This window comes from Micromonospora pallida, assembly GCF_900090325.1.
In the GTDB taxonomy this organism is placed as follows: Bacteria; Actinomycetota; Actinomycetes; order Mycobacteriales; family Micromonosporaceae; genus Micromonospora; species Micromonospora pallida.
Genome location: NZ_FMHW01000002.1, coordinates 3,167,080 through 3,224,750, shown reverse-complemented (window position 1 = coordinate 3,224,750; position 57,671 = coordinate 3,167,080). Strand labels below are relative to the sequence as shown.

Genomic DNA, 57,671 nt, shown 5'->3' with positions numbered 1-57,671 from the left:
CGGCGTGTCCCACCTCGACGTAGCGGCAGCCCATCTCGGCGAGGAAGGCGCCGCTCACCTCTCCGGTGAACGCCCCGCTCGCCGCCGAGGAGAGGTTCTGCGCGCCGGTGCCGACCCCGGTGCCGGCGAGGTCGGCGAGCACCGGGGCCAGCGCGGGGAACGACGGCAGGACGAACAGCTCCACCGCTCCCGACCGCACCGCCTGGTGGTGGCGCGCGAGGTCGGCGACCCGTCGGCACCAGTCGAGCGTCTGCTGGTAACCGAAGTACATCTTCAGGCTGACCCCGACACAGACACCGGGGGCGAGGTGGGCCGTCGCGTCGCCTACCGGCACGACGCCACCTCTTCCGGGGCCTGCCCGGCGCCTTCGTAGTCGCTGAGGATGCGTACCTTCTCGGCCGACGCCGAACTCTCGTCGAACCGGTACGACAGCCACTCCCGGGTCAGCCGACGGGCCAGTTCGAGGCCGACGACCCGCTGGCCGAACGTGAGCACCTGCGCGTTGTTGCTCAGGATCGCCCGTTCCACCGAGAAACTGTCGTGTGCGGTGACCGCCCGGATGCCGGGCACCTTGTTGGCCGCGATCGCTACCCCGAGGCCGGTGCCGCAGACCAGCAGTGCCCGGTCGGCCCGGCCCTCGGCGACCAGTCGGGCGGCGGCCACGGCCACGTGCGGGTACGCCGTCGCGCTGTTCGCGTCGACCCCCACGTCCTGGACCGACTCCACCAGGTCACTCGCCTGGAGATCGGACTTCAGGATCTCCTTGTAGTCGAATCCGGCGTCATCCGAGCCGACGACGATGCGGAGCTTCGCACTCACTTGCTACTTCTCTCTCTCGTACAGATGGGGGTCACGCCTGGTCGACCAGGGCGGTGTGCACCGCCGCGACGACGAGGGCCAGGGAGACGGCACCGGCGTCGGGCGTACCGAGGCTCTTCTCGGCGTGCGGGCGGGCGCGGCCCTTCCTCGGCAGCAGGGAGGCGGTGTCGTCCGCCGCCGCCTGCGCGACAGCCGTCGCGCGTTGCCAGGCGTCGCCGAGGGGCAGACCGTCGTCGACCGCGTGCCGCAACGCCGTGCTGAACGGCAGGAGCGCGTCGACCATGGTCTTGTCGCCCAGCTCGGCCTTGCCGTACCGGACGATGGCCTGCGCAGCCTGCTGCACGGCGGTGGCGACGTCGGTTCCGCTCGGCGCGGAGGCGTCGTTGAAGGTCTCCGCCATGGCCCGCAGCGCCGCGCCCCAGAGCGCGCCCGACGTGCCACCCGCCCGGTCCGCCCAGGCGTCGGCGGCCCGGGTGAGAACGGTACGGACGCCGGCCCCCTGCTCGCCGGCCTCCTCGGCGGCCAGCGACGCGGCACCGGCTCCGCGCTGCATCCCGATGCCGTGGTCGCCGTCCCCGGCGACCGCGTCGATCCGGCCCAGTTCGTCGGCGTGCCGGTCGATCGTCGTCCGGACGGCGCGCAGTACGGCGCACACCAGCTGGCCGGCCCGCTGCGAGTCGGCGGTGGCGGCGGGGATCACCGGACCGGCCGCCGCATCCGGATCCGTGCCGGCGGGTCCGTCCGGGCCCTCGCCGATGGCGCCGTCCGGATCCACCTCGACGAGTCCGTCCGGCTCCTCGCCGGTCGCGGCGGCACCGGCGGTCGGCCCGTCGCCGGGGTGGGCGTACCCGATCGGCCCCTTCCGGTAGGCCGGGGTGTCGGCCGGGGCACGCCAGAATCGTTCGAGTTCGTCGTCCAGCCAGGTGAGGGTCAGCGAGACGCCGGCCATGTCGAAGCTGGTGACGAACTCGCCGACGTCCGGTTCGACCACGTCGACACCGGCGGCGGTGAGCAGCTGTGCCACCCGCCGGTACACCACGAACAGTTCCTCGTACTTGACCGAGCCCAGCCCGTTGAGGATCACGGCGACCCGACTGCCGGCGATCTCCCCGACGCCGTCGGGCACCTCGTCGAGGAGGGCGGTGACGAGGAGTTCCGCGAGCTGGTCCGCGGTCGGGACGTCCTGTTCGTTGATGCCGGGTTCGCCGTGGATGCCCATGCCGACCGCCATCCGGCCCTCGGGCACGGTGAACAGCGGCGTGTCCGCGCCGGGCAGCGTGCAGCCGGTGAACGCGACCCCGAACGAGCGGGTCTGGTGGTTGGCATGGCCGGCCACCCGGGCGACCTCGTCGAGGGAGTACCCGGCTTCGGCGGCCGCCGCGGCGGCCTTGAACACCACCAGGTCACCGGCGATGCCGCGCCGCTGGTCGCGTTGGTCGGCGGTGGCGCTGGAGATGTCGTCGGTGACCAGGACGGTTCGGCACGGGATGCCCTCGGCGATCAGCCGCTCCTGCGCCTGGTCGAAGTGCAGCACGTCGCCGGCGTAGTTGCCGTACGTCAGCAGCACCCCGGCCCCGGTGTTCGCCTGTTTGGCGACGCTGTATACCTGCTGGGCCGACGGCGACGCGAAGAGGTTGCCCATCGCGGCACCGTGCGCGAGGCCGGGGCCGACCAGGCCACCGAAGGCTGGGTAGTGGCCGGAGCCGCCACCGACGACCACCGCGACGGTGGCCGTGCGCGGACGTCGTCTGCGGACGACTCCGCCGGCGACCGGGCGCACCCATCGTCCGCTCGCGGCGGCGAACCCCTCGATCATCTCGTCGGCGAACGCGGACGGATCGTTGTACAGGCGGGTCATGGTCTACGCGATCTCCGCCTGGGCGTACCGGAACTCGGTACGGTGGCGGGCGGGTTCGCCCTGGCCCTGCGCGAGCCGGTAGGCGCGCGGCGAGATTCCGTACGACGACTTGAACAGCCGGCTGAAGTGGGCGGCGTCGTACAGGCCCCACTTCGCGCCGATGCTGCTGATCGAGAGATCCTCCGACGCGCGGTCGGTGAGGTCCATGCGGCAGTGTTCCAGGCGCCGCAGTCTGATCCATCCGCTGATGGTGAGTCCCTCGCTTTCGAAGAGGCGGTGCAGGGTCCGGGTGGAGACGTTCTGGGCCGTCGCGACCCGGTCCGGGGTCAGATCCACGTCGCCCAGGTTCCGCTCGATGTACTCCTTGGCCCGCTCCATGGTTCGGGCTCGAACGGAACCGAGCGCGGTGGGCCCGCCGTCGGCGCACATCAGCGCGATGAGACCGACCAGGTAGTACGCGAAGCGGCCGGGGTTGGCCGGGTGGTAGTCGTCCAGCTGGGCGGCGAGGCCGTCGAGCAGGTGCGCCACCAGGCTCGCCGTGCCGCTCTCGGTCGACCAGTGGCGTCCCTCGGCGTCGTCGAGCGCCTGCCGGTAGGGGCCGATCGCCTCCTGCGGGACCCGGATGACCAGCAGTTCCATGTCCGCACTGGCGCGGATCTCCAGCCGCCCGTGGTTACGCGCGACGCAGAGGTCGCCCTGCGCCAGATCGATGCGCCGGTCGGCCAGGTCCACGGAGGTGGACCCCGACCGGGCGTAGAGCGCCACGTACGGCCAAGCCGTCGCGTCGGCCCGCGCCGGCACCGGAAGGACCCAGTGCCCAGGGAGGACCTTCGCCACCTGGAGGCGGTCGTACACCCGGTGGACCAGGTGGCGCTCCGGGCGGCTGTCCGCCGTCGGGGAGGCGCCGGGCTGGGCCGCTGGGAACGGGTACCTGGTTGCCTGAGTCGCCGTCGAGCCGGTGGAGCCTGGCGTGGATCCGCGAACAGACTGTGAACCGGTGGTGGCGGCCGATTGAGGTTGCACTTTCTACCTCCTTCAAGACCTACCGGGGAAGTTACACGTGTAATCTCGCGAGGTCTACACGTGTAACCTGCCTGCAACCAGGAACTTTGCTCCGCGCTGCGGCTCTGCGGCGGAGACTCCCGCAGTCGAGATCAACCACTACCGTCAGCATTCGTGACCACACTTACGGCCACCGATGGGCTGGCGACTCATGGCCGGCGGCGGTGGAATGGGCGGCGGGTCGTGTGGCTGAGGCGCCAGGAACGTGGGGAGCGGGCTCTCCGGGCGGCGGTGGGGGAGGGCGCGGGTGTCGGGCTATGCGGAGTCGCGGACGATGAGCCGGAGCAGTTCCCGCTGCTTGGGCTCCGCGACACGGTCGTCCAACGTGTCGAGCACCGACTGCACGATCTGGTCGGCGAAGGCGTCCGCGTTGATCTCGACGGTGGTGATGCCGATCCGGGCGAGCGGTATGTTGTCGACTCCGATGACGGCCAGGTCCGTTCCGGCCCGCAGTCCACGGGCGGTCAGACCGGACGAGAGCATGAGGGCGATGTCGTCGTTGTGCGCACACACCCCGGTGATCGCCTCCGGCGCGGCGGCCCAGGCGTCCAGGGCGGCGAACACCGTGTCGCCGTCGTTCAGGTCCACTTCCTGGAGCACCGGCTCCGGGATGCCCAGCCGGGCACAGGCGCGCCGGGCTCCGGCCAACCGTTCGGCGGCGATGAGTTCGACGCTGGGGTTCGCCGGGAAGGCGTAGCCGATCCGGCGGTGGCCCCGCGAGTGCAGGTACTCGACCTGCATCTCGCCCGCGCGCTCGTGCGGGAACAGGCCCTGAACACCGACGAGCTTGGCCCGGGAGTCCTGGATGGAGGACATCTCCGGGACCGAGAGGCCACCCATCGACACCACCAGCGCCGGGGCGACCATCGGCCACAGCTCCGACAACGGGCGCACCTGTTCGGAGTACCGGTGTATCAACAACACGAAGCCGCGTCGCGCCAGGGCCACGTCCAGCACCTCGAGCACCCGGTCGTGGATGTAGCCGTACGTGAGGTCCCGGACCAGCGCCAGGACGATGTCGCTGCGGCCCAGCCGCAGCGACCTGGCCGGCGCGTACGGGATGTGGCCGAGCCGTTGCGCGGTGGCCAGGACGAGCTGCCGGGTGCTCTCCGAGACCGACTTGTTGGCCACATTGTTCAGTACGTAGCTGACCGTGGCCCGGGACACTCCGGAGGCCCGTGCGACGTCCGCGCTCGTCACCCGGCGCCCCGGCCGCGGTCCGGGGAGGCTCGCGTCGCCAGCCATCTCCTCGTCCTTTCGATGGTCGGGTCCCGCCACCATGTCCACTTCCACCAAGCGTCCGGCAGCACCATGGTTCTATCAGGCCGTCGCGGGTTACCGAGACTTCGACAGCCGCTGTCGCGCAGGCCACCGGATGCCGGAGGCCTGCGCGACAACGGGGGTGACTACTGGCGCTTGTACTCCGCGTCCATTGCCGCGAGCACGTCGGCGGACGAGCCCTCACCCGCGAGCATGGCCTGGATCGCCGCGTACATGGCCTGCTCGACCCGGGCGTTGGGCCAGTTCTGGTTCAGGAACGGCACCGTCTTGCCGGCCTCGAGATACTCAGTGATGACCGCACGGTTCTCGTCGCTGGCCGCCTCCCCCGTCGAGATCGACGGAACGGCCCCCATCAACGCGTCGTTGTAGATCTTCATGACCTTCGGCGACGCCAGGTAGTCGACGAACTCGAGCGCGAGCTTCTTGTTCTTGGCCTTGGCGTTCACCGCCGCGCCACCGGCGCTGGAGGCGGCCAGCAGCAGGTTGTTGGGGTCGTTGCCGCCGGTGAGGGGCGTGAAGACGAACTTGGCGTTCGGCGCGGCCTTGTGCAGGGCGCCCAACTGGTAGGCGATCGTGAACATACCGACGGACTTGCCCGACGCCACCAGCTGGATCTGCTGGTCGGTCGTGGTGCCGGTGGCGTTCTCGCCGAAGCAGCCCGCCTTCGCCATCTCCTCGTACTTCCGCATCGACTGCTGCCAGCCCTCGTTCTTCGCGAACGAGGTCTGCCCGCTCTTCAGCTTCTCGTCGAAGTCGCGGTCGGCGCCGTAGACCAGCGAGGGAACCAGCGAGTACAGCGGGTTCTGCGTGTTGTTCAGCGCCGCCGCGCCCAACGCGTACGCGGACTTGCCGGCAGCCTTCACGGCCTTGCAGAAGGGAATGACCTCGTCCCAGACCTTCGGCGCGGTCGCGCCCGTCTCCTTGAGGGCGGCCTCGTTGTAGAACGGGCCGAACGCGGTCACCGTGGGCGCCATCAGGTAGGTCTTGCCGTCGACCTCGGTGAGGGGCTTCAGCGACGCCGGGTACTTCTGCACCCAGTCGTGGTCGGAGAGGTCCTCGAGGAAGCCGCCCGGCGCGATCTGGCGGATCGCGCCCGGGTTGCCGTCACCCGGCCAGACGAAGACCACGTCCGCGGCGGTGCCGGCGCTGATCTGGGTACGCAGTGTCGCCTGGTACTGCTCCACGTCGGCGGTCGTCACGACCACCTCACGGTCAGGGAAGTCCTTCTTGTACTGCTCGACCACCGCGTCGATGCCGAGCTTCTCCGAGCCCTTCCAGGCGATGGTCAGCTTGTCGCTGGACTGACTGGAGGAGCCGGCGTCGGTGCTGCACCCGGTCAACATCAGCGCCACCGCACCGACTGCCGCGATGCCACTTGTGAGCCGTCGAGACACGTCTCTCACCTCGATGCCTTTCGTAACTGGACGCCTGCGCGGAGCCCGTTGCGGGAACGGGGCCGGTGGGCGGCGATTCGGGTCAACCCTTGACTCCGCTGGAGAACCCTTGGATAAGTGATTTCTGGAGGAAGAAGAAGGCGATCAGCACCGGCAGCGCGCCCAGGATCAGGGCGGCGAAGATGAGTTCCCACTGGGACTCGTACTCGCCGACGAAGGTGTAGATCGCCACCGGGAGGGTCTGGTTGCTGGTGCCGCTCAGGTAGAGCAGCGGCTTGAGGAAGTCGTTCCAGATGAACAACCCGTTCAGGATGACCACCGTGCCGGTCACCGGACGCAGCAGGGGGAAGACCACCCGAAAGAACGCCCGGGCCGGGGAGCACCCGTCGATCGCCGCGGCCTCCTCGTAGTCCAACGGGATCTGCCGGAGGAACTGCACGTAGAGGAAGAGCGAGAACGGGATGCGCAGCCCGACGTAGATGATGATCAGCGGCAGGATGCTGCCCAGCAGCCCGATGTCGCGCATCATCTTGTAGAGCGGAATCAGCCCCAACTGGAACGGCACCAGCAGGCCGACCATGAATCCGTAGAACGCGAGGCTGGACCATTTCGAGGTGAGCCGGGCCAGCGGGTACGCGGCGAGCGAGGAGAGCAGCACCAACAACGCCACGCTGACCACCGTGATGATCATGCTGTTGGCCATCGCGCCGCCGATGCTGGCCTGGTTCCAGGCGTCGACGAAGTTGAGGAACGTCGGACTCTTCGTCGGCGCCACCGGCGACGACAGGTCGTCGGCCGGCCGGATGGCCAGGTTGATCAGAATGTAGATGGGGAAGAGGAAGAGCAGCGCGACCATGAACATCACGCTCTCCAGGGACGCGCTCCGCCAGGTGTAGCGGTTCACTTGTCACCCCCGCGCAGCAGGAAACGGTACTGGACGACGGCGACCACGCCGATGAACAGGGTCAGCACGACCGCCAGCGCGGCGCTGTAGCCGAACTCCCCGTACTGGAAGGCGTTGCGGTACAGCAGCGTCGACAGTGAGTCGGTCGACTGGGCCGGACCGCCCTGCGTGGTCACCCAGATCTGGTCGAAGATCATGAACCCTCGAACCAGGGACAGCACCAGGTTGACCGTGATGGCAGGAGCTAGCAGTGGCCGGACGATGTGCCAGAACCTCGGCCACGCGCCCGCGCCGTCCAGCGCCGCCGCCTCCAACTGCTCGGCGGGCACCGCCTGTAGGCCGGCGAGGAAGATGACCATGGAGTACCCGGAGAACTGCCAGACGACGATGATCGCGATCGCCCAGAGGGCCAGCGACGGGTCGCCCAGCCAGTTGCTGGCCAGGTCGGCCAGCCCGACGGCACGCAACACCTCGTTGATCGGACCGTCCGGCGTGTAGATGAACTGCCAGAGGAACGCGACCACGACGGAGATCACCACGACCGGCATGAAGAAGATGAGGCGGAGCAGGTTCTTGCTCTTCAACCGGCCGTTGAGGGCGAGCGCCAGGAGGAGCCCGATCCCGTTCTCCAGCAGCGTGATGGTGACCACGAGCGCGAGGGTGTTCCGCAGGGCCCGCATCGCGTGTGGGTCGTCGAGCAACCGCGCGAAGTTGTCCAGCCCCACGAACGACCAGTCCGGATTCAGACCGTCCCAGTCGGTGAACGCGTAGCCGGTGCCCTGCAGGCTCGGTAGCACCACCACGAACAGGTAGGGCACCGCCGCCGGCAGCATGAACAGCCACAGCCACGACCGGCGCTTGCGCCGGGTCGCCGGCGGTCGGCCGTCGGCCGTGGCGGAGGCGGCCGGCTTGGCCGCGGTACTAGCCAGGTCGTTCATGTCCCCGACTTTCGTGAGACTCGGCATTGCGCTTGACACCCGTGTAACTGTGCTTCCGCGACCGGCATGCGTCTTGCACGGGAGGGACGGACTCTTGGTGCTGCCGGTCACAACGGGGCCGAGGGCAGCGCCGGCCGCACGACGGTCCCGGCCTGCACCGGAGTAGGCCGATCCGGGTCCTGATGGGCGGCGTACGGCCCCGTCGACCGGTTCGGCGGTCCCGTCACGGTCTGTCCGGGCGGTCGGGTCTGGTTCATGGCAAGAAGGCGACGTATGTCGGTAACCTGTGCGGATGGGACGCAGCCGAGGCGATGGCTCCGGAGAAGTCCGGACCGACCCCCTACCGATGACCCGACTGACCCTCGCCACCACGATCGTGGCCGACGACTGGGTGGTCGAGCTTCCGCGACCGCTGTTCCTCCGCGCTGGCGAGCAGGTATGGATCGAGGGCACAGCGGTCTGCGTCCGACAGCCAGACGGAGCTGTGGTCCGGCACGACGGAGATGCTTACTGGCTCTGCCGTCTACGCTGACGACGTCAGAGCGTGGTGCGGAACTGCCCGGAGTGTTCCTGTGCCCACTGGGCGAAGGTTCGAGCGGGATGCCCGGTGACGTCCTCGACGGTGGGCAGAACCACCCCGGCGACATCGGGAGGGTTGGTGGCCAACTGGATTCCGAACTCCACGTAGTCGTCGTCGTAGCCGTAACCTCGCAGCCGAGCACGTTCGCCGTCCTCGGTGAGTTGCACGAAGGCGATGTCCTGACCGGTGGTTTCGGCGAGAATCCGGGTTCGGTCCCGTGGGGTGAGCGCTTCTGGTCCGGTGAGCGGGTAGGTCCGTCCCCCGTGACCATCGTGGGTGAGCGCAGTCGCGGCGACGCTGGCGATGTCCGCTTCGTGCACCATCGCGCTGGGGTAGGCGGCGAGCATGGAGACGGTGCGCTTGGCGCGGATCTCCTCGGCCCATTCGAGGGCATTGCCCATGAACTCCACGGGTTGCAGGATGCTCCAGCTGATGCTGCTGGCCATGAGGGCGCTTTCGATGCTGGTGGGAGCCCAGCCACCGAGTACGGTGGCCCGACCGACGCCATGGCGCTCGGCGAGGTCGATGATCTCCGAGCCGTTGGTCAGATCTTCGGAGCCATCGCCGCCGAAGGTGATCAGGTGAACCCCCTCGACTCCTTCGAAGGCGGGTCCGAGCGTGGTGGTGTCGGTCAGGTCGCCTGCTACCGCCCGGACGCCGGGCGGTAGCTCGGCCCTTGCGGGGTTGCGGGTGAGTGCTCGGACGTCGTGCCCGGCCTCGTGAAGGTGAGCGACGAGGTGACGCCCGACCTGGCCGGTTGCTCCGGTGACGAGGATGCGCATGTCGTAGGTCCTTTCGGTTCCATGGCACTCCCCATCCTCACCACCCTTGTGGCCGAAATGTGGCCACAAGTGCCGCTAGAGTCGAGTCATGTCGAGCAGCACCCGAGTCCTCGAACTCCTCGGACTGCTTCAGAGCCGGCGTCATTGGCCCGGCGACGAACTCGCCCGTCGACTCGGTGTCAGTCAGCGCACGCTTCGCCGTGACGTCGACGGCCTGCAAGAGCTCGGGTATCCGATCACCACGACGAGAGGCACCGGCGGTGGCTACCAGCTCAGCCCAGGTGCCTCCCTCCCGCCCCTGGTGCTCAGTGAGGAGGAGGCTGCCGCCGTCGTCATGGGGCTCAAGGAGATCGCCTCCGGCGCCTACCCGACGTCCGGGGATGCCGCGCTCAGCGCCCTGGCCAAGATCGTCCAGGTGCTTCCCGTGCGTATCCGGCGCCGCATCGACAGCCTCCGAGCCGTCGCCGTCCCAGCGCAGGGCACCGAGCAGTCTGCCGCCATCACCGATGTCGCCTCGTTGACGACCGTTGCCCTGGCCTGCCGAGATGCCGAGACGCTGGAGTTCACCTACCGGACGCGAACCGGTCAGGTCGCCAACCGGACGATCGACCCGTACCGGATCGTCAGCGTCGAGAGCCGTCTCTACCTCGTCGCCTGGGACCTCGGCCGGGGCGACTGGCGCGTCTTCCGTGCCGACCGGATCGACGGCCCACGCCGTACCGGGAAGAGGTTCGCCCCACGCCAGCTCCCTGCGGACGACCCCGTGGAGTACGTGCGCGCGCAGATCAGATCGATGCCCGGCAGGTATTCCGTTCATGCCACGGTCCAGGCCCCCGCTGAGCGGGTGAGGGACGAGATCGCGCACTACGGGACCGTGGAGCCTATCGATGACATGTCGTGCCGGGTGCACATCGAAGCCGATTCCCTCGGTTGGGCCACCTTCTGCATTGGAGCACTCGAAGCCCCGGTCGTCGTGCACGGACCACCGGAAGCCATCGAGTACATGCGCAACTGGGGGCGACGTCTCACCGCCGGCACTCAGGAGCACCCGTGACCGGTCGTGACGGGACCGGGCCTGTCGGTGCTCGCTTCTATGCTCACGGCCATGTCGGATGCCTTCACCGCCTTGTGGACCCAGGACGTCTGCCGGGAACTCCGCCGGCACCGCGTCGGCCAACGGCCCACGGTGGCGTTCAGCGGGGTGCACCAGTCCCTGCCCAGTTGGACCAGCGTCGGTGTCGGCGACACGGTCTTCGCACTGCATGTCAACCGGTGTGTGGTCTACCTGGTGAGCCGCCTCCGGGTCGTCGACAAGCAGCGGCGTGACTGTTGCGGCCCGGCCCCAGCAACCTGGCGTGACCCGGCCTATCCGGGGCACGACGCCTGGGCGATGCTCGGTGCCGGCGGATGCGGGGCGAGTCCGGTGCACGTCGACGCGACGCCGGTCCGCTTCGACGTCGCGGTCCCCGGCGACCTGCTCGGCGAGCTGACCTGGCGCAACCGACGCGGAGAGACGCGCACCCTGAAGTACGTCGTGGACGGCCGTCTCGAACGCGCCGTCAGTCTCCAGGGCGTCTACCTGCTGACCGACGAGTCCGCCGACCGACTGGGCGCCCTGCTCGACAGCTCGCCGACCCCGAGCCGAACGGCATAGCCGCGGACGGCGACCCGCACGGATACGGCGACATCCTCACCGAGTCGGTCGTGACTCTCTCCTCCGGAGTCCCCATCGCCGCCGCGAGCCTCACACGTGGCCCGGCGGCACCGAGGCTTGGCGGCGAGCCTATCGCCGGCCCAAAAGCCCAAGATCGGTTTGGTACCAGGAGGATCCGATGATGACGTGGAGTTCCGGGCCGCGACAGAAGGTACGAGCCCCGCGTACCTCCAGGCCGTCGGGCAGGACGAGCCGGGTCGGCTGGCCGGCGGGTGTCACCGCTGTGGCATCGAGCTGGAACGGAGTCACCAGGTCGTACGCGGGTCCGTAACCGGAGATGAGCGCGCCGCGGGTGCCGTCGGTCAGCAGGGCGTGTGCGCTGCGGTAGGGGGCCGGGCCGTGGTCAGTTGGCCTGCCGCCGGTGACGGAGACGAGGTGGAACTGGGTGTCGGCGCAGGTCCATGCCGTCTCGTCGGCGAGATTGAGGGCGTAGCAGTCGAAGATCTCCGGCATTGCCGGTCGCTGCGGGTAGAGCCAGTCCGGTTCGAGGGCTGCGGTGAAGCGGGCGAGTCCGTGTGTCTGGGGACCACGACCGGCCATGGCCTCGTCGAAGTAGCCGGCCCAGATCGCGCCGGTGGGCGTGGTCAGCAGGTGACCGATCGCGTCGCCGAGGTCACCGTGGCGCTCACGTCGTCCGTCGGGGGTCCTTATCTCCGCGTTGGCGCCATCGCGGTTCCGGGAGCGCACGAGCAGGATGCGGTCGCCGGGTAAGGGCTGCACGAACCGAGGTTGGCTGCACCCGTCGAGCTGCACGGACTGGACCGGCTGTCGGCTTCCGTCATGCACGGTGACCAGACGCCGTTGGGGTTGCACCCTGCTGGCCCAGACGGCGAGGGCCCGATTGTCCGGGCCGACACCGACCGTCTCGGGTGTCCGCTCCCATTGCGGGTCGGTCCGGTCGGGGATCAACAAGCCGGCGTGGCGCAGCGGCGAGACCGGGAGCCGGAGGGTCTCCAGCCGCCGGCGCAGGCTTTCCTGGTCACGCTCATGTCTGGTCTTAGGCACGGGGGTGTTCTCCTTTGTGGGGGTTTGTCTGGGTGGACGGCTTCCGACTGCCGCGTTGGCACTTCAGGCGGGGATGGCGGTGATCTGGGCGCGGGCCGCCCGGGCGAGCTGTAGGAGTTGTTCGTCGGCGCGCAACTCGGGGTCGAAGTCGCCCAGGTACGCCGGACACGATCACCGGGTCACCGAGGGCAACCACCGCGACCTCAGCCACGACAGGCCAGGGATCCGACTGCGGGTACCGGTCGGAGATCGGGAAGAGAATCGACGGCGCGGGCCAGCAGATGCCGGGCTGCCGTACCAGATCAGCCGATCCATCCATCGGCGCTGGCCCGCTCATCGGACGGGGCGGCAACCGCCCTTCACGTCACGCATGAACCAGATCATGAAGCACCGCGGCAGCCGTCGCAACGTCCACCACCGGCTCCCGAGGTCGACCCTTGGGCGAAGGGCAGACGAAGAGGCTCGTTCACTAGTGGCCCGCTCGCTGCGTCCGTCGTCCACTGCATCGGGGAATACTGGGACGATGGTGGACGACCGACCCGGCTGGGTCGAGCGCCCGGCCACCCAGGGCACCGGCGTTCCGGCCCGCCTCGCCGCACGAGTGCTGTGCAGACGGCTGAGTCGCGGGAACATGTACCGTCGCGTACACCCCGTCGCCCGGCTGCTGTGCCACGCGCGACGAGCACGTGGTGTCGATGGCCGAGGTGGCGCGCCCTGGTTCGTCGCCGCCCTCGCTCGGGCGGCGGCCCGGCCGCCGTCGACGCCGGCCACCTGCCCGCCGCGCCGGAGCGGGTGCCACTGTTCCTCTACTGCACCGAGCAGTGGGAACGGCTCGACGCACTCGACCCGGACGGCATGGAACTGCGCCAGCACCGCCCCGCGTACGACGGGCACGACTGGCACCGGCGGCTTCGGAATCTGAACCCAGCCGGCCCTCTTCCGCCGATGCTTCCGTACGCATCTCGTCGGGGGAGCCAGGCGCTCGGCCTGCCGAGGGTGCCGCTACGTCGCAGCGATCGGGTAACCGATGGTGGCGACATCCTCGTGCAGCTCGGCGAGGGTGAGGTGCGGGTTCAGGGCCCGGATCACGGCGTCGGTGAGCGGCTGTTGGGCGACGACGTGCTCGACCAGCGCCCGGTCCACCTCGATCTCGTAGTAGTCGCTGGCGAATGCGACGAACCGGTCGACGATGTCGTCGAGCAGGATCTCGAGCATGCCGGACCCGTCCGGCCCGATGTCGTCGTACGGTCCGCGCAGCGGCGGGAAAGCGATGCCTTCGCCGGCGCGCCAGCGGTCGTCACCGGCCAGCCGCCACAGCACAGCAGTGGCGATGAACTGCCCCTCCTCATCGCAGAAAGCGGGCTCTGCCAACTGTGGATGCAACGCCGCCGGGATGCCGTCGATCAGGCCTGGCCATAACTCGGCGTCCGGATCGCCGTAGGGCGACATCGTCGACTCGTGGTCGAAGACCCGGATGAACGCGCCGTCTGCGGTGAACACGACGGCCCACTCGTCACCGCTGCCGTTGCTCATCAGCGCTGCATCGTCCTTGCCCCAGGTCGGGGTGTAGTCGTAGTAGGGCACCCCGTCGTCGAGGATGCGTGCCAACACGGCCAGTGCCCTGCAACGCTCCCGTAGCACGTCGATGGTGGGCAGTCTGGCGGCGATGTCGTACACGGTCACCGGGCGACCCTACGCCGGCCGGCGGCGACTCGATCGCCTGCGGTTCGGTGGAGGGTGATGCGCTGGGTGCCGTGCGGTATTCACGGGCTCGGTCCCGACGGCCGGAACGGGTCCGGCCCCGCCCGGTCGGAACCAGGCGGGGCCGGACTTCGTCAGCCGACGCTAGGCGTCAGCAGCCGGTGGCGGAGAGGTTGAAGTCCTCCACCGTCGGCGTGTTGGCGACGAGCCGGCTCTGGCGGGTCTGCGGCTTGAAGCCGTCCTTCGCGGCGATCACCGTCAGCGGGTTGTTCTTCCGGTCCATCCAGTAGGCGTACTTGCCCGCGTTGTCGGTCTTGAAGGTGTACGACGACACCGCCGAGTCCACCTGCACGGTCGCTCCCGCGAGCGGCGCCGTGGCGCCCTGGCAGCTGGTGCCGGTGACCGTACCGGTCAGCTTCGACCAGGTCTTCGGCGGCTGCGCCACCATGGTGACGCTGACCGGGGGAACGGTGTAGGGGCTGTTCTCCCCGATCACGACCGACCCGGAGTAGGTCCCCGGCTGGTCGACGTTCGCGGTCATCCCGACGTTGACCTTGACCGACTGGCCGGGGGCCAGGGTGGCCTCCGTCTTGTCGATCGTCATCCAGCTGACGTCGGCGGCAGCCGCGGCGCAGTTCTCGAAGCCGGGCAGCGCCTCGCTGTCCGGGGTGGCCGTGAAGCTGCCCGAGGAGCCGCCCACCTTGTAGAACCCGCACGCCGCGCCGCCACGGTACCGGGCGGTGTTGGCGTTCGGCAGCGGCGACCAGGTGTTGGCGGCCGGGTCGTAGGCGAAACCGGCGTTGGTGATCGCGCCGTTCTGCGAGCCACCGACGACGATCAGCTTGCCGTTGGCCGCCGCGTGCGAGCTCGCCCAGCTCGTCGCCGGCGCGTCGGCGATCGGGGTCCAGCTGCCACCGTTCGGGTTCAGGGAGTAGCTGACCTTCTGCGGGTTCGAACCGTCGTTGCCGCCGGTGCAGTACACCACGCCGTCGATGCCGCCGCAGGAGGCGAAGGCGACCGACACCGGGTAGTCCGGCAGCGCCGCCCAGCTGTTGCTGGCCGGGTCGTAGGCGACGACGTTCTTCGCCATCGGCGTGCAGCTGGAGGTGGTGCAGCCACCGATCGCCAGCAGCTTGCCGCCGACCACCGCCGCGCCGGCAGCCGCCCGCGGCGCCGGGTTGGCGGCCACCGTGGACCACGCGTTCGTCGCCGGGTCGTACGACCAGGTGGCGGCGTCCGGGCCGGAGGCTCCCCAGCCGCCGGTGGCGATGATCTTGCCACCGACGACGCCCACCGTCATGGCGTTACGCGCTGCGGGCAGGTCGGCGATCGCCGTCCAGGCCAGGGTGGCCGGGTCGTAGACGTAGTTCTTCGTCGACGAGGCAGATCCGTTGCCGCCGCCGATCGAGTACACCTTGCCGCCGAGGGTGACCACCGCGTTGTCCATGACGTTGCTCGGGTAGTCGGCGATGTCGGTCCACGGCGCGGCCTGCGGGCCGGTCACCGACGGCGCCGCCGCGGTTCCCGTCTTCGCGGTGGCCGCGAAGGACGTCGGGGCGGTCGACCGCACCAGCTCAGCGCCGGCCATGCCGAGGATCTGCTGCTGGTTGATCCGCGTCCCGTCGGCACGCTGGAGCTCGAACCCACCGTCCTGCTCACCGAACGTCACCTCGACCGGCGAGTCGCCGGTGTTGGTCACGGTGAAGGACTTGGTGGCCTTGCCGTTGGGCATCTGGAGCGTGCCGGTCACCGTGGTCGGCGTCACCGACAGCTTGCCGGCGCCGAGCTGGAAGTTCGCCGCGGTCGCCGAGTCGGCCTCGACGTCGATCGACTTCTGCTGGCTCTTGTAGTTGCCCGCCTTGGCCGTGAACGGGTGGGCCCCGGTCAGCGACGAGAACATCCAGTAGAAGCCGTCCGCGAGCTCGGTGTCGTCCGGCGTGGCCACGGTGGTGGCCGTCTCCGCCGCCCGGTCGTCGCTGGTCACGGTGGCACCGTTGATGTAGCCGTCGGTGTTCTTGTCCTGGACGTGGCCGACGACCAGGCCACCCTCGACCGGCTGGCAGAGGACCTGGGTACCGATCAGGACGTTGTCCACCGCCCACCACCAGTCGTACGAGCCGACGTGGTAGTGGAACCGGACCCGGACCTGCGCCTGGCCGGCGGCCTGCGGGATCGCCACCTCGGTCACCTTCGGCCCGCGGACGTCCGCCGTCTGCCGCAGCACGGTCGTCCAGGTGGCACCGCCGTCGATGCTGAGGTCGACGTCGGCGTTCTCACCGCCAAGGTGGTTGAAGTCCTGGTTGAAGCGGATCTTCGGCGCGGTGACGTCGGTCAGGTCGACGATCGGGCTGATCAGCGAGGTGTTCTGCTGCTTGCCGCTGCCGTGCTCGTCGCTGTCGATGATGGCGAAGTTACCCGTACCACCGGTCAGGTTGCCGCGGCCGCCCGGGTCGGTGAACTGCCAGGTGAACCCACTGTTGATGTGGTCGACCACCGTCCAGCCGGCCGGCGCCGTCGTGCCGTCGAAGGTCTCGTAGACCCCGTCCGAGCCGTTCCGGTAGCCGGGCGCGAGGGAGCAGGAGTCGCTCTTCACCGGCACGTCGACGTTGGCGGTGGTGTTGCCCGTGCCGACCACGACGTCCTTGGTCACGGTCTGGTAGCCCGGGTACTGGGCCTCCACCGTCAGCTTGTACGTCGCATCGGCCGGCAGGGTGAGGCTGTACTGACCGTTCGCGGGCGTGGTGTAGTCGGAGACGCCGGAGACGCCGACCACGGTCACCTTCGCGTAGAGCGGCCAGCCGTGTCCGGAACCGTCCTTGACCTGGCCGCTGACCGTGACGCTGGGCACCGGGGTGAGGGCCACGTTGGTCGTCGTGGTCGCGTCGGTGGTGATCGTCGCCGGGACGGTCTTGCTGCCGTAGCCAAACGCCGTCACGGTGGCCTGGTAGTCGCCGATCGGCAGCAGCACGGAGTACGTGCCGTCGGCGCCGGTGGTCAGCGTGCGGTTCGCCGGACCGGTCAGGGCGACGCTGGCGCCGCCGATCGGCTGACCGGTGGCCGAGTTGGTCACCTTGCCGGCGAGGGTGCCGGTGTCGCCGATCGGGGCGGTGTTGAACAGCGCGAGCGCGTCCAGCCGACCCTCACCGAACACGTTGTTGTCGTCGTCGGTGCCGCCGCACTGGCTGGCCGGCGTGTCGACTGCCGATCCGTCGAGCAGCGCACGGGTAGCCGTGACCTCGCCGACCAGCGCCGGCGCCGCCGACCAGAGCAGCGCGATCGTGCCGGCCAGGTGCGGTGCGGCCATCGAGGTGCCGTTGTAGCTGCCGTAAGTGCTGCCCGGGAGGCTCGACCGGACGTTCACACCGGGCGCGGCGATGTTCGGCTTGATCTCGCCGTCCTGCCCGGCACCCCGGCTGGAGAAGCTGGCGATGTTGTTGTTCACGTCGTACGCGCCGACGGAGTAGTTGGCGATCCGGCTACCCGGCGACCCACTGGTCTGGCACGCGGAACCGTTGTTCCCGTTGGACCAGGTGCCGAAGATGCCCGACGCCTCCCAGGCCAGCGTGATGTCCTCCATGAAGGGGGCGTTCGAGGGCGCCGTGGTTCCCCAGGAGTTGTTGATGATGTTCGGCCGCTTGCTCGCGTCCGGGTTCTGGCCGTTGAGGTCGGTCGGCTCGAGCATCCACTCACCGGACGAGACGAGCGCCGCGTCGGTGGGGCAGCAGCCGTTGGCCGCGATCCAGGTGACCTCAGGCGCGACGCCGATCTGGTTGGCGTCGGCGTGGCCGGCCATCGTGCCCATGGTGTGCGTGCCGTGGCCGTTGGTGTCGCAGGGGGCGGTGGCGCACTTCCCGGCCGCGTCGAACCAGTTGTAGTTGTGGTCGAACGTGCCGTCGCCGTTGTTGCCCCGGTAGGAGTTCACCAGCGCCGGGTGGTTGAACTGCACACCGGTGTCGATGTTGGCGACCGTGATGCCGGCGCCCTTGGCGCCGTACTGGGACCAGACGTCGTCGGCGTTGATGTTGGCGATGCCCCACTCGACCGCGTTGGTCGCCATCTGGTCGGTGCCCTCGGTAACCTTGGGTACCTCGTAGCTGACCGGGGCATACAGGCCCTCGACCTCGTCGTGCGCGGCGAAGTCCTGGGCCATGGTCTTCGACCCGCTGCTCACCTTGATGGCGTTGGTCGCCCAGAAGGTCTCGTACTTGACGCCGGCCTTGTCGAGCTTGTCGCGGACCTTCGACTGGCTCTCCGCGGCCGTCTTCTTGAGGGCCGCCGCGACGGCGGTGCCGCGCTCGTTCCAGTCCTTGATCGCGCTGGCCTTGCTCAGGTCCGCGCGCGGGCCGAAGCGGACCCAGAAGTCCGACTCTTCCTTGGCCTCGAACTGCTTGGTAAGCTCCGATCGAACTTTGGCCTCTACTGAGGACGATTCACCGGGCGCGGCCGCCGCGCCGGATCCAGTCGCGGCCAACCCCGAGATGGTGAGCACCAGCGCCGCACCGGTACTGACCAGTGATCTCGCGAGGTGTCGTGGGTTTACAGGTTTTGACATGCGTGCTTTCTCCTAAAAGAACGATCCTGAGTAGATCGAGCCATGCTGGAGAGAGCAAAGAGGACCTTCCCCGGGTGTGCGGGGAAGGGCGAACCCTCCGTGCCCGGGCGCACTGCGGATCTACGTCAGCGGCCCGGACTGACACTATGATCAGGATGGTCGCTGATCAATATGTACGCAGGTAAAACCTTCGAAGGCCGAGAGGACATCGGCGGCTGTCTGGGAGCAAAACGCCCAAGTCCGCAGGGCGGAGCGCCCATGTGCATCGATGATCGGCTGCTGACCTGGCGGCGTTACGCCCATTTCTGGGTTGAATCGGGCGGCATCTGAGGCGGGTGCCTATTCGGCAGACCGGTATGCCCTGGCTGTGGTTAATCCGGTTTGTCGCCTTTGTGTTTGGCGTGATCGCGAACCGGCCTTGGCCCCCGTTGTCTCTTGTGGACTTGTCGATTCGGATCTGCTGGGCGTTCAGGGCTCACGACCGTCGTGAACACGGCGACGAACAGGTTTGACGCGATCCGCGAGAGGGGCCGCCTGCGCTGGTGCCGAGGGCGGTGAGCGGGGGATCCTGACCGGATGGGACATGGCGAGCTCGCAGCCGAGTTGATCGAGCGGATGGACCGCGACCAGCGGGCGCGGTCCGAGGTGGCCGGTCCGGCGACTGGTGACGTCTGGGCCCGGGTACGCGAGGTCGACACCGACAACACGGCGTGGTTCCGCACGGTCCTTGACCGATGCGGGTGGCCCCGGCGCAGTGAGGTGGGTGCCGACGCCTCGACCGCCGCCTGGTTGCTCGCGCAGCACGCCGACCTCGACCCGGAGTTTCAGCGCCGTTGTCTGAGCCTGCTCGAGCAGGCGGTGCGAGACGGCGAGGCGCAACCGTCGCACCTGGCGTACCTGACCGACCGGGTCCGCCGGGCCGAAGACCGGCCTCAGCTGTACGGCACGCAGTTCTGGGGCGGACCGGACGGCAGGGGGCCGCTCCAGCCGCAGCCGATCGAGGACCCCGAACGCCTCGACGAGCGGCGCCGGAGTGTCGGGCTCGGGCCGTTCGCCGAGTACGCGACGCTCATGCGCCAGGGCGAGTTCCCCGACCAGGACCGGGACTGAGGCACCGGCCAGCGGCACCACGGTCAACCTTCCCGGCCCGGCCGCCGTGCCCGTCGCGGATGCGCTCGTCGGGCAGCCCGGAGAAGCCCGGCCGAAGACACGTGGGTCGAGTCGCGGCAAAACTTGATTCATTCCAGAAGAGTGGACTATGTTCGTCACATGACGGCCGACTTCGAGACCCAGCTGCGGGCGGTCTCGTTGCGCGTGACGCGGCCCCGACTGGCGGTGCTCGCCGCGCTGCGCGACCACCCGCACATCGACACCGACTCGGTGATCGCGCTGGTCCGGGCGGAGCAGCCCACGGTCTCCCACCAGGCGGTGTACGACGTACTGCGGGCGCTCACCGACGCCGGCCTGGTGCGGCGCATCCAGCCGGCCGGTGCGACCGCCCGGTACGAGACCCGGGTGGGGGACAACCACCACCACGTCGTGTGCCGCTCCTGCGGCGCGATCGCCGACGTCGACTGCGCGGTCGGCCATGCTCCCTGTCTCACCGCCTCCGACGACCACGGTTTCACGGTCGACGAGGCGGAGGTCGTCTACTGGGGCACCTGCCCCGGCTGTACGGCCGAACGCACGCACAGTGATCCCGTCAGTTCGGAAGGAAGTAGATGAGCGACACCCAGGACAACGCCCCCGCCAGCGCGCAGGGCGTGGACCAGAAGGCGGCGGCTGGCTGCCCGGTCGCGCACGACTCGGTGACCGCGCACGGCAGCGAGAGCGAGAACCCGGCGATCGACTCGCCGACCTCGAAGACCGGCGGTCGTCCGCGTACCAACCGGGACTGGTGGCCCAACCAGCTCGACCTCTCGGTGCTGCATGCCCACTCGTCCAAGGGCAACCCGCTGGGGGAGAGCTTCAGCTACGCCAACGAGTTCGCCAAGCTCGACGTCGAGGCCCTCAAGCGGGACATCACCGCGGTCCTCACCACCTCGCAGGACTGGTGGCCGGCCGACTTCGGTCACTACGGCGGCCTGATGATCCGGCTGAGCTGGCACGCCGCGGGCACCTACCGCATCCACGACGGTCGCGGCGGCGCCGGCGACGGTGGTCAGCGGTTCGCCCCGCTCAACAGCTGGCCGGACAACGCCAACCTCGACAAGGCCCGCCGACTGCTCTGGCCGGTCAAGCAGAAGTACGGCCAGAAGATCTCCTGGGCCGACCTGCTCGTGCTCGCCGGCAACGTCGCCCTCGAGTCGATGGGCTTCAAGACCTTCGGCTTCGGCTTCGGCCGGGAGGACGTCTGGGAGCCCGAGGAGATCTTCTGGGGCCCGGAGGACACCTGGCTCGGCGACGAGCGCTACGTCTCCGAGAAGGAGATGGCGACCGACGTCGGGGCGACCGAGATGGGTCTCATCTACGTCAACCCGGAGGGCCCCCGCGGCAACGCGGACCCGGCCGCGGCGGCGCACTTCATCCGCGAGACCTTCGCCCGGATGGCGATGAATGACGAGGAGACCGTCGCCCTCATCGCCGGTGGCCACACCTTCGGCAAGACCCACGGTGCCGGCGTCGCCGACGACCACGTGGGCGCCGAGCCCGAGGGCGCCCCGCTGGAGGCGCAGGGCCTGGGCTGGCTGAGCACCCACGGCAGCGGCAAGGGTGGGGACACGATCACCAGCGGGCTCGAGGTGACGTGGACCGACAAGCCGACGCAGTGGAGCAACCGCTTCTTCGAGATCCTCTTCGGCTACGAGTGGGAGCTCACCACGAGCCCCGGCGGCGCGAAGCAGTGGGTCGCCAAGGACGCCGAGGCGATCATCCCGGACGCCCACGACCCGGCGAAGAAGCACAAGCCGACGATGCTCACGACCGACCTGTCGCTGCGCGTCGACCCGGCGTACGAGAAGATCTCGCGCCGCTTCCTGGAGAACCCCGACGAGTTCGCGCTGGCCTTCGCCAAGGCCTGGTACAAGCTGCTGCACCGCGACATGGGTCCGGTCGACCGCTTCCTCGGACCGTGGGTGCCCGAGGCGCAGCTGTGGCAGGACCCGGTGCCCGCCGTCGACCACGAGCTCGTGGGTGACGCCGACATCGCCGCCCTCAAGGCGAAGGTCCTGGAGTCCGGCCTCACCACCGCCCAGCTGGTCTCCACCGCCTGGGCCTCGGCCGCCAGCTACCGGTCCACCGACAAGCGCGGCGGCGCCAACGGCGCGCGGATCCGGCTCGAGCCGCAGCGTAGCTGGGCGGTCAACCAGCCCGAGCAGCTCGCGACGGTCCTGGCGACCCTCGAGGGCATCCAGCGGGAGTTCAACTCCGCCGGCGGCGCGAAGATCTCGCTCGCCGACCTGATCGTGCTGGCCGGCTCGGCCGCCGTCGAGCAGGCGGCGCGGGACGCCGGCGTCGAGGTGACCGTGCCGTTCCGCGCGGGCCGCACCGACGCCACCCAGGAGCAGACCGACGTCGAGTCGTTCCGGGTCCTCGAGCCGCGCGCTGACGGGTTCCGCAACTACCTGCGTCCCGGCGAGAAGACCCAGCCGGAGGTGCTGCTCGTCGACCGGGCCTACATGCTCAACCTGACCGCGCCCGAGATGACCGTCCTCGTCGGCGGTCTGCGGGCCCTCGGGAACAACGTCGGCGGCACGTCGCACGGCGTCCTCACCGACCGGCCCGGTGCGCTCACCAACGACTTCTTCGCCAACCTGCTCTCCCCGGGCACCCGGTGGAAGGCGTCGGAGTCCGAGGAGCACGTGTACGAGATCCGGGACCTGGCCACCGACGAGGTGAAGTGGACCGCCACCGCGGTCGACCTCATCTTCGGCTCCAACTCCCAGCTCCGGGCCCTCGCCGAGGTCTACGCCAGCGAGGACGCGCGCGACAAGTTCGTCACCGACTTCGTCGCGGCCTGGACCAAGGTCATGGAGCTCGACCGGTTCGATCTCGCCTGATCCGACCCCAACCGACGAGTCCCGGTCGATCCACCAGCGATCGACCGGGGCTCGTCCGTCGTTGGTGCCGTCCGCGCTCAGCCTGCGCGGTGCCCGGCGAACGCGAGCCCGTCCGCCAGCGGCCGGAGCGCCTCCTCCATGAGGTCGAGGAGCGAAGTCCGTCCCTCCTCGGCCACCCACTGCTCGTAGGCGACCCGAATCGCGCCGACACACGCCGCCGCTGCCGACCGCACGGAGAACGTGTCGGGGGCGAGCCCGGTCGCGCGTGAGATCGCGACCGCTAGACGCCGCTCGTTGCGGATCACGTCGTCCATCAGCGCGCTGCGCAGCGCTGGTGTCAGCAGGGTGAGCCGCGCCCGGTCGAAGAGCTCGTCCGGGTCGTCGTCCTGGATCACGCCGAGGGCGGACCGCACCAGAAGCAGGACCGTCTCGAGCGGGTGCCGGTCGGTAGGCAACTGTTCCAGGGCAGCGCGCAGAGCCGGCTCGTAGTTGTCGTTGAGGAGGACCGCTTCCTTGTTCGTGAAGTAGCGGAAGAAAGTCCGATCTGACACTTTGGCAGCCGCTGCTATCTCCTCGACCGTCGTGGCCTCGTACCCGCGGGCCCGGAACAGACGCAGTGCCTGCTGCCGCAAGAGGCGCTTGGTGTGCAGCGTCTTGCGGGCTCGCAGCGAGGTATTGGCATCGACGTTGGTCACGCTGAGTTGCCTTTCTTCCGGGCTGACGATCGCCGCGTTGCCCCGTGCCTGGCCACGTCTCGCGTCATCGGCCACAGGAGGGTACGCCCGACCGATCAAGGCGGCAATCCGCCTCGTTGTGCCCGACACTGATCGCGGCGTTTCTGTTTTGGCCTGACTATGGTGGTCGGCGCAGTGAGCGGGAAATGCCGCCCGGCAGTGGGCTTGACGTCGACTTGGACGGCGCGGCGGTGGAGGGCAGGAAGTCGGCCGACTCACACGGGCCGTGGTTCCTTGCGCGTGTCGAGGGTGTTGTAGGGGACGCCGGCGGTGTCGGTCATGAACTGGAGCAGGGTCTGGGCGGGGAGCGGCAGGCGCCGTTGCCGTGGCCACCACACCCGGACGTCCCGGACGGCGTCGGGATGATCGATGTCGCGGACGTGCAGGTTGTCGGTGCGGGACACGTCCATGGCCAGTTGGGTGGTGACCCCGACACCGAGGCCGGCGCTGACCAGCGCGACGAGCGACTGGGGGTTGCTCACCTGGTACGCCAGCGGGGGCGGTTGCCGGAGCGAGAACCAGAGCGGGTGGGTCTGGAGGCTGTCCGTGTCGTACCGGCCGGTCATGATGAGCGGATGCTTGAGGAGCTGGGCGGGCGCCAGCGGCTCGTCGGATCTGGCCAGTGGGTGGTAGGCGGGCGTTAACACCTTGAACTTCTCCCGCCACATCGGGTGACTGCGGAAGACCGTCTCCGACAGCGGCGGCGTCGTCTGGCGGAGGAAGAGCTGGACATCGCCCCGGGCCGCCGCGTCGTGCAGGTGGGCGCCGCCCAGCTCGACGAGCCGGACCCGGATCAGCGGATACACCGCCCGGAAGGCCTTCAACAGCTCGGGGATGTAGCCGGCCGTCGCGCTCGGGTACGTGCCCAGGCGTACGTCGCCCCGCCGGCGCCCGATCGACTCGCTGACGTTGCCTCGTGCCGACTCGATCTCGCCGAGGATCGCGTGGGCGTGGACCAGCAGCGCGCGACCCCGGTCGGTGAGGCCGATGGGGCGACGGTCGCGGTCGAAGAGCGCCACCCCGAACTCCTTCTCCAGGGCGGCGATCTGGGCGCTCACGGTGGGCTGGGACACGCCCAGCTCGGCGGCGGCCGCGGCGAAACCGCGCCGGTCCGCCACGGCGACGAAGGTCTCCAGCCAGCGAGTCTCCACCTGTGGCCCTCCGGTGCGGTTGTGTCATCAGGATTTCCTATAGAGGAAATCAATGTTACTGGCGATTGCTATTCGCCCTGCCCAAGGCCCCCTTACGTTGGCCCCGATCGACGAGCGCGCCAGGCGCTCGCGGAGCGGACGAGGACCAACCTGCATGCCTGTCATCACCCGGATCGAGGTCGCCACCGCCGTTGTGCCCCTACCACGGGTCACGGGCATTGCGCGACGGACGATCACCAACCGTGAGTACACGCTCGTCCGGATCACCGCCGACGACGGCGTGACCGGAATCGGCTTCTGCTACCCGGGACACAGCGGAGCCAACATCGCCTCGCTGGCGGTGCGCGACCTGCTGGCTCCCGTCCTGCTGGGCCGGGACGCCGACCTCATCGAGGGCGCCTGGCAGGCGATGTACCAGGAGGCGCTGCTCCACGGTCGGGTGGGCTCGGTCGTCCGCGGCCTGTCCGCCCTCGACATCGCGCTCTGGGACCGCAGCGCCCGCGCTGCCGGCCTGCCCCTGCACAAGTACCTGGGTGGCCACTCCGACGAGGTCCCGGCGTACGCCTCCGGCGGCTACTACCTCGAAGGAAAGGGCGTCGACGGGCTCGCGGCGGAGCTCAAGGGCTACCAGGACCTCGGCTTCTCCGCCTTCAAGATCAAGGTCGGGCGGGTCGGTGTCGAGGAGGACCGGGACCGGATCGCCGCCGCCCGAGAGACGATCGGCCCCGACGGCGTGCTGATGCTCGACGCCAACAACGCGTGGAGCGACCTGCCGAGCGCCCTCCGCGCGCTGCGTCGCTGGGAGGAGTTCGACCCCTACTTCATCGAGGAGCCGTTCGGCCCCGACGACATCGAGAACCACGCGCGGCTGGCGAAGGCGACGTCGATCACCGTCGCCACCGGCGAGATCGAGGCCGGCCGCTGGCGGGCGAAGAGCCTGCTGGACGCCGAAGCCGCGGTGATCCTCCAGTGCGACGCGGCGGTCTGCGGTGGGCTCAGCGAGCTTCGGAAGATCGCCGACCTGGCCAGTGCCTACGGCGCCTCGCTCGCCCCGCACTGGTTCCACGACCTGCACGCGCCGATGGTGGGCGCGTTCCCGGCCGGGATCTTCGTCGAGTACTTCGTCGGCAACGACATCCACAACATCAACGCGCTCCTCGACCGTGAGCTCGAGGTGTCCGGCGGTGTCATCCGGCTGCACCAGACGCCAGGGCTCGGGTTCGGCTTCGCCGAGGAGGCCCTCGAGCGCTACCTGACCGGCCCGTGGGAGGTCGTGGAGAAGTGAGCGAGACCAGCACCCTGACCCTGCGCAACCTCGTGAACGGGGCGTACGTCGACGGCGCGGCCGGCACGGACGTGTCGACGAACCCGGCGGACTCCGCCGACGTCGTCGCGGTCGTGCCCCGGATGTCCGCGGCCGAGGCCCGGTCGGCCGTCGACGCCGCCGCCGCGGCGCTGCCGGCCTGGCGGGACACGCCGAGCGTGCTGCGGGGCAAGCACCTGTTCGCCGTCGCCGCGCTCATCCGGGAGCGGGCCGACCAGTTCCGGGACACGATCTGCCGCGAGATGGGCAAGACCACCGCCGAGGCGACGATCGAGGTCGAGCGCAGCGCCGAACTGGTGGAGTTCTTCGCCGGCATCGGTCGTCTCCCGCACGGCGACGTCGTACCGGACCGTCGCCCCGGCGTGGTGACCACGACCCGACACGAGCCCATCGGGGTCGTCCTCGCCATCACCCCGTGGAACGACCCGCTGATGGTGCCGGTCCGCAAGGCCGCGCCCGCGCTGATCCAGGGCAACACCGTGGTCCTGAAGCCCAGCCCGGACACGCCCGCCGTGGCGCTGCTCCTCGCCCAGGTCATGCAGGACGCCGGACTGCCCGCGGGCACCTTCAACACGGTCACCGGCGACGTCGCGGAGGTCGGCGACACTCTGGTCCGCGACCCCCGGATCGCGGGGATCACGTTCACCGGCTCCACCGCGACCGGTCGGCACCTCGGCCAGGCGATTGCGGGCACCGGCACCCGGTTGCAGACGGAGATGGGCGGCAAGAACGCGGCGGTGATCATGGCCGACGCCGACGTCACCCGGGCGCTCGAGGTACTGCTGCCGTCGATCTTCGGCCAGACCGGCCAGCGGTGCACCGCGGTGAGTCGTCTCCTCGTCCACCGGGACCGCTACGACGAGGTCGTGGAGCAGATCGTCGCCCGAGCCGGCGCGGTCGCCGTCGGACCGGCCGCCGACGCGGCGACGACCATGGGTCCGGTGGTGAACCAGCGCCAGCTCGACAAGGTGCTCACCATGATCGACACCGCCCGTGAGCAGGGCGCGGTCATCGCCGCCGGCGGCGAGCGACTCGCCGACGGCACGGCGGCCCGGGGCTGCTTCGTCCGGCCGACCGTCGTCACCGGCGTCACCACCGACATGCGGATCTGGACCGACGAGGTGTTCGGCCCGGTCGTCGCGGTCATGCCGTTCGACGACCTGGACGAGGCGATCGGCATCGCCAACGACACGACGTACGGACTGGCGTCGGGCATCTTCACGAACAACCTGGCCGCGGCCGAGGCGTTCGTCCGGGGCATGGAGACCGGCCAGGTCGTCGTCAACCTCGCCCCCAGCGGCTGGGACGTGCACCAGGCGTTCGGCGGGTTCAAGGAGTCCGGTTCCGCGTTCAAGGAGCACGGCCTGGACGGGCTCGCCTTCTACACCCGCGTCAAGACCATCGCCGTGTCGGCCACCCCTTGAGAATCGGAGCTACCCGATGAGCACGTTGTACATGCTTGCCTTCGACCACCGCGCCTCGCTGACGAAGATGTTCGGCGAGCACGGGGGCACCTACCAGGGGCGGCCGGTCGACTACTCCGCGCTCAAGCGCGTCATTTGGGAGTCGTTGCCGCTGGCGATCGAAGCACGCGGGCTGCAACGGTCGACTCTGGGCGTCCTCGTCGACGAGGAGTACGGCGCCGACGTCGCCCGGGAGGTCGCCGGAGCGGGCCTCCTGCTGGCCATGCCGGCCGAGCGCAGCCTGCAACGGGTCTTCGAACTCGAGTACGGCGACCAGTTCGACGTACACATCGAGGCGTTCGACCCGGACCACGTGAAGGTGCTCGCCATCGCCGACGAGACGCTGCCGGCCGACCTCCTGGCCGTCTCGATGTCCCGGCTCCGGCAGCTCTCGGAGTGGGTGTCCCCGCGACGCCAGCGGCTGATGCTGGAGCTGCTCGTGCTCCCGTCCGCCGAGCAGCTGGCGCAGGTCGGCGACGACCGGGAGCGGTTCGACACCGAGCTGCGCCCGCAGATCATGGTGGACACCATCCGGGCCTACCAGCAGGCCGGCATCGAGGCGGACATCTGGAAGGTCGAGGGCCTCACCACCGTCGACGACTACCAGGCGGTCGCCGCGCAGGCGCGGGCGGACGGCCGCGACGACGTCGAGTGCATCGTTCTCGGCCGGGGCGCCGACGACGCGCAGATCCTGCGCTGGCTGCACGCGGCCGGCCAGGCCGACGGCTTCACCGGCTTCGCGATCGGCCGCAGCACGTGGGCGCCGAGCCTGGAAGGGCTGATGGCCGGCCGGCTCGACCCGGAGCAGGCCCGCGCGGAGATCGCCGGCCGGTTCGTGTCGTACGTGAACGCCTTCGAGGGCAGGACCGGGGACCTCCCGTGACCAGAACGGCCGACGAGGTCTATCTCGGCGTCGACGTCGGCACGACGTACACGAAGATCCAGATCGTGGACGCCGACGGGAACACCGTCGCGCTGAGTTCCCGGGCCACCCCCTGGGAGCGCACGGCGGGCGTCACGATCCTCACGCCCGACCGGCTGCTCGACGAGGTGTTCCAGCATCTCGAGACGGTGCTCGACGACCATCCGGCCCGCCGGGTGGTCGGCATCGGCCTCACCGGCTTCGGCGAGACCGGCGTACCGCTGGGCGCGCAGGGCGACGTCCTGGCGCCCGGCCTGCCCTGGTACGACCTGCACGGCGCCGACCAGCTCGACCGGCTCGCCGTCTCGCTCGGCCGGGAGGCGTTCACCGGCAGCAGCGGCCTACCCATGAACCTCAAGCCGTCGCTGTTCAAGTTCGCCTGGCTGGCCGAGCGGTACGCCCCGCTGTCGCGCTGGGTCCGGTGGGTCAGCATCCAGGAGTGGCTGGCGTTCCGGCTGACCGGGACGATCGCCGCCGAGGCGTCGCTGGCCAGCCGTACCGGACTCCTCGACGTCGTCTCCGGGGACCAGTCGGCGGAGACCAGCGCCTGGGCGGGCGTACCGCCGACCCTGCTGCCCGAGCGGGTGGGGGCCGGCACGTCGATCGGCCGGGTGACAACCGGGCCGGCCCGGATCCACGGCGCGCACGTCACCATCGCCGGCCTCGACCACCTGGTGGCCGCGGTCGGGCTGGGCGCGCTCGACGACGCCGACCTCGTCGACTCGTGCGGCACCGGGGAGGCGATCATCCGGCGCCTGCCCGAGCGCCCGTGGAACGCGCTCAACCTGGTGGATGCCGTGAACCGCGAGCTCTCCGTCGGCCGGGACGTGTTCCCCGGACGGTTGCAGGCCATGGCCAGCGTGCGCAGCGGGATCGGCATGGGACGGTTCCTGAAGCTCATGGGAATCCAGCGGGACGAGCTGCCGGCGCTGGACGAGGCGGCGCTCGCAGTGTTCCCCCGGGTCGACGGACCCCGGGTCTCGAACGTCTGGCTCGACCAGGCCCAGCTCACCAACATCGACTACGAACCGGACCGGGCCGAGGTGTGGCGAGCCGTCATCGAGGCGGTGCAGGAACGCGCCGCCTACCTGGTCCACCAGCTCGACGTCGTGGCGGGCGTCCCGGCCCGCCGACGCATCATGACCGGCGGCGGGTTGACCAGCCGCGCGGTCCGCGAGATCAAGCGCCGTTATCTCGGCGACTACGAACTGCCGGACATTTCCGAGGCCACCAGCCTCGGTGCCGCGCACTTCGCCCGGATGGCCGCCGGTGCCATCCCCCCGATCCGGATCACCGGATCGTCGTCCGACTCGGCAGTCGACAACGCCCCCGACCACCCCCACCTTGCGCCCGTCGACCCTGCCGATCACCTCGCCAGCGTGCCTGGCGGTAGAGAAGATCAGAGGTAAGGCATGCGACACCACCGACTCGGCGTCGGCATATGCGCCGTCACCGCACTCGCTCTCCTCGCTGGCTGCGGCGGTTCCGCCGGTAGCGACAGCGACGGCCCGAAGACCATCACCTTCGCCGCGTCGATGCTCGGTGAGCCGACGCGCGGCCCGCAGTTGACGGCCCTGCTGGAGAAGTTCAACGCCAGCCAGGACGACTACGTCATCGAACCGGTCTCCATCCCGTTCGCGTCCTTCGGCACGACCATCTTCACGCAGCTCGGTCAGGGCAAGGGCCCCGACGTGATCGCGTTCGACCAGATGAACATCTACGAGGCCGCCGACGCGAAACTGATCCGTCCGCTGGACGACGTCGTGAAGGGCGTCGACCTCACCGCGGCCTCCGAGTCGCTCAAGATGGACGACCACCAGTGGGGTGTCCCGCTCGACGTCTCCAACTACGCGCTCATCTACAACCCCGACCTCGTCAAGAAGCCACCGACGACGTTCGAGGAGTTCAAGCAGGTCGCCCGGGAGCAGACCACGGCCGGCCGGTACGGATTCGCGTTCCGGACCACCCAGGCCGAGGAGGCCGGTGTCTGGTACGACCTGAGCAACTTCGTCTACGGCGCGGGCGGCGCGTGGAGCGACGACGCCGGCAACCCCACGATCAACAGCCCGCAGACGGTCGCCGGGGTCAAGGCGTTCGCCGACGTCTACCAGGCCGGCGTCATTCCGAAGGGCTCGACCGCCGCCGACTACCGCCGGATGTTCGCCACCGGCAAGGTCGCGATGATGATCGACAACGGCGGGATTCCCACCGTGCTCCGGGGCACCAACCCGGACATCCCGATCGCCGCCGCGCCCGCACCGTTCCCGACGCAGAACATCGGCCAGGTGATGGCCGCCATCGGCATCAACGCCAACACCCGCAACGCCGAGGCGGCCGAAGCGTTCGTCCGCTGGTTCCTCGGTAAGGAGGCGCAGACGACCGTCCAGGGCTTCCTCGGCGGAAGCCTGGTCGCCACCCCCGTGGAGCGGACCACGGAGGAACTCACCAAGTCGCCGTTCGTCGAGGTGTTCGACGCGCAGAGCGAGCACGCCCGTTCGTTCATCCCGACCGGGCTCGAGGTCGAGACGCCACGGATCCGCTCCGCAGTGGTGCAGGCGGTGCTCAACGCGCTGCAGTCCGGCGGAGACATCCAGCAGGCCCTCGACGGAGCGCAGGACAAGGCCAAACAGCTCGCCGGCAAGTAGTTGCCCACGGGAGTGGGGGACCGGCGTCGTGCCGCCCCCACTCCCGCCCCGTCCCGCCGGTCCCCCCAAGCCCCCGGGCGTACGCCCGTCCCCCGACGAAACGAGCCACACATGTCCGTACTCGACGCGACATCGACGCGCGGCCGCCAGCGTGTCGGCGGGCCGAAACCGGCACCGCGACGACGGGCGGGCGAGCGTCTGCTGCCCTACCTCCTCGCGGCACCGGCCGTCATCTACCTCGTGGCGTTCCAGGGCATCCCGTTCCTCCATCAGGTCGTGCTGAGCTTCTCCGACACGAGCCTGCTCAACCCCACGAGCATCGAACTGATCGGCCTGGAGAACTACCGCGAGGTCTTCGCCGACCCCGGGTTCCTCAACGCCGTTCGCGTGACGATCGTGTACGTCATCGCCTGTGTCGCCGGGACGATGCTGCTCGGACTCGGCGCGGCGCTCTTGATGAACCGCAAGTTCCGGGGCCGTGGCGTCGCGCGGTCGCTGCTGATCATCCCGTGGGCGGCGCCGGCCGTCGCCGTCGCGCTGGTCATGGCGTGGATCTTCAACCCCCAGTACGGCGTGGCGAACGACGCCCTCGGCGTCGTCGGCCTCGCACCTGCCGACGGGCAGTGGCTGGACAGCACGTCCCGGGCCCTGGGCACGATCCTCTTCATCACGATCTGGCAGTTGTTCCCGTTCACCGCCGTGATCATCCTGGCCGCGCTCCAGGCCGTCCCCGAGGAACTCCACGAGGCGGCGCTGCTCGACGGCGCGAGCTGGACACAACGCTTCCGGGCCGTCACCTGGCCGGTCATCCAGCCCACGATCTCGATCCTGGCCCTGCTCATGACCATCTGGTCGATCCGCCGCTTCGAGCTGATCTGGCTGATGACCCAGGGCGGACCGGCGGGCAGCACCAACACCCTGGTCATCGACCTCTATCGACGGGGCTTCGTCGAGCGTGAGCTCGGGCACGCAGCCGCCGTCGGGTTCGTCGGCGTCGTCATCTCGTTGGCGATCACCGTCATCTTCTTCGTTGTCAGCAACCGAGCAGAGAAGTCGGCCTAGCCATGCGTCATGGAATCAAGCACCGAATGGGCCTGACCGGAGCTGTCACGGTCGTGCTCGCCCTCGTCGGTCTCGCCGTGTTCCCGTTCTACTGGATGCTCGTCACCGCCACCCGTACCGACGACGAGCTGTTCGGCGACCGCCCGCCCCTGTTGCCCGACCTGTCCGGGCTGAGCACGTTCGCCGACGTGTTCAGCGATACGACCATCGTCGGCTGGCTCACCAACAGCGCCATGATCGCCGGTGGGACGACGCTTCTGACGATGATCCTGGCCGTGCCGATCGCCTACGCGATGTCCCGGTTCAGCTTCCGCGGCAAGGTGCTCGTCGGCATCGCGCTCCTGGTGACCCAGATGCTCCCCGAGGCGGTGCTCGTCGTACCACTGTTGTCGGTGTTCAAGACGCTCAACCTGCTGGACAGCCTCGGTGGGCTCGTCCTCGGCAACACTGCCTTCGTGCTGCCGGTGGTGACCTGGATCCTCAAGAACGCCATCGACACCGTGCCCCGCGACCTCGACAACGCGGCCAAGATCGACGGCTGTTCACCACTCAGCATCCTCTGGCGGGTGATCGTCCCCATCGTGGCGCCCACCATGGCGGCCGGATCCGTCATCGCGTTCTTCCACGGGTGGAACGAATACATCTTCGCGGTGAGCTTCCTTACCGACCCCGGACTCCAGCCGATGTCCGTGGGGCTCGCCGGATTCATCGGGGAGATCAGCACACCGGTCCAGACCGTCATGTCCGTCGGCATGATCTACACGCTGCCCGCCGTGGGCCTCTACCTGCTCCTGCAGCGCTACATCGTGTCGGGTATGGCCGCCGGCAGCGTCAAGGGCTGAGGGTCAGCGGCCGGGAACGTCCCACAGCCGGACGGTGCCATCCCAACTGTCGGTGGCGATGGTCCCCCCGTCCGGGCTGAAGACGACGCTGCTGACCTGGTCGGTGTGGCCGGTGAGGGTGGCCATCCGGCGCGCGGTGCTCGCCGACCAGATCTGCACGTGGTTCTCACTGGCGTACAGGGCGACCAGGCTGCCGTCGGGGCTGAACACCGCCGACTCGTTGACCGCCTTGCCGAAGTCGAGGACCCCGATCAGTCGTCCCGACGGCAGGTCCCAGAGTCGTGGCAGTTCGTCGTAGCCACCGATGGTGAGCGCGGCCCGGCCGTCCGGGCTGACCAGGACGGCGTCCACCGTGCCGGTGTGCCCGGTCAGCGTCGCCAGGGCGTCGCCCGTCGAGGTGTCCCAGTAACGGGCGGTCTTGTCGTAGCTGCCGGTGACGAGAATCCGCCCGTCCGGGCTGAAGGCGAGGGCCTGGACCGCTGCGGCGTGCCCGACGAGCGCGGCGAGCAACTGGCCGTCCGCTGCCCGCCACAGGTACGCGACGTTTCCGCTGGACGTGGCGACGAGGTCGCCGTTGGCAGAGAAAGCGAGGTTCCCCACCCCGGCGCGGTGGCCGGCCAGGAAGAAACGCGTGTCGCCGCTCTTCGGGTCACGGATGCGTACCCGCTGGTCACTGCTGCTCGCCGTGGCCAGGAACCGGCCGTCGGGGGAGAAGTCCGCCCACTGCACGCCGCCCGCGTGCCCGTCCAGCACGACGACCAGCCGCCCGGTCGTGAGATCCCACAGCCGGGCGAAGTCGTCACCGGCCGCCGTGGAGGTCAGGAGGGTGCCATCGGGTGAGAACGTCGGCCGGCGGGAGTCGCTGGTGTGCCCCCGGAAGACGTGGACCGGTCGACCCGACCCGGCATCCCAGACCCGTACCGTCTGGTCGGCGCTGGTGGTGGCGAGCAGCCGGCTGCCCGGCGCGAACGTCAGACCGGTGATGCTGCTGTCGTGGCCGACCAGCCGGGTGATCCGGTCGCCGGTCGCGGGTTCCCACACCCACACCGTGTCGTGGCCGTAGGCGCTGACCATCGCGCCGTTCGGGCTGAACACGACGCCCTCGATGATGTCCTCCTCGTCGGCGAGGAGGGTGCGCCGGGCGGCGTCCCTGGGCAGCGCCGACCACAGCAGCAGCGCGGCCAGCGCCAGCGTGCCCACGCCACCGGCGAGCAGGACCCGACGGCGTACCGTCCGCCCCACGGCCCGTGGCGGGATCGGCTCGCTGGCCAGACGATCCTGTAGCCGGACGTGACGGAACTGGTATCCCGCGCCGGACTGGCGCAGCAGTTGCCGGGATCGGGCGTCGGCGAGGAAGCCCATGAGGCGCAGCGGAAGCCGACCCCGGGCGGCGAGCACCAGCCGGGCGATGACGAACCGTGCCCACGCCCGGGTCAGCAGGAGCAGCGACATGACGACCGCAGCGGGAACCAGCAGCAGCAACGCCATCGGTGGCGGGCTCGCATCGACGATGTCGTGGACCTCGTAGCCGGGCCGCCCGATCAGGTAGCCGACATCGGGTTCGCCCGGCGCGCCGGGCCAGCCGGTGAGCGCGTCGCTCAGCAGCCGGCCGAGCACCGTGACCAGGTACGCCGCGGGCAGCAGGAGGACCGCGACCACGAGTCCACCGGTCGCCGAGCCGACCAGCGCCGAACGGCGATCCTCCCGGAGGAACGTCTCCGGGCTGGCCTGTCCCGCCCGCGACGGTGGCGCTTCCAGCCAGTTGTGCGCGGCCAGCGCGAGCCCCACCACGATGGCGGCGACCAGCGCGCCCACCGCACCGGTGAGGTAGTTGCGCAGGTAGTTGAAGGACCAGCCCTCGCTGGACACGGCCGTCAACGACACGGCGAACCCGGCGAGCACCGGCACCGCGATGATGGCGACGAGCGCCGTACCCGACCAGAATCCCCGCCGGAGTCGGCCCACCGAGCCGCGGATCGCGAACGAGAGGCGGCTGGGCGTCCGTCCGGCGACCGCGTTCCAGACGAGGATCGCGAAGACCACGAACGTGCCGCCGGCCATGAGGCTGACGCCCAGCACGTCGGTGGGGCGGACGTCCTCCGCGCCCAGCAGCGGTGCGAGCAGGACGGAGGTCACGACCGTCAGCAGCAGGCCGCCGCCGAGTGCCACGCCGGGCGCCGTCCACGGCGAGAGCATGCGCTGGCTGATCCGCCACCAGGCGAGGTCACGCTCGCGGTGGTCGTGCAGGTGCCGCGCGAGCAGGGTCAGCCAGCGCCGGGCCTTCGCCGCCCGCATCGCCGCCTCGGCCCGCTCCTCCGGCGTCACCGGGACGTTCCAGGCGGGGGCGTACGCCGCGTCGATCAGCCGGTCGATCAGATGGTCCTCGACGTCGTGCCGGGTCCGCAGGGACAGCAACTCGCCGGGATCACCGGCGCCCTGGTAGTAGACGGTGCGGGCGACGGAGACCATCAACGGCGTGGACAGCGCCGCCGCCAGATCTCCGTCCGGGTGCGTGCGCAAGTGCTCGACGACGCTGCGCCACGAGGTGGCCGGCGGCCACTCGATGCTGTTCAGATAGGACACGATCTCCTCGTGGGGTAGCGGCGCGACGGTGACCACGGGTGCGCTGCGCAGCTTGCGGGAGCCACCCCGGATGACGTCCTGGTACTCGGTGTGCCGGCAGGTGACGACGACCGGTCGGTCGTTGCCGACTGCCGCGTTGATCGCGCGTACGGCGCTGCGACGCGACATCTCCGGTATCTCGTCGAGGCCGTCGAGGATCGGCAGGAGCAGTTCGCGTTCCAGCAGCAGGCGCGGGATGCTCTCTTGGCCGCTGTAGTACAGCGACGCCAGCGTCCGTACGATCCAGGCGTCGAGCGGCTGCCGGACCGGGTCCCACGAGGACGCCGACAGCAGCACGGGGGTGGGTGAACCGGGCGTCCGCCGCCACAGGAGTCCCAGCGTGAGCATCATCGCCAGGACCGTCTTCCCGGCGCCCGGCTCGCCGAGGATGACGAGTCGACCGCTGTACTGGGCCCGATACTGCTCGGCCAACGCCCGCGCCGCGTCGTCGAAACGTCCCGCCATCCGCTGGCCCCTCGTCCGCAGCACGCGTGCGGATGTCGGTGCGGCCAGGTCGCTCAGCTCCGGATCGGAGAGGGTCCAGTCGAGGGGCAGGACACCCGGATCGCGCAGCATCCGTGCCTTGGCCTCGGTGGTCCACTCGGCGGTGAGGATCTCGGCGAGGTCGTCGACGAGCGCGGCTGGATCACGGACCGGCCCCGGAGGTCGTAGCCAGAGCGGCAGCACGTCGGCGAGAAAGCTTCCGATGCCGGCCAGGAGCCCGATGACACCGGTGACCTGGGCACGGTACGCCTCGTCCGCCAGCGCCAACCAGACCGCGAGGCCGGCGCCCGCCGCGACGACCAGCGCCAGGACGATCCGCTGACGAAAGGGACGGCCCGTCATGCGTATCCCCACCTCACGTGGAGCTGCGGGCAGCCGCCCGTAGCAGCATCGCCACTGTACGCAACGGCTGTCGGTGCGGCCATCACGCGAACGGGCGAACGAACCGGGGCTGGGCAGCCGAGGTGACGTCTGACGGAACGGTTGGGGTGCCGGGGACCCGGGGTTCGCGGCCGCTCCCGTAGGGCGTGACGGCCAGCTCAAAGCCGGCCGCACCCTGCCTGCGCATCCTTGACGGTTGGTCTATACCAGTATTAGCCTACGCCGCACCTGCCCGAACGCGCCGGTGGCCTCTGCTGACCGAGCACATGCCCGCCCGTCCGCGTCGCGGTCACCGACTTGATGAGGAGAAGGGCTGATGGCTACTAGACGACGTTCGAACCGATGGACACGCGTGGCTGCACTCCTGGTGGCGTGTCTCGCGGCCGGGGGAGGCGTCCAAGCGCCGGTTACGGCAGCGGCGCCGGCTTCACCCCTGGCTGCGTCCGGGCCGTCAGGTGGAGACGCCATGCCGGACGGGCCGGTCGGCGGTCGACCGGACCAGCCGGCGTTCCCGGACGGATACGTCCAGCGCGTCCAGGCGGCCCTGCGGCAGGGGACCGACACGTGGGGCGAGCAGCTCATGGCCCTGCCCGGTGGCCCGACGATGGCAAACATGCGGGACCTTCTCGTGCCGGCCAGCCATGGCGACGACTTCTGGCACGACACCCGGTGGAACAACCTGCCGCTGACGTACCCGATGCCGGACCTCAAGAACTTCAGCGCGCAGCGGGACTTCAGCTTCCACTTCAGCGACGGTAGCCAGATCAACTCGGACTTCGCCGACGGGCGGACCCGGCAGTGGGTCAAGTTCTACGTCGGCGACGGCGCCGAACTCTACGGGTCGGCCGAGACCAGGCTCGACGAGCCGACGCTCGCCGATGGCTACCAGCCCGTGCTGCAGAACCGCTACACCGACCGCCAGGGACGGATCTACGAGCGGGAGTCCTTCGTCACGCGGTTCTCCGACTCCGCCCGGCTCATGAGCATGGTCCGCTTCACCGTCCGGCCCGGGAACTCCGGCCAGACGTCGGCGAAACTCCGCGTCAACCTGAACGGCATGTACGTCGCCGGGGCCGTGGCTTCCGGAAACAACCTCAAGGTGGGCGACAAGCTCGCCCTCGCCCACAGCGGCCAGGCGGCGTGGAACGCACCGGACCTGACCTACACCCTCGACCTCAGCGAGGGCCCGGCGGAGGTCCACCTGCTCCTGATGAACCAGCCCCAGGCGCTCGGGACGGTCGTCATGGACAAGAGTGGATACGACACCAAACGGGCGCAGATGATCGCCTACTGGAAGGGCCAGCTCGACACCGGTAGCGGGGTGCAGATTCCGGAGAAGTACGCCGCCGACGCCATGCGGTCCATGCTGCTGACGAACCTCGTCATGGGCTACAACCTCACGATCGGCAACGGCTACGAGTTGCCCGACGACCAGAGGTTCGCGTGGATCCCCGAGGTGGTGGCCACGGTGGGATCGCTCGGCGACTTCGGCTACGCGTCGCGCACCCGGCAGACGATGGACGAGTTCCTCGTCCGGGGGCAGTACCTCGACGGGTTCACAACCTGGGAGCGGGGCATCAAGCTCCAGGCGGCCGCACGGTACGTCCTCCAGACCGGCGACTCCGCGCTCATCGCGACTCACCTCGCCGACTTCAAGGCATGGCTCGCCGACATCGCGAAGCAGCGGACCAACGACCCCAACGGGCTGCTCGCCAAGACAAGCCTCTACTCCGACAACAGCACCAAGGCCCATGGCATCCACCACCAGGCCGACGTCTGGCGCGGCCTGCGTGACATGGGCGTCGTGCTACGCCTCATCGGCCGCCCCGACGACGCAGCCGCCTTCACCGCGCAGGCCGACGGGCTGCGCACCGCGACCCTCGACGCGATCAACCGGAGCAAGACACAGCTGCCCGACGGCTCGATCTTCGTGCCCATCGCGCTGCTCGATCCCAACGACTTCGACCCGGCCGGGATGATCACGGACTCGCAGCATGGCAGTTACTGGAACCTCATCATGCCGTATGCGCTGGGCAGCGGCCTGATCGACCACAACAGCCCGCTCGGGAAGGGCCTGACGGCCTTCCTCAACAACCACGGCGGCCTGTTCCTCGGGCTCACCCGGTTCAACCTCTCCGGTGAGCCGGTCGAGGCGTGCCAGACCCGCCCTGCTGGCCCGTGGCCCGCAGCGGACGGTTACCGCTCGAGCGGCGTCGACCAGCAGTACGGCTGGTCCTACCTCAAGTACCTCGACCAGATCGGTGACGCCGATCGGATCGGGCTGACGTTCTACGGCATGCTCGCCCAGGGCTTCACCCGCAACACCTTCATCGGCGGCGAGGGCGAAACCGTCGCGCCGTGCCCGATGGAGTACTACCGCTCCCAGTTCCGGGCACCCCTGTCACCGAACAACGCCACGTACCTCAAGGCGCTGCGGGGGATGCTCGTCAACGAGACCCTCGACGCCGCAGGTGTGCCGACCGAGCTCGACCTCGCGCCGGCGACGCCCAAGCCGTGGCTGTCCGACGGCCAGACGGTCGGGGTCACCGAACTGCCGACCCTGTTCGGCCCGCTGACCTACTCCATCACCTCGACCGTTGCCCGGGGCACGATCCAAGCCACGGTCACGCCGCCACCCGCTGCGGCGGGACGGCCCGAACTCCGGCGGGTCAAGCTACACCTCCGAGTGCCCGCGGGCTACCGGCTGGACGGCGTGACGGCCAACGGCAGGGCGGTGGCCGTCCAGGACGACACCGTGACCATCCCGGGCACGGGGACGACCACCGTTCGCGCGACCGTGACGCCGGTTCCGGTGGCTCCGGTGTCCAGGGCACAGGTCATCGCGGCAGACCTGGCGCCCATGGTGGCGCCAGGGGCGACGGCCGACCTCGGAATGCTCGTCGAGACGTCCGGGACCGGTGTCGTCAAGGGCCGGATCTCGGTGGACCTTCCGAACGGATGGACGTCACGGTCCGGGCAGATCCCGTTCGCCCGCAATGCCAAGAACGGGCTCGCATGGCAGAAAGTCCTCACCGGCGTCTCGGTCCCGGATGATGCGGCGCCGGGTGACTACCGGATCGTCATGACCGCCCGCCCGGATGGCGGGGAGCCGAGGGCGTTCACCACGACCGTGACGGTGGCCCGGCCGGCTTCCGGGACCTACGCGGACCTGGTGCGAGCCGACGGCGCCGTCGGTTACTGGCGGCTCGATGACAGTGGGGCGACAGCGCTCGACAGGTCCGGGCACGGCAATGACGGGGTCGTCCGGGGAACCGTGGTCCAGGGCCAGCCGGGACCGCTGGCCGATGAGAACAGCCGGTCGATGAGCCTTGAGGGCGGCTACATCGAGGTGCCCGACTCGGCAAGCCTGAGCCTGACCGGCCCCTATGCCCTGGAGGCATGGGTCTACGTCCGGGAGGGCGGCGACCAGGGCGTACTGGAGAAGTACGACTCGCCCGCGCGTAACGGGTACCTCCTGCGCCTGGGCGCGAGGAACCGGCCGGCGGCGATGAACCTCTCGGACACCCTGTCCACCACCGGTCCGGCCGGTGCCCCCGTGCTGCAGTGGGGCTGGCACCACCTGGTGTCCGTCTTCGACGGCTCGACGCTCAAGATTTATCTCGACGGCATCGAGCGCGCTTCCGTGCCGATGAGCCGGGTGCCGACCGACGGGGCTGGCTCGCTGAAGATCGGGGCACGAGGGGACGACGCGGGGAACCCCTTCGGTGGATGGATGTCGGAGGTCGCTGTCTACGATCGTGCGCTCACCCCGGACAAGGTGAAGGCCCACTACGTCAAGGGCGTGACGGTCGTGAGACGGTGAGATCTGCTGGTCAGCTGATCTCCGGCGTGTCCCGGTAGAGGCGCAGGGTCCATGATCACAAAACGATCATGGACCCTGCGGTCTGCCCGATCTCACCTGGTACTGCCGTAGCCACCCGGTCACAGCGATTTGCCGTTCCTTTCTCCAGGCCCCCTCGTGCCGGACAGTCCATCGTGACGGGTCCTGACCGGCTTCAGCTCGGCCTACTGCACCCCGTCGGGCGCGTGGTTGCTGCGGCTGCTCTGACTCTCCACCCCGCCGTACGTCAGCCGAAGGGGTTGTGCCGGGGCAGCGCCGAGCCGGTGAGCCTGCCTTCCGGGTTGTAGACGACACACATGACGTCGCGGTCGCCGTCCGCCCAGCTCTCCGCCGTCGGGATGATCGGGTAGTAGTCCAGCCCCGACTTGTCCTTGCTGGTCCAGTTGTGGACGAAACCCCGCCCGCAGCTCTCCCACGCGTAGGCGGCGAGCGAGTCCCGGTCGAACAGGCCGTCGGGGACGTGGACGATGCCGTACGCCTGGTTGTCGGCCTGCTCGACGCACGGCCGGTACCGGACGACCTCCTCGTTGGCCGCGCGGGAGTAGGCCGGGTCGTCGAAGCACTCGGTGACCTCGATGTCGAGGATGCCGGTCGTCGCCGGGGTGATGAACGTGTCGCCCTTGACTACCACGGGTGAGGCCGGCTCGGCGAACAGCATCCCGAGCGCGACGACGCTCGCGGCCACCGCCGCCTTCTGACGGTACGACCACCGCCTGTGACGCTGCCGGACGACGTTCATCGGTACCTGATTCTGTGAACCGTTGGGGACCGGCCGATGGTAGGCGCAGCGGGCTGGCGCCGAGGCCAACTCCAGGTGTCCACCGAATGGCGTCATGGTGATGCCTGGCCTGACCGCGTTGTCCCTGCTCAACCGCTTGATGATCTGACTCACAGCTCGCATTACTTCGTCCCTGGTTCACCCGCTGGCCATGCCGCTGCCGGCAACTCGTCGATCATCGACGCGTGGATAGCTGGGCTCACCTCCCCAAACGATTCTGGAGGGCCCTAACCGTGAGTGAGGTCAAGAGGCCTTGGTTCAGCGGTCACCGGCGCGTGGCTCTGGCGGCGATCGGCGCGACCGCGCTGCTCGTCGGCGGCGTCGCGGTCGGCCCCGCGCTTGGTGACTCCGCGCCGACGAAGTTCTCGGCCGCGGAAATCAACAAGCCGACCCCGATGCCCGATCGCATCATGCTCATCCCCACCACCACACCGTCGACCACCCAGCGGGTGACCTGGCGGGCCGAGGCCGAGCCCACCTGGGCTCAGGCGCAGATCCTGGAGGCGCCGCGCGCCCTGGGCGAGGTCGCTCCGGCGGAGGGTGCGGTCACCACCGTCCACGCCGCCAACACCAGCTCGGTCAACACCTCCCTGGGCTACGCCTCGACGTTCCACACGGCGGAGTTCACCGGGCTGAAGCCGAACACCCGCTACACCTACCGGGTCGGTGACGGCACGAACTGGAGCGAGTGGACCGACTTCACCACCGCCGCCGGCGACCTCGAGCCGTTCTCGTTCATCTACTACGGCGACGCGCAGAACTACATCGACAGCGCGGTGCCGCGGGTGTTCCGGCAGGCCTTCGCCGACCAGCCGCAGGCCAAGATGATCGTCAACGCCGGTGACCTCATCGACTCCGCCAACAGCGAGGAGCAGTGGGGCCAGTGGCACCGGGCAGACGGCTTCATCAACGCCCAGGTCAACAACATCTCGGTCCCCGGTAACCACGAGTACAGCGGGGGCCAGCTGTCCACCTTCTGGCGGCCGCAGTTCGTCTACCCGGACAACGGCCCGGGCAACGTGGACCTGAAGCAGACCGCCTACTCCGTCGACTACCAGGGCGTGCGCTTCATCGCCCTGGACACCAACAAGCAGAGCAACGCCGAGCTGATGGCCGCGCAGACCGCGTGGCTGGAGGGCCTGCTCAAGGACAACCCGAACAAGTGGACCGTGGTGACCTTCCACCACCCGGTCTACTCGACCACCGGGACCCGGAACAACCCCAACGTCCGTAACCAGTGGGGACCGCTGTTCGAGAAGTATGGCGTGGACCTGGTCCTGCAGGGCCACGACCACTCGTACGGCCGGGGCAACAAGGTCGAGAACAGCCTCTCGGCCCAGGTCCACAAGGGCGTCACCTACGTCGTGTCCGTCTCCGGCGGCAAGATGTACGAGCTCAACGGTGGGGTGAACTGGACCGGCAACGGTGCTGAGGTGCGCAGCTCCGCCCAGGACGTGCAGCTCTACCAGATGATCGACGTCGAGGCGAACCAGATCCGGTTCGAGGCCCGCTACGCCAACGGCGAGCACCACGACGGCTTCGTCATCCGCAAGAACGACCAGGGCAAGAAGACCGTCGTCGAGCTGAAGCCGTAGGGCCCGTCGAGGCGACCGCGTCATCGCGAACCCGCCAGGTGCGGGCCGGCAGCCGCCGGCCCGCACCACCTGGCGGCGAACAGGAGAACCGTGTGAGCACCCCTACCCGTACCCTCGCCGTGCCAATCGGCGTGGCGGTGGCGGCGCTGGCTGTGGCGGCCGGACCGGCTGCCCCGGCGGCCGCCCATCCCTTCGGACCCCCGTCGACAGCGCAGATCAGCGCGGACGGCTCCGAGGTCGTCATCACCTGGCGGGCGGCCGAGGACGACTGGGTGGCGCTCGGCCAGTCGCTCGGTGCCTTCGAGAACCCCGCCACCGGCACCGTGTCGACCGAGCTGACCGGCGAGCAGAAGTTGCAGCGCTCCACCGCGGTACGTGACTACCTGGTCGACCGGATCGTGGTCGCGCAGGACGGGAAACCCTGCGCGAGCGAGGTGACGGCGCTGGAGAACCTGCTGAACCGGGGTGTAGAGGTCACCTTCGACTGCCCCGGACCGGTCGCCGAGGTGGACGTGACCCTCGACGCGCTGACCGATCTCAACGAGGCGTACCGGACGATGCTCACCGCCGAGACGCCGGCGACGCCGGCGCAGACCCTCTTCACCGCGACCGAGAAGACGCAGCGCCTCGGCTTCTCCCCGACGGGCGGACCGACGGCCGTGACGACGGTGGCCGTCGGCACCGGTGTCGCCGCGCTGGCCGGCATCGGGCTGCTGGCGGCGGTGCGGATCCGGCGCGCGAGGAGGCGTTCGTGAACGGCCTGAACGGTTTCGACAGCAAGCTGGTCGCGCTCTTCGACAACCGCGCGGCCTTCTGGGTGGCGCTGGTCGTCGCCCTCGGTGTCGGCGCGGCGCACGCGGTCGCGCCCGGGCACGGCAAGAGCGTGACGGCGGCGTACCTGGTGGGCACCCGTGGCCGTTATCGGGACGCGCTCCGCCTCGGGATCATCGTGGCGGTGATGCACACCTTCTCGGTGCTCGTGCTGGCGCTGTCGTGGGTCGGCCTGAGCGGGGTGGCCAGCCTCGGCACGGAGACGATCACCGGTTGGATGCAGGCGGTCGCCGGCCTGGTGGTGCTGGGCGTCGGCGCCAACCTGACCTACCGTCAGCTCCGGGGACGAGGCCATTCCCACTCCCATGGCCATGCCCACTCTCACGCGCACTCGAACGCCCACGCCCATTCGCACGCGCCGGTACCCGCACACGCCCACGCCCACTCGGTCGAGCGTGCCGCCGACGGTTCCGACGTGCACCGCGAGTCCCCTTCGCACGGGCACTACCACGAGGAGCACGGGCATCATCACCACCACCACGAGGAGTTGACCGACCCGTGGTCACGGCGGGGACTGATCGCCCTCGCGTTGTCAGGCGGGCTCCTGCCATCGCCGTCGGCCTTCATCGTGCTGGTGAGCGGGCTGCTCACCGGTCGTGCGCTCGACGCGGTCGTCCTGGTCATCGCGTTCGGGGTCGGCATGGCGCTCACCCTGACCGGCGTCGGTGTGGTGACCATCCGCGGGTTCGCGCTGGTGGCGACCAGGACCCGGCGCTGGCCGCTGGCCTCGATGCTCGCGACGTGGATCCCCCTCCTCGCCGGCATCGCGGTGATGATCGGTGGCTGCCTCTACCTGCTTACCGCGCTGTCCGCCCTGAACGCCTGACCGGCGCTGCTGCTCACCCGGGCGACACGTGCCCGATGCGTCACGTGGTGGGCGAGGTCGGCGGAACCCGGCGGCCCCGGAACGTCTGACCACCGAGTCGCGGTAGAGGCGGGCCCGGTCCTGGTCCTCCGTGGACGGGGGTTCCAGGACCGGGCCCTGTGGTGCGACCGCCGGGTCAGCCGGCGCTCTGGTCGTGGGGAACGGTGACGGTGACGGTGCAGCCGAGCGGACGGCCGATCTCGTCGTGGCCGGCGTAGGTCAGGTGGTAGACCCGGTCGCCGCCGTTGCCGGGGCGACTTGCGCGGAGTCGCCCGCTGAAGTCCGGCGTTCCGTCGACGAAGCCCTCGACGTCTTCGGCTGCACCACCGGTGACCCCGGTCAGGGTGAGAGCGTTCGGGCCGAGCACGCCGTCGGGCAGATCCGCCGCCACGGTGACATCGACCATGCGGTGGTTCGGGGGCCAGAGCACCGGCTGATCCACCACGCAGTCCACCGTACGGGTGGGCGGAGGTTCGGCCAGGTTGGCCACCGCGTGGCCGATGGTCGCGGTGAGTCGCCCGCCCGCCTCGTAGTACATGTGCACGGTCTGGCCGTCGAAGTAGAAGGTGGGTGCGGCCGAGCGGCCCAGGTCCGGCGCACCGGTCATCGAGTCGTGCACCAGGCCGAGATGGGTCTCCTGGTCGAAGTCGTCACCGACGTCGACGGCGTGCATATTGCCGTCGGCCGCGTGGAAGATCACCAGGTTGCGGTTGTCCCAACGCAGGAAGAACGGGCCCGAGGCGTTGGGGCCCTGGACGCCCCGGGGTGTCACGATCGGATCCGGTTGGATCGTCCACGTCCTCGCGTCGTGGGACACCGCCCAGCGGATCCGGCGCGACACGGGTCCGGTCGGCCCGGGCGGTGCCGCCGTGGGGTTGTCCATGAACAGCATCAGGTACCGCGTACCCAGTCGGGGTACCGACTGTTCGAAGACCCGGGCGTAGGAGGTCTCACCACCGGTGGTGGCGTCCCGGCTGACCGCGGTGCCGCCGTAGCTGAAGTGGATGCCGTCGTCGGAGGTGGCGTACCGGGTGATGGAGTTCTCGCCGTGGTAGTAGAGGAAGAGCTTCTGCTCGCCCTCGACCCAGATCGCGTGCGGCGAGGAGACGTGGCTGACCGTCGAGTAGTGCGGTAGCCAGGTGTTGCTGATCAGGGGGTTGGCGGTGTACTCGGTCCAGGGGCCGTTGATCGAGTCGGCGTAGGCCAGGGCGATTCCGCCGGGGCGCTCGTGGGGGGCGTAGTACAGGTAGTAGGCGCCGAGGGGGTTCGGGAAGTAGTCGGCGGCCCGGATGATGCTCGGGAAGATGAACTCGTTGGTCGGGTTGTAGTCGAGGGTGCTCTTGTCGAAGGCGGTGCCGACGTAGCTGAACTGCGGGAAGTCGAAGGCGGGATCGGCGGCGGCCGGCGGGGCGGCGGTGAGGGCGGTGACCAGCAGCCCGGCGCTGGCCGCTGCGGCAGCGGCGCGGCGGCGCGGTACGAGGGACGTTCTCGACATGCGTCTTCCTTTCACGGTCGGGATCGGACGCTGGGCGGTACCGGGACGGGCGGTACGGGGACGGGCGTCGATGAGGGAAACGCGGACATGATTCGTCGTCGGCCCACGGCTGCCGCGATGCCGATGACTGGCTGAGCTCAGCGTGACACTCCGTGATGTACCCGCAGGGCGTGGATTGCCTGCGGACGACTCGGAACGGCTTGCTAATACGTATTAATGGCTATGTTTCTCGAATCTTGCTGGGGTGGTGGGCGCCCTGTCAAGGGGTTGCGGCTGAAGCGTCACCCAGTGCGGGAGCGCCGCGAGCCGCCTCGGCGACGGCGGTGATGGACGGTCGCCGCAGTGGGGTGTTCCCGCGTGCCCCTGCATCCCGGCACGTCACTAAAAGTGACGGCGATGGTCGGAAGTGGGTCCGTCCGGCGTACGTCGGCGTGGAGGGCTGACATCAGACCGGTAGACCTTCGGGCTAACAGCGCGGATACGGGCACATGCGGTCAGATCGGAGATAGTGTCGACCGGGTGGTCCGACATGACTGACGACAAGCCGACAGCCGGAGGACGACAGGGCTGGTCGTTCCGGCTCGGCGCGGACGAGGCAGGCCGGGTCGTTCGTGCCTTGCGGGAGTACGAAGCCGCCCACCCCGGGGAGCCGGTCCCCGTGGGCGACGTGATCCGGAGGATCACCGGTCGGGAACCCACCCGGTCGGACGTGCCACCTCCGAAAGTGGACCCGCCGGCGGTCGGGCCTTCCTGGGAGGTCGGGCCGTTCAAGGTGGGACTTGTGCCCACCGCGCAGCTCGCCGGGCTGGAGTTCACCGCCGACGACGGCCGGGCCCAGGTGGCGGTGTTGACGTTGACGGAGTTGGCGGCGTTGGGTCCCCTGTTCGAGCACGTCATGGAGGACGTGACGAGGGACGGGAGCGTCGACGTGGCTGCGGTATGCCTGGACCTGATCGGGCGTGACCCTTTCGAGAACGCCGGGTAACCGCTGCGGATCGGCGTCGTCGGCGCGCGCGGCAGGGACGCAGCAGTCTCCCGCCGGTGATCACCAAACCTGCGTAGTTGGCCGAAGCGGTCATGCAACAGCAGGTCAGCGCATTACCGTAAATCCGGATCGGCGGCTGCCGGGAGGCGGGACATTGGCGCACGAGGTGGTGGAACTCCGGGTGCACGGTGTCTCCGGGGCCACTGCCGAGACACTGCTGGATCACCCGGTCGTGATCCGGGTGGCCGGCGACGACAACGCCGGCTTCTACCGGCCCCGTCCCGGGTTCGGACCGGACGGCTCGTCTGGCGGGGTCCGGACCGAGGCGTACCGCTGGGGTTCGCTGACGGCCGGGGCCGCCGTACGAACCGTGTCCCTGCTGTTCCTGCTGCCGTTCATGCTGGTCAACCTCGCCGTGTGGACCCGGCCGGCGACCGGCGGGGCGGGTGGGATCATCGGCCCGCTGTGCCGGCTGCTCGCTGCCACCCTGACCGCCGCGTACGTGCTCTCCGTGGTGGGGGCGACCGTCGACATCGTCGGGTGGCAGTGCGTTCCCTACCGTTCCTGCACTCACGGCCGCGGCTACCTGTCCTGGCTGGGAAAGCTGCCCCTCAGCCCGCGCCTGGCCCTGCTCGCGCTGCTGCCGATCGGCGCGCTGCGCCTGCTGTGGTGGCTCGGGGAGCGGTCCGCCCGGGCCTTCGAGGCGTTCTCGGGGACGGGCGGACAGGGTAACGCCGGAGGCGGGGAGGACCGGATCGACCGCCCCGGCTTCTGGAACGACGCGCTCGTCGTGCAGTGGTTGCGCGCCATCCACGTGGCGGTCGGCCTGGGCGTGCTCGCCGCGATCCTGCTCGGCGCGCAGATCGACATCCACCCCACGCCGGTCGCGTACGTGCTCTTCGTCGCCGTCTGGTTCCAGCTGGCAGCCTGTGTGGTCCTGCTCTGCGTGCCCGCCCGACACGCCAGGAAGGGGCCCGGTCGGGGCCTGGTCGACATGCGCGGCGTGCGGACGCTGCGACGGGTCGCGATCGGGCTCACCCTGCTGGCCCTCGGTTCCACCGCGCTGCCGTCCCCGCCGGATCCACCGCGCGGGCAACTGCCCGGGTACGAGGGCGCGGTGGCAGCGTTGATCGGGGTCCAGGCCGGCCTGCTCGTCGTCCTCGTCGTCACCACGCTCCACCAGCGCCGCAGGAGCCGGACGGCGGCCACGTCCTGGCTGGGCGGACTGGCCACCCCGGTGTTCGCCGCCGCAGCGGTCGCCGCCTCGTACGGGTTCGCCGCAGCCCTCGTCTACCGCGTCGCCGACCTGCTCGACCGGGGGGTCGATCCCGAACCCGGCGCGGCCCAACCCCGCCGGCGCACCGCCGCTGGAGCCCCCCGTTTCCTATCGCTGGGCAGCGCTCGCCGGACTGGTCGCTGTCCTGATCGTCTCCGCGGCCACGCTCTGGCGGAGCCGGACGACCCGACGGCGGCGCCGCCGCCTGGCCGACAAGATCGTCGCGCGGGACTTTCCCGACCCGCCGCCGGACGCCGTGCCCCGGCGCGTCACCGTGCGGGAGGCGGTCGCCCGGGCCGCGGGTCGCCGAGCAGTTCGGACCGGTCTTCACCACGTTCCTGGTGCTGTCGCTGCTGGGCGTGACGACGGTCGCGTTGGATCTGGTCGGGATCGGTCCGGCGGAACTGAGTCGGAGACTGGCCGACACCGACGGCGAGGCGGCCACCCGACTGGCGCTCGCGACCGACGTCGGGATGTACGTCATCGGGCTGGTGGCGCTGGGGATCGTCGTGCTCGGGTTGTTGTCCTCCCGTTCCGAGGAGACCCGTCACACGATCGCGGTGATCTGGGACCTGGGCACCTTCTGGCCGCGTACGGTGCATCCGTTCGCGCCGCCCTGCTACGCCGAGCGGGCGGTGCCGGAACTCGCCAAGCGGATCACCGCGATGACCGCCCAGGGCGGAGTCGTCCTCTCCGGGCACAGCCACGGATCGGTCCTCACCGCCGCCGCTCTCCTTCAGCTGCCGGCTGCGGTACTGCCCCGGGTGGCGCTGCTCACCCACGGCAGCCCGCTGCACCGCGTCTACGCGCGGCTCTGTCCGGCCTTCCTCGGCGACGGGACGCTGTACGAGGTCGGCGACCGGATCGGCTGGCGGTGGGTGAACCTGTGGCGGGACACCGACCCGATCGGCGGGCCGATCTTCTCCGCCCATCGCCCGAACGAGTCACCACGCGTGGCCGGACCTGCGGGTACGGTCGACCGGCGGTTGCGCGATCCCCGTGCCCTGACCGTGGAACCGGACGACACCGTTCCTCCACCGATCCAGCAGCACTGGCCGTACCACACCGAGGAGGCGTACGCGGCGGCTGTTCGCGAGTTGGCCGCACGGCTCGATCCGGACGCCCACCCACCGGACCGCGATCAGTGACGTACCCGGGCCGCCGGATCAGCGCAGCATGTTGCGGGCGAGGGTGGCGTACTGGTCGGCGAGGTCGTCGACGGTGATGCCCAGGGTCGGGTTCCACCATTCGGCGACCCGGATGCCCATGGCGCCGATGGCGGCGACGGCGATCAGCGGGTCGACCTCGGCGCCGAACGCGCCGAGCTGCCGACCCCGGTTGACGACGTCCAGGAACAGCCGCTCGGAGTCCAGGCGGACGGCGGTGATCTCGTCGAGGGCCGCGCCCTCCAGGGTGCCGAGTTCGCGGTTGGCGACCCGGGCCAGCAGCGGGTACTCGGCGTGCATGCGCACGTGGGCCCGGGTGAGCGCGGTCACCTGCTCGCCGGGATCGGACCCGCAGTCGAGGAGGGCCTGCCGTAGCCGGTCGCGGTGCTCGACGTGCCCGAGGCGCAGCAGGTCGGCCAGCAGACCGGCCTTCGATGGCACATGGGCGTAGATCGAACTCGGGTGGATGCCCACGCCCGCCGCCAGGTCGCGCACCGAGACGGCGTGGTAGCCCCGGGCCGCGAACTGGCGTAACGCCTCCGCCTGGAGGCGGCGCAGGGTGCCGCCCGCCGTCGCGCGCGGCGGCAGCGGATCCGCCGCGTCGTGAGCCGGCGGGCTGGCCGCGATGATCTCGGTCAACAGCCGGGCGGCGTCGGCGGCAGCGACCGGACGCTTACGAGCCACCCCTCCTGCTCCTTCCCGCCGCGCCCGACGAACCCGCGCCCGACGAACCCGCGCCCGACGAACCCGCGCCCGATGGACGTGCCCCTACCCTGGCACACCGGTTCGTCAAGCCGGAAACCTGGCGCGCAGCGCCTTCTTGTCGAACTTGCCGACGCTGGTCCGGGGGATCTGGTCGAGGAACTCGACGCGGTCGGGCAGTTGCCACCGGGCGAAACCGTGGGCGGTCAGGTGCTCGTGGATCTGGTCCAGGGTCGGGACCGCGTCCTCGCCCGGGACGACGCAGGCGAGCGGCCGCTCCAGCCACTTGGGATCGGGGATCGCGATCACGGCGGCCTCGACGACGTCCGGGTGTGCCATCAGCGCCGCCTCCATGTCGACCGAGGAGATCCACTCGCCGCCGGACTTGATCAGGTCCTTGGTGCGGTCGGCGATGCGGAAGTAACCGCCGGGAGAGCCGACCGCGACGTCGCCAGTGCGGAACCAGCCGCCGGTGAACTGTTCGACGCCGTCGCCGTGCAGGTAGCTGTCGGCCACCCAGGGACCGCGTACGTAGAGGTCGCCGAGCTGCTCGCCGTCCCAGACCACCTCGGCGCCGTCGCCGTCGCGGATGGACAGATCGACCGTCGGCACCGGGAGGCCCGCCTGGGACGCGGCCTGCTCGATGAACTCCTCGTCCGGCAGGCCCCGCAGGTGGTGCTTCGGCCAGGCGACGCTGGCCAGCGGCGAGGTCTCGGTCATACCCCACGCCTGCAGGATCGGAATGCCGAAGTCCCTGCGGTAGCGGGCGATCAGCGAGCTGGGTGGCTGCGCTCCGCCGGAGACGATGTGCCGCAGGTCGGGCAGAGGCCGGGGTCCGTGCAGATGCCCGGCGACGTCGATCCAGATCGTCGGTACGCCGGCCGCCACGGTCACCTGCTCGTCGCGCAACAGGCTGATCACGCGCTGGGCCGTGAACGGTCCGGCGGCGAAGACCTGCTTGGCGCCGACCATCGTGGCGGCGTACGGGACGCCCCAGGCGTTGCCGTGGAACATCGGCACGATCGGCAGGACGCAGTCGCTGGGGCCGAGCGCGAATCCGGCTCCGGACGCGACCCCGAGCGCGTGCAGCACCGTGGACCGGTGTGTGTACACGACGCCCTTGGGGTGCCCGGTCGTCCCCGAGGTGTGGCAGATTCCCAGCGGCCGGCTCTCCGCCCACGGCGTACGCGGATAGGAGGTGGCCTGCCCCGCGATGAGCGGTTCGTACGCCACCAGGCCGGGAAGGTCGGCCTCGGGGGTGTGGTCGTCGAGCACGATGACGTGGGTGACCTGGCGCAACCCGCCGAGGGCACGGGCCTGTTCGAGCAACGGGACGAGGTCGGGGTCGACGAGGATGGCGACGTCACCGCCGTGGTCGATGACCGTGGCCAGCTCGGTCGGGGAGAGCCGCAGGTTGAGGGTGTGCAGCACCCGCCCGCTGCCCGGCACCCCGAAGTACGCCTCCAGGTGCCGGAACCCGTTCCACGCCAGGGAACCGACGACCGCGTCCTCGGCGAGGCCGAGGCTGTCGAGGGCGTGCATGAGCTGCTGGGCCCGGGCGGCGAACTGGCCGTAGGGGTAGCGGTGGCGGGAGTCGTCGGGAAAGCTGGTGACGATCTCGACGTCGAAGTAGTGCCGCTGGGCGGCGGCGAACATCGTCCAGATGTTGAGTGGAATGTCCATCATGGCCGGCAGCTCACCTCACTTGCCCCACTGCTCGGCGAACGCGACCAACGCGTCGGCGCAGACGGTCGCGCCGTGGTCGGCCAGCGCGATGGTGTAGTGCGTGGTGGGGGAGACCCGCTGGTGCGCGAAGCGGGTCACGGCCGCGCTCTCCGCCTGTACGAGCGCGTCGGGGTACAGCGGCGGCTGGCCCGGGTAGAAGCCCTCCTCGGCGGTCAGCAGCGTCACCGGCACCTCGATCGCGGCGAGCCGCTTGCGCAGCAGGTCGGCGTCGAGGGTGTCCAGGTAGTCCGCCCGGATCGCCGCCTCGGACGCCCTCGGCCGCAGCTTCGGTTCGGTGCCGCCGAGGTCGTAGTCCAGGTACGCGTGGACCCACGGTCCCCACACGTCGGCCGGGAACGCCGGCAGCGGCCGCCAGTAGTCGTAGTACGCCTCCCGGCTCGGGAACTCCTGCCGCAGTCGGGCCAGTTGGGGGCCCAGCACGACGTCCAGCAGCGCGACCGGGTCGACGCCGGGCGGGGCCGTCAGCGGCAGCCCGCCGTCGATCATCATGACGCCCGCGACCCGGTCCGGGTGTTCGGCCGCCACGGCCGCCGCCACGAAAGCGCCCATCGAGTGCCCGACGACGACGCTGTCGTCGAGGCCGAACGCGGCCATCGCGGCGGCGACGTCGCGGGCATGCTGACTCATGCCGTACGGGCCGCCCTCCGGCTTGTCGCTGCCGCCGCGGCCACGCAGGTCCAGGGCCAGCAGCGGACGCCGTCCGGCCAGCCGTTCGGCGATGCCGACGAAGTTCACGTAGGACGCGGTGATCCCGTGCAGGGCCACGATCGGCTGGCCACGCCCCGGCCAGAACCCGAACGCCAGCTCCACCCCGTCCCCGGCGACCCGCCCCTGTGCTTCCCGGCTCGGCACCACGCCCATCGCACTCTCCCCAGTTCCTCACGAACGATCGTTTGGAAGGAGGTCAGTCTCGGCCCCCGCGACCCCAGCGGTCAATACCGTCTCTTCTCGTGCGAGTTGGCGGGCTTGCCGAACCAGCGGGAGAGGTGGTCGTCCAGGTCCCGCTGATCGTCGCCGATCCAGGCGACGTGGCCGTCGGGGCGTAGCAGGACGCACGGAGCCTCCAGTGCCGCAGTGGGATCCCCGAGGTAGTCGACCCGGTCCGACCAGCCGCCGACGGTGAGACGTTCGGTGCGGTCCAGCAGCAGGCCGCGGCCGCGGTGCAGCAGACCGTACAGGTGGCCGTGTCCCACCTCGATGTCGCGCAGGCGGCGGCCGAGCAGGTCAGGGCCTGCGCCGAAGTCGTAGCGGATGCCGATCGCGGTGATTTTCTCGATCAGATGGCGGTTCACCTCGTCGAAGTCCATCAGTTCGGTGAGCAGCCTGCGGACGGCCTGCGGGCCCGGTTCGGTGGACAGCAGTTCCATCTGGGCGCGGGTGTTGTCCAGCACGTCCTCGGCGACCGGACGACGTTCGGCCTGGTAGGTGTCCAGCAGCGTCTCCGGCGCCCAACCGCGGATCTGGGCGGCCAGTTTCCAGCCGAGGTTGAACGCGTCCTGAACGCCCAGGTTGAGGCCCTGTCCGCCGATGGGTGGATGGACGTGTGCCGCGTCGCCGGCCAGCAGCACCCGCCCGACCCGATAATGCTCGGCGAGCCGTGTGGCATCCCCGAAGCGGGACAACCAGCGCGGGGAGTGCACGCCGAAATCGGTGCCGGCGACGGTGCGCAACTGTCGCTTGAAATCCTCCAGGGTGGGCGGTTCGGCACGATCGCTGACTCCAGCGGCGGGGACTACGACGCGATAGACCCCAACGCCTGCGGGCCTGACGCTGAAACGCCTGTCGGCCTCGCCGATTTCGCTCACCCTGGCGGCGATCTCCTCCTGCGGCACACCCACTTCCATCTCGCCCATCAGGGTCTCGGTCCGCGCGGGCTCGCCGGGGAAGCCGACACCGAGCAGTTTGCGGACCGTGCTGCGCCCGCCGTCACAGCCGACGAGATAGCGTGAACGCAGCTTTTCCCCGTCGGCCAGATCTACGGTCACACCCTCGCCGTCCTGCTCGAAGTCGGCCACCGCACAGCCGTGCCGGACCTGCGCGCCCAGTTCGGTCGCATGTTCTTCGAGCAGGTGAACGATGACCGGCTGCGGGATGCCCAGCAGATAGGCATGCGCGGAATCCAGGCCCTCGGGCGCGGGTTTGTCGATGGCGGCGAAGAACCCGCCGGCCGGCCGCTGTCTTCCACGTTCGAGAACGCGCTCCAGCAGCCCACGCATCGCCATCAGCTCGATACTGCGAATATGCAGACCGACTATGCGGACGAACGATACGGGCTCGGTTTCCTTCTCCAGGACGAGTACCCGCACATCGTGCAGTCGCAGTTCGGCGGCCAGCATCGCACCGGTCGGCCCGCACCCGGCAATGATCACGTCGAACATGAGGGGCGCACGATCGGCGCCGGAGGCCGGCGACACGTCGCCCACGGTGGAGTCGCACTCGACCGTATGGGTCGCTGACGGTTCGGCGGTGAACTGCGGAGAGCGCACAGGCGTTGCCTTTCGGGAGTGCCCTGTTGGCGGCGCTCCCGGCGACACCTACGTCAATCGCCCGGCCGTGACGGGACGGGGGAGCACCCACATCGATACAGCGTTCATGGGTCTCACCTCCTCGGGCGGTGTCACGGGTATCTGCAAGCTACAAGCCGATCATCATCCCGTCCATCACTTTCCCCGCTACGTGATCACGACGTCGAACGGGGCCAGTGCGGTTGCCGGGCGGATCAGCCGCGAAGCGACCGACGTCCCCACGGTCGACACCTTGACATCTACCGTGATGTACATCGATGCTTCCAAACAAACGATCGTTTGGAAGGGGTTCGATCATGGCAGTCAACCCTGGTCGATGGCTGCGGACGCTCGCCGCCGCTCTCATCCTCGTCACGGGGGCCTTCGTCGCCCCGCCGCCCGCGCAGGCGGCGACCGGCAGGTTCTTCTACGGCACCTACATCTCGATCTACGGCACCCGGGACTACCACGGCTACCTGCCCTCGACCTACCGCCCCGGCACGCCGATCCCGCTCGTCGTGGCGCTGCACGGCTGCACCGAGAACGACGTCGGCTTCGACCTCCTCACCGGCTGGAGCGCCCGCGCGGAGCAGAAGGGCTTCGCTGTCGTGATGCCGGACCAGAGCAACCTGGTCAACCCGGCCGGCTGCTGGAACTGGATGCTGCCGACGAACCAGCGTCGCGGCTTCGGCGAGCCGGCGATCATCTCCGGAATCACCAACCGCATCGTGAGCCAGTACGGCGTCGACCGTCGCCGCGTCCACATCACCGGCATCTCGGCGGGCGGGGTGATGGCCAACATCATGGCCGTCTCCTACCCCGACGTCTACGCCGCCGCGAGCATCGTCGCGGGCTGCGAGTACCTGTGCGACCCGCTCCAGCTCACGACCCCGCAGCAGTCCGGCCAGGCGGCGCTGCGCGAGATGGGCAGCCGCGCTCGCAAGGTGCCGGTCGTCATCTTCCAGGGCACCAACGACCTCGTCGTACGGCCGTCCACCGCGTACCGGGTGGCGGGGCAGTGGACCACCGTCGCCGGAGCCGACGCCACGCCCGACCAGACCGTCAACGGCCAGGTGCCGGGCGGGCGCAGCTACACCCTGCTGCGTTACCACGACAACACCGGCCGGGCCATTGTCGACCAGTACATGATCAACGGTGCCGGGCACGCGTACCCGGGCGGCTGCTCGTGCAGCATCTTCGGCGACCCGTCCGGACCCGACGCCACCGGCCTCAGCTGGGACTACTTCGTCGCGCATCCCATGCCGTAACCCAGGCGGGCGACGCCTAGCGGGACGGCAGTGGTGCGGCTGGGCGGACTGCGGCGAACTGGGCGTGCTTGTCCCGGGTAGCGGACAGCAGCAGTAGCCACTCGTCGCAGCCCTGCCACGGGTAGAGATCGGCGGCGCCGCCGCGTACGGTCCGGGGCCCGTCGCCGGTACGCGGTCGGGCGTCGGCCGGCGCGCCCGCGAAACCGGGGATCCACACGTCGGCGCAGATTTCGCCCGCCGAGCCCATCGCCGCCAGGCCGAAGGCGTTCTCCCCGGCTGCCGTCCGCTCCTCGTCACCGAAGTCGTAGAGAATGTGGTCCTCGCCCGGCCTCCCGTCGCCACGAAAGGTCAGGGTGGTGGTGCCGGCCCGGGCCGCGTACTCCCACTCGGCCTCGCTGGGCAGTCGGAACGGCAGGGCCTCGAGCAGGTCGACCAGGTCGTCCTTGAGCCGGGCCGTGCCGGAGTGGCTGTCGGCGTAGAAGTCCTCGTACTCGGGCAGCCAGTGCCGGACCTGGGCGACCGTCAGCGGGTGCCGGGCGATCAGGAACGGTTCGACCCGCACCTCGCGTACCGGCTGGGCGTCCCCGGCGCTGGCGAAGAACGGCTCGAGAGCGTCCTCGACTCCTCCGCTGCGCTCGATGGCGCGGACCGCGTCCAGCTCCGCGTCGGACAGGCCCATCCGGAACGTGCCGCCCGGCACCTCCCGGAACACCACGCCCGACATGGTGTGCCGCCAGGCCGGGCGCCCGGCCACGATCACCTCGGTCCACATGCGCCGAACGCTAGCAACCCGCCAGCCGGGTGGTACGCCTCCCCAGATCCCTGCCGGGTAGCACGACCGACGGTGCACGGACTGCTGGTTGGTCGATACGAACGGTCGATGCGCCGAGAGTAGCGGCGTTGCTACTTTTCGCGTTCGTGCTGCCCGTCGCGGGCGCACTCCCGGACCCATGGCGTCCGTCAGTCGACCGGCGCAGAGATGAGGTGGATGGGATATGAGACGTGCGTTCGTCGTATCGGCGGCGCTCTGCCTTGTGCTACCGGGTGTACCTGCCCTGGCAGCGCCCGCTACAGAGCATGACCACGGGGAGGCAAACCCGGTTTTCGCCGTACGCACCGGCGAACTGACCGGGCCGGAGGGCGTCGTCGCGTTCGACACACTGGCCGACGACTACACGACGACGGCGGACGGTCAGGTCCTGGTCGGCTTCGTCCTGGCCGCAGCCGAGGAGAGTTCGCTCGACCCGGGCGTCATCCACGTCCGGACCCGGGACGGGCGCAACGTCTCGGGGCCGCACCGGCCCGAGGCCCCGGGGCACGCGTCCAGTTTCACCATCGCGACTCTCTCACCGGGCTCCGGATACGACGTGACGCTTCGGTCGCAGCGCGGCACGGCGGGGGCGTACCAGCTCTCCGCGTTCCTGGCCGGTGATGCCAACAGCGACTTCCAGGTCAACCAGGACGACCTGGTCGCCATCGACGCGCTCGCCGGTACCGCACACGGCGACCCGACCTACTCACCCTGGGCCGACGCCGACGGCAACGGGAAGATCAACGCGGCCGACCGGCAGGTGGCGGGGAAAAACCTCGGCGCGGCGACCCGCCTGCGGCTCGACGCGCTCAACCCGCTGGACGAGCCGCTGCCGGCCGACGCGCTGACGCTGGACGGCCTGTCCCCGCAGGGCTTCAACGCGGTGTCCGCCCCGGCGGCGTTCGCGCTGGCCGGAGCCGAGTTCCACGACGACCCCGCCGAAGCGAAACTGACCGTCAACGGCCAAGCGGTACCGGCCGACCGGATCAGCCTCACCCCGAACCGGGTGACCGCGTCCGGGGCGCTGGTCAACGGCCGCAACACGATCACCTTCACCGGCGTGGACTCGATCGGTCGTCCGCTGTACCACACCACGACCGTCTGGGCTGGCGTCAACAACCTGCGGGTCGACGTGGTCGACCAGACCGGCGCCCCGGTCACCGATGAGGTGACCGTGCGGGTGAGCCTCACCGACGACCAGGACGTCCACACCGAGACGACCACCTCCACCGGGAGGGCCACCTTCGCCAACGTGCCGTCCCGGACGGTCCTCGTGAAGGCCACCGCCAGCGGCAACCGACTCGGCACTGTCGGGCTCCACGCCGGCCAGGGCTCCGTCCGGGTGACAATGCTGAGCTTCGGGCAGGCCAGCAGCATCGCCAACAACGACTTCAGTCAGGGCGCGGCCGGCTGGGACGTCGGCTCGGCGCCGGTGTCGATCGCCCCGCACGTCGAGGGCATACCCGGAAGTGCGGGGGTCTCGGCCCAGGCCGCGCCCGACGAGACGCGGGCCGAAGGGCCGTCGATGACCCCGGCGAAGGCCGACGAG

At 69.8% G+C, this 57,671-nt stretch carries 44 protein-coding genes (2 of these 44 only partly in view); 22 read left to right on the top strand and 22 right to left on the bottom strand.

What is annotated here, in order from left to right:
- From GA0074692_RS12870 to GA0074692_RS12835, 8 genes are all read right to left on the bottom strand, one after another.
- Positions 1-334, bottom strand: partial view of a triose-phosphate isomerase family protein gene (locus GA0074692_RS12870; RefSeq protein WP_218106646.1) — the 5' portion only. It extends 500 nt beyond the left edge of the window; the window shows 334 of its 834 coding nt (coding positions 1-334); its start codon is at positions 332-334; the stop codon falls past the left edge of the window.
- Positions 325-819 (bottom strand): ribose-5-phosphate isomerase, encoded by a 495-nt coding sequence (locus tag GA0074692_RS12865; protein WP_091644001.1) that lies wholly within the window; start codon positions 817-819, stop codon positions 325-327. Before GA0074692_RS12865 ends, GA0074692_RS12870 begins: the two co-directional genes overlap by 10 nt.
- 31 nt (positions 820-850) lie before the next feature.
- Complete coding sequence (locus GA0074692_RS12860; protein WP_091643997.1) at positions 851-2,677, bottom strand: dihydroxyacetone kinase family protein; 1,827 nt, start codon at positions 2,675-2,677, stop codon at positions 851-853.
- A 3-nt stretch (positions 2,678-2,680) separates the two neighbouring features.
- A complete protein-coding gene (locus tag GA0074692_RS12855; protein ID WP_176738434.1) occupies positions 2,681-3,532 on the bottom strand; it encodes a helix-turn-helix domain-containing protein in 852 nt (283 codons plus the stop codon).
- 462 nt (positions 3,533-3,994) lie between these two features.
- A complete protein-coding gene (locus tag GA0074692_RS12850; protein ID WP_176738433.1) occupies positions 3,995-4,984 on the bottom strand; it encodes a LacI family DNA-binding transcriptional regulator in 990 nt (329 codons plus the stop codon).
- Positions 4,985-5,145: 161 nt separating this feature from the next.
- Positions 5,146-6,414 (bottom strand): ABC transporter substrate-binding protein, encoded by a 1,269-nt coding sequence (locus tag GA0074692_RS12845; protein ID WP_141725262.1) that lies wholly within the window; start codon positions 6,412-6,414, stop codon positions 5,146-5,148.
- A gap of 82 nt (positions 6,415-6,496) precedes the next feature.
- Positions 6,497-7,318 carry a carbohydrate ABC transporter permease gene (locus GA0074692_RS12840; RefSeq protein ID WP_091643981.1) on the bottom strand — a complete coding sequence of 274 codons (822 nt, stop codon included), beginning with the start codon at positions 7,316-7,318 and terminating at the stop codon, positions 6,497-6,499.
- Entirely contained in the window at positions 7,315-8,256 is a 942-nt protein-coding gene (locus GA0074692_RS12835; protein ID WP_091643976.1) for a carbohydrate ABC transporter permease, read from the bottom strand. The genes GA0074692_RS12840 and GA0074692_RS12835 overlap by 4 nt, the downstream gene beginning before the upstream one ends.
- Positions 8,257-8,602: 346 nt before the next feature.
- Between GA0074692_RS12835 and GA0074692_RS12830 the strand changes: the two genes are divergently transcribed.
- Entirely contained in the window at positions 8,603-8,788 is a 186-nt protein-coding gene (locus GA0074692_RS12830; RefSeq protein ID WP_091643973.1) for a hypothetical protein, read from the top strand.
- Positions 8,789-8,793: 5 nt separating this feature from the next.
- Here the strand turns inward: GA0074692_RS12830 and GA0074692_RS12825 are convergent, their stop codons facing one another.
- A complete protein-coding gene (locus GA0074692_RS12825; protein WP_091643970.1) occupies positions 8,794-9,618 on the bottom strand; it encodes an SDR family oxidoreductase in 825 nt (274 codons plus the stop codon).
- A gap of 88 nt (positions 9,619-9,706) precedes the next feature.
- Between GA0074692_RS12825 and GA0074692_RS12820 the strand changes: the two genes are divergently transcribed.
- The gene (locus GA0074692_RS12820; RefSeq protein WP_091643967.1) at positions 9,707-10,672 is read left to right on the top strand and encodes a helix-turn-helix transcriptional regulator; all 966 of its coding nucleotides are present in this window, start codon (positions 9,707-9,709) and stop codon (positions 10,670-10,672) included.
- 51 nt (positions 10,673-10,723) lie between these two features.
- Positions 10,724-11,272, top strand: coding sequence for a hypothetical protein (locus GA0074692_RS12815; RefSeq protein ID WP_091653356.1), 549 nt, complete (start codon positions 10,724-10,726; stop codon positions 11,270-11,272).
- A 129-nt stretch (positions 11,273-11,401) separates the two neighbouring features.
- Here the strand turns inward: GA0074692_RS12815 and GA0074692_RS12810 are convergent, their stop codons facing one another.
- The 3 genes from GA0074692_RS12810 to GA0074692_RS12800 form a co-directional block, all read right to left on the bottom strand.
- The gene (locus GA0074692_RS12810) at positions 11,402-12,337 is read right to left on the bottom strand and encodes a hypothetical protein (protein WP_091643963.1); all 936 of its coding nucleotides are present in this window, start codon (positions 12,335-12,337) and stop codon (positions 11,402-11,404) included.
- A gap of 1,002 nt (positions 12,338-13,339) precedes the next feature.
- On the bottom strand, positions 13,340-14,020 hold the full coding sequence (locus GA0074692_RS12805; RefSeq protein ID WP_091643958.1) for a hypothetical protein: 681 nt from the start codon (positions 14,018-14,020) through the stop codon (positions 13,340-13,342).
- A gap of 169 nt (positions 14,021-14,189) precedes the next feature.
- A complete protein-coding gene (locus tag GA0074692_RS12800) occupies positions 14,190-18,590 on the bottom strand; it encodes a S8 family serine peptidase (protein WP_091643955.1) in 4,401 nt (1,466 codons plus the stop codon).
- Between the two features lie 576 nt (positions 18,591-19,166).
- Here GA0074692_RS12800 and GA0074692_RS12795 point away from each other — a divergent pair.
- The 3 genes from GA0074692_RS12795 to katG all read left to right on the top strand — a co-directional run bounded on the left by GA0074692_RS12795 (position 19,167) and on the right by katG (position 22,588).
- Positions 19,167-19,700, top strand: a complete 534-nt coding sequence (locus GA0074692_RS12795) for a DUF6624 domain-containing protein (protein ID WP_091643952.1) — start codon at positions 19,167-19,169, stop codon at positions 19,698-19,700.
- A gap of 159 nt (positions 19,701-19,859) precedes the next feature.
- Positions 19,860-20,315, top strand: coding sequence for a Fur family transcriptional regulator (locus GA0074692_RS12790; RefSeq protein WP_091643949.1), 456 nt, complete (start codon positions 19,860-19,862; stop codon positions 20,313-20,315).
- Positions 20,312-22,588 carry a catalase/peroxidase HPI gene (gene katG / locus GA0074692_RS12785; RefSeq protein WP_091643946.1) on the top strand — a complete coding sequence of 759 codons (2,277 nt, stop codon included), beginning with the start codon at positions 20,312-20,314 and terminating at the stop codon, positions 22,586-22,588. Before GA0074692_RS12790 ends, katG begins: the two co-directional genes overlap by 4 nt.
- Before the next feature lie 77 nt (positions 22,589-22,665).
- Here katG and GA0074692_RS12780 read toward each other — a convergent pair whose 3' ends face one another.
- The gene (locus GA0074692_RS12780; RefSeq protein ID WP_176738432.1) at positions 22,666-23,358 is read right to left on the bottom strand and encodes an acyl-CoA-like ligand-binding transcription factor; all 693 of its coding nucleotides are present in this window, start codon (positions 23,356-23,358) and stop codon (positions 22,666-22,668) included.
- A gap of 179 nt (positions 23,359-23,537) precedes the next feature.
- Positions 23,538-24,473: a LysR family transcriptional regulator gene (locus GA0074692_RS12775; protein ID WP_091643942.1), complete on the bottom strand. Its 936-nt coding sequence runs from the start codon at positions 24,471-24,473 to the stop codon at positions 23,538-23,540.
- Positions 24,474-24,627: 154 nt separating this feature from the next.
- On the opposite strand from GA0074692_RS12775, the gene GA0074692_RS12770 reads away from it, so the two are divergent.
- The 7 genes from GA0074692_RS12770 to GA0074692_RS12740 all read left to right on the top strand — a co-directional run bounded on the left by GA0074692_RS12770 (position 24,628) and on the right by GA0074692_RS12740 (position 32,731).
- Positions 24,628-25,758 (top strand): mandelate racemase/muconate lactonizing enzyme family protein, encoded by a 1,131-nt coding sequence (locus tag GA0074692_RS12770; protein ID WP_091643939.1) that lies wholly within the window; start codon positions 24,628-24,630, stop codon positions 25,756-25,758.
- On the top strand, positions 25,755-27,221 hold the full coding sequence (locus tag GA0074692_RS12765) for an aldehyde dehydrogenase family protein (RefSeq protein ID WP_091643936.1): 1,467 nt from the start codon (positions 25,755-25,757) through the stop codon (positions 27,219-27,221). Before GA0074692_RS12770 ends, GA0074692_RS12765 begins: the two co-directional genes overlap by 4 nt.
- Positions 27,222-27,237: 16 nt before the next feature.
- On the top strand, positions 27,238-28,143 hold the full coding sequence (locus GA0074692_RS12760) for a 2-deoxy-5-keto-D-gluconate 6-phosphate aldolase domain-containing protein (protein WP_091643933.1): 906 nt from the start codon (positions 27,238-27,240) through the stop codon (positions 28,141-28,143).
- Complete coding sequence (locus GA0074692_RS12755) at positions 28,140-29,591, top strand: FGGY-family carbohydrate kinase (protein ID WP_176738431.1); 1,452 nt, start codon at positions 28,140-28,142, stop codon at positions 29,589-29,591. The genes GA0074692_RS12760 and GA0074692_RS12755 overlap by 4 nt, the downstream gene beginning before the upstream one ends.
- Before the next feature lie 3 nt (positions 29,592-29,594).
- Positions 29,595-30,827: an ABC transporter substrate-binding protein gene (locus tag GA0074692_RS12750; RefSeq protein WP_091643927.1), complete on the top strand. Its 1,233-nt coding sequence runs from the start codon at positions 29,595-29,597 to the stop codon at positions 30,825-30,827.
- 111 nt (positions 30,828-30,938) lie between these two features.
- Positions 30,939-31,889, top strand: coding sequence for a carbohydrate ABC transporter permease (locus GA0074692_RS12745; RefSeq protein WP_091643924.1), 951 nt, complete (start codon positions 30,939-30,941; stop codon positions 31,887-31,889).
- A gap of 2 nt (positions 31,890-31,891) precedes the next feature.
- A complete protein-coding gene (locus tag GA0074692_RS12740; protein WP_218106644.1) occupies positions 31,892-32,731 on the top strand; it encodes a carbohydrate ABC transporter permease in 840 nt (279 codons plus the stop codon).
- 3 nt (positions 32,732-32,734) lie between these two features.
- Here the strand turns inward: GA0074692_RS12740 and GA0074692_RS12735 are convergent, their stop codons facing one another.
- On the bottom strand, positions 32,735-36,199 hold the full coding sequence (locus GA0074692_RS12735) for an NACHT and WD40 repeat domain-containing protein (protein WP_091643918.1): 3,465 nt from the start codon (positions 36,197-36,199) through the stop codon (positions 32,735-32,737).
- 505 nt (positions 36,200-36,704) lie between these two features.
- On the opposite strand from GA0074692_RS12735, the gene GA0074692_RS12730 reads away from it, so the two are divergent.
- Positions 36,705-40,061, top strand: coding sequence for a LamG-like jellyroll fold domain-containing protein (locus GA0074692_RS12730; protein ID WP_141725261.1), 3,357 nt, complete (start codon positions 36,705-36,707; stop codon positions 40,059-40,061).
- A 265-nt stretch (positions 40,062-40,326) separates the two neighbouring features.
- Here the strand turns inward: GA0074692_RS12730 and GA0074692_RS12725 are convergent, their stop codons facing one another.
- The gene (locus tag GA0074692_RS12725) at positions 40,327-40,785 is read right to left on the bottom strand and encodes a hypothetical protein (protein WP_141725260.1); all 459 of its coding nucleotides are present in this window, start codon (positions 40,783-40,785) and stop codon (positions 40,327-40,329) included.
- Between the two features lie 368 nt (positions 40,786-41,153).
- Here GA0074692_RS12725 and GA0074692_RS12720 point away from each other — a divergent pair, with 368 nt between their 5' ends.
- The 3 genes from GA0074692_RS12720 (at position 41,154) to GA0074692_RS12710 (ending at position 44,130) form a co-directional block, all read left to right on the top strand.
- Positions 41,154-42,473 (top strand): purple acid phosphatase family protein, encoded by a 1,320-nt coding sequence (locus GA0074692_RS12720; protein WP_245730288.1) that lies wholly within the window; start codon positions 41,154-41,156, stop codon positions 42,471-42,473.
- A 92-nt stretch (positions 42,474-42,565) separates the two neighbouring features.
- Complete coding sequence (locus tag GA0074692_RS12715; RefSeq protein WP_091643907.1) at positions 42,566-43,228, top strand: hypothetical protein; 663 nt, start codon at positions 42,566-42,568, stop codon at positions 43,226-43,228.
- Positions 43,225-44,130: a nickel/cobalt transporter gene (locus tag GA0074692_RS12710; RefSeq protein WP_091643903.1), complete on the top strand. Its 906-nt coding sequence runs from the start codon at positions 43,225-43,227 to the stop codon at positions 44,128-44,130. The genes GA0074692_RS12715 and GA0074692_RS12710 overlap by 4 nt, the downstream gene beginning before the upstream one ends.
- A gap of 175 nt (positions 44,131-44,305) precedes the next feature.
- Here GA0074692_RS12710 and GA0074692_RS12705 read toward each other — a convergent pair whose 3' ends face one another.
- Entirely contained in the window at positions 44,306-45,664 is a 1,359-nt protein-coding gene (locus tag GA0074692_RS12705) for a glycoside hydrolase family protein (protein WP_091643898.1), read from the bottom strand.
- A 529-nt stretch (positions 45,665-46,193) separates the two neighbouring features.
- On the opposite strand from GA0074692_RS12705, the gene GA0074692_RS12700 reads away from it, so the two are divergent.
- The 3 genes from GA0074692_RS12700 to GA0074692_RS36000 all read left to right on the top strand — a co-directional run bounded on the left by GA0074692_RS12700 (position 46,194) and on the right by GA0074692_RS36000 (position 49,073).
- Positions 46,194-46,649 (top strand): hypothetical protein, encoded by a 456-nt coding sequence (locus GA0074692_RS12700; RefSeq protein ID WP_141725259.1) that lies wholly within the window; start codon positions 46,194-46,196, stop codon positions 46,647-46,649.
- A 154-nt stretch (positions 46,650-46,803) separates the two neighbouring features.
- On the top strand, positions 46,804-48,288 hold the full coding sequence (locus GA0074692_RS36005; protein WP_245730287.1) for a hypothetical protein: 1,485 nt from the start codon (positions 46,804-46,806) through the stop codon (positions 48,286-48,288).
- Complete coding sequence (locus tag GA0074692_RS36000; RefSeq protein WP_245730286.1) at positions 48,267-49,073, top strand: hypothetical protein; 807 nt, start codon at positions 48,267-48,269, stop codon at positions 49,071-49,073. Before GA0074692_RS36005 ends, GA0074692_RS36000 begins: the two co-directional genes overlap by 22 nt.
- 18 nt (positions 49,074-49,091) lie before the next feature.
- On the opposite strand, the gene GA0074692_RS12690 is transcribed toward GA0074692_RS36000, so the two are convergent.
- From GA0074692_RS12690 to rox, 4 genes are all read right to left on the bottom strand, one after another.
- Positions 49,092-49,775 carry a TetR/AcrR family transcriptional regulator gene (locus GA0074692_RS12690; protein WP_091643889.1) on the bottom strand — a complete coding sequence of 228 codons (684 nt, stop codon included), beginning with the start codon at positions 49,773-49,775 and terminating at the stop codon, positions 49,092-49,094.
- Between the two features lie 105 nt (positions 49,776-49,880).
- Positions 49,881-51,479 carry a long-chain-fatty-acid--CoA ligase gene (locus GA0074692_RS12685; protein ID WP_091643885.1) on the bottom strand — a complete coding sequence of 533 codons (1,599 nt, stop codon included), beginning with the start codon at positions 51,477-51,479 and terminating at the stop codon, positions 49,881-49,883.
- 15 nt (positions 51,480-51,494) lie between these two features.
- Positions 51,495-52,400: an alpha/beta fold hydrolase gene (locus tag GA0074692_RS12680; RefSeq protein ID WP_091643880.1), complete on the bottom strand. Its 906-nt coding sequence runs from the start codon at positions 52,398-52,400 to the stop codon at positions 51,495-51,497.
- 71 nt (positions 52,401-52,471) lie between these two features.
- Positions 52,472-53,917 carry a rifampin monooxygenase gene (rox, locus tag GA0074692_RS12675; protein ID WP_218106643.1) on the bottom strand — a complete coding sequence of 482 codons (1,446 nt, stop codon included), beginning with the start codon at positions 53,915-53,917 and terminating at the stop codon, positions 52,472-52,474.
- 443 nt (positions 53,918-54,360) lie between these two features.
- On the opposite strand from rox, the gene GA0074692_RS12670 reads away from it, so the two are divergent.
- Complete coding sequence (locus tag GA0074692_RS12670; RefSeq protein ID WP_176738430.1) at positions 54,361-55,311, top strand: extracellular catalytic domain type 1 short-chain-length polyhydroxyalkanoate depolymerase; 951 nt, start codon at positions 54,361-54,363, stop codon at positions 55,309-55,311.
- A gap of 16 nt (positions 55,312-55,327) precedes the next feature.
- Here GA0074692_RS12670 and GA0074692_RS12665 read toward each other — a convergent pair whose 3' ends face one another.
- Entirely contained in the window at positions 55,328-56,083 is a 756-nt protein-coding gene (locus GA0074692_RS12665; RefSeq protein ID WP_091643868.1) for a formylglycine-generating enzyme family protein, read from the bottom strand.
- A 223-nt stretch (positions 56,084-56,306) separates the two neighbouring features.
- On the opposite strand from GA0074692_RS12665, the gene GA0074692_RS12660 reads away from it, so the two are divergent.
- Positions 56,307-57,671: the 5' portion of a hypothetical protein gene (locus GA0074692_RS12660; protein WP_141725258.1), read on the top strand. 1,239 nt of this gene lie beyond the right edge of the window; the window shows 1,365 of its 2,604 coding nt (coding positions 1-1,365); it begins with the start codon at positions 56,307-56,309; the stop codon falls past the right edge of the window.

Excerpts from the sequence above, each read along its gene's own strand:
- rox (WP_218106643.1), bottom strand. The coding sequence starts at position 53,917 with ATGTTCGACGTGATCATTGCCGGGTGCGGGCCGACCGGTGCGATGCTG.
- GA0074692_RS12860 (WP_091643997.1), bottom strand. The coding sequence starts at position 2,677 with ATGACCCGCCTGTACAACGATCCGTCCGCGTTCGCCGACGAGATGATC.
- GA0074692_RS12770 (WP_091643939.1), top strand. The coding sequence starts at position 24,628 with ATGCCTGTCATCACCCGGATCGAGGTCGCCACCGCCGTTGTGCCCCTA.
- katG (WP_091643946.1), top strand. The coding sequence starts at position 20,312 with ATGAGCGACACCCAGGACAACGCCCCCGCCAGCGCGCAGGGCGTGGAC.
- GA0074692_RS12800 (WP_091643955.1), bottom strand. The coding sequence starts at position 18,590 with ATGTCAAAACCTGTAAACCCACGACACCTCGCGAGATCACTGGTCAGT.
- GA0074692_RS12750 (WP_091643927.1), top strand. The coding sequence starts at position 29,595 with ATGCGACACCACCGACTCGGCGTCGGCATATGCGCCGTCACCGCACTC.
- GA0074692_RS12830 (WP_091643973.1), top strand. The coding sequence starts at position 8,603 with ATGACCCGACTGACCCTCGCCACCACGATCGTGGCCGACGACTGGGTG.
- GA0074692_RS12740 (WP_218106644.1), top strand. The coding sequence starts at position 31,892 with ATGCGTCATGGAATCAAGCACCGAATGGGCCTGACCGGAGCTGTCACG.
- GA0074692_RS12680 (WP_091643880.1), bottom strand. The coding sequence starts at position 52,400 with ATGGGCGTGGTGCCGAGCCGGGAAGCACAGGGGCGGGTCGCCGGGGAC.
- GA0074692_RS12730 (WP_141725261.1), top strand. The coding sequence starts at position 36,705 with ATGCCGGACGGGCCGGTCGGCGGTCGACCGGACCAGCCGGCGTTCCCG.
- GA0074692_RS12820 (WP_091643967.1), top strand. The coding sequence starts at position 9,707 with ATGTCGAGCAGCACCCGAGTCCTCGAACTCCTCGGACTGCTTCAGAGC.
- GA0074692_RS12795 (WP_091643952.1), top strand. The coding sequence starts at position 19,167 with ATGGGACATGGCGAGCTCGCAGCCGAGTTGATCGAGCGGATGGACCGC.
- GA0074692_RS12670 (WP_176738430.1), top strand. The coding sequence starts at position 54,361 with ATGGCAGTCAACCCTGGTCGATGGCTGCGGACGCTCGCCGCCGCTCTC.
- GA0074692_RS12685 (WP_091643885.1), bottom strand. The coding sequence starts at position 51,479 with ATGATGGACATTCCACTCAACATCTGGACGATGTTCGCCGCCGCCCAG.
- GA0074692_RS12700 (WP_141725259.1), top strand. The coding sequence starts at position 46,194 with ATGACTGACGACAAGCCGACAGCCGGAGGACGACAGGGCTGGTCGTTC.
- GA0074692_RS12760 (WP_091643933.1), top strand. The coding sequence starts at position 27,238 with ATGAGCACGTTGTACATGCTTGCCTTCGACCACCGCGCCTCGCTGACG.
- GA0074692_RS12735 (WP_091643918.1), bottom strand. The coding sequence starts at position 36,199 with ATGACGGGCCGTCCCTTTCGTCAGCGGATCGTCCTGGCGCTGGTCGTC.
- GA0074692_RS12850 (WP_176738433.1), bottom strand. The coding sequence starts at position 4,984 with ATGGCTGGCGACGCGAGCCTCCCCGGACCGCGGCCGGGGCGCCGGGTG.
- GA0074692_RS12705 (WP_091643898.1), bottom strand. The coding sequence starts at position 45,664 with ATGTCGAGAACGTCCCTCGTACCGCGCCGCCGCGCCGCTGCCGCAGCG.
- GA0074692_RS12790 (WP_091643949.1), top strand. The coding sequence starts at position 19,860 with ATGACGGCCGACTTCGAGACCCAGCTGCGGGCGGTCTCGTTGCGCGTG.
- GA0074692_RS12815 (WP_091653356.1), top strand. The coding sequence starts at position 10,724 with ATGTCGGATGCCTTCACCGCCTTGTGGACCCAGGACGTCTGCCGGGAA.
- GA0074692_RS12665 (WP_091643868.1), bottom strand. The coding sequence starts at position 56,083 with ATGTGGACCGAGGTGATCGTGGCCGGGCGCCCGGCCTGGCGGCACACC.
- GA0074692_RS12745 (WP_091643924.1), top strand. The coding sequence starts at position 30,939 with ATGTCCGTACTCGACGCGACATCGACGCGCGGCCGCCAGCGTGTCGGC.
- GA0074692_RS12835 (WP_091643976.1), bottom strand. The coding sequence starts at position 8,256 with ATGAACGACCTGGCTAGTACCGCGGCCAAGCCGGCCGCCTCCGCCACG.
- GA0074692_RS12825 (WP_091643970.1), bottom strand. The coding sequence starts at position 9,618 with ATGCGCATCCTCGTCACCGGAGCAACCGGCCAGGTCGGGCGTCACCTC.